This window comes from Streptomyces sp. NPDC006879, from assembly GCF_042869595.1.
Classification (GTDB): domain Bacteria; phylum Actinomycetota; class Actinomycetes; order Streptomycetales; family Streptomycetaceae; genus Streptomyces.
The window spans coordinates 57,532-100,230 of the sequence record NZ_JBIAGC010000021.1 but is presented as its reverse complement, the minus strand read 5'-3'; the positions used below and the strand labels follow the sequence as shown (position 1 = coordinate 100,230).

Genomic DNA, 42,699 nt, shown 5'->3' with positions numbered 1-42,699 from the left:
TCCTACCCGCGTCGTGATGACCGGTCCAGTGGTGGTTACCGCGGAAGTCGTGACGACCGTGGTGGGGACCGTCCCTCGTACCCGCGCCGTGATGAGCGTGGTGGGGACCGTCCGTCGTACCCGCGTCGTGATGATGACCGCGGTGGTCGTCCCTCCAGTGGTGGTTACCGCGGAAGTCGTGACGACCGCGGCGGAGATCGTCCCTCCTACCCGCGTCGTGATGACCGGTCCAGTGGTGGTTACCGCGGAAGTCGTGACGACCGTGGTGGGGACCGTCCCTCGTACCCGCGCCGTGATGATGACCGCGGTGGTCGTCCCTCCAGTGGTGGTTACCGCGGAAGTCGTGACGACCGCGGCGGAGATCGTCCCTCCTACCCGCGCCGTGATGAGCGTGGTGGGGACCGTCCCTCGTACCCGCGTCGTGATGAGCGTGGTGGGGACCGTCCGTCGTACCCGCGTCGTGATGACCGGTCCAGTGGTGGTTACCGCGGAAGTCGTGACGACCGAGGTGGGGACCGTCCCTCGTACCCGCGTCGTGATGATGACCGCGGTGGTCGTCCCTCCAGTGGTGGTTACCGCGGAAGTCGTGACGACCGCGGCGCAGATCGTCCCTCCTACCCGCGCCGTGATGACCGGTCCAGTGGTGGTTACCGCGGCAACCGTGACGACCGAGGTGACCGGGGTGGTCACGGGCCTCGTGAGGACCGTGGCGGCTACGGTCGGCGCGATGACCGGGACCGGGAGCCGGTCAAGCGGCTGCCGATCGACGAGGACGTCACCGGCGACGAGATCGACCAGGACGTGCGCCAGGAGTTGCTGAGCCTGCCGAAGACCCTCGCTGAGGACGTCGCCCGGAACCTGGTGATGGTCGCGCGGCTCATCGACGAGGAGCCCGAGCAGGCCTATGCGTACTCGCGGATCGCGCTGCGGTTGGCTTCTCGGGTCGCCGCCGTGCGGGAGGCCGCAGGTTTCGCCGCGTACGCCACACAGAAATACAGCGAGGCACTCGCCGAGTTCCGGGCCGCCCGGCGGATGACTGGCTCGGTGGAGCTGTGGCCCGTCATGGCGGACTGCGAGCGTGGCATGGGCCGTCCCGAGCGGGCATTGGCGATGGCCGGCGAGCCGGAGGTGCAGAAGCTGGACAAGGCTGGTCAGGTGGAGATGCGACTGGTCGCGGCCGGTGCTCGGCGGGACATGGGGCAGCTTGACGCGGCGATCGTGACCTTGCAGAGCCCGGAGCTGGCTTCCAACTCGGTCCAGCCTTGGACCGCGCGTCTGCGTTACGCGTACGCCGACGCTCTGCTTGCAGCCGACCGTGAAGGGGAGGCGCGGGAGTGGTTCGCGAAGGCCCTTGAGGCCGACAAGGACGGCAGCACCGATGCGTCCGACCGGCTCGCCGAGATGGACGGAGTGGAGTTCGTCGACGCACTGGAGGGTGAGGAGGAGGCCGGAGCTGACCAGCCCGCGCCCGGCATCCGGGTCGAGGACCTGGGCGAGCCCGCGGAAGCGGAGGCCGAGGCGGAGGTGCAGGCCTCTGACGACGACGTCGAGGTGGCTGTGACTGCCGCGGTCGAGGACCTTGAAGAGAGCGACGAGGCGCCCGAGAACAAGAGCTGACGCTTCGGCACGGTGGTAACGGTTGAGGGCGACACCCGGTGGGTGTCGCCCTCAGCTGTTTTCCGGGAGGTCTTCAGCCGGTCAGGGCGCGGAGCACCAGACCGGTCGCCGGCTTGGGGCCGAAGGAAGTGGACTTCCGGGGCATGGTGACACCTTGCTGCGCCAGCTCGCGTACCACCTCTTCCCGCACCGGGTGGAGCAGCACCGCAGTGCCACCCAGCCGCTCGGCCTGCTCGACGGCTGCCTCGGTGTCGTGGATGTAGTTGACGTGCTCGGGCGAGTCGGGGACGTGCCAGACCTGCTCCAGCAGCGCCGCGTGCAGGACGGTCGCGTCCAGGGTTCGCCAGGCCTGTGGGCGGTCGTGGCGAACCGTACGGTCGACCAGCTCCGGTGCCGGGTGTGAGACCAGGTGGAAGCGTCCGTCGCCGGCGAGCAGGAAGGCGTTTCCTTCGGTGGCGGCCGAGGAGAGTTCTTCGAGTGCTGCCGCGAGGGGGCCTTCCACGGTGCGTACCTGGAAGGAGTCCGCCAGTGCATCGAGAGCTTGGGAGACCGGGAGTCGGCGCAGTAGTCGGTGGATGGCGCGGACCTGGAGGGGGTAGCGGGCCGTGTCGACCAGCAGGACGAGACCGAAGTCCCATGCGCCGGGCTCGTGATGCTCGTCCTGCAGGCGCAGGTAGGTGGCCCAACGGTGGTGGCCGTCGGCGATGAGGGCCTGCCGGTGGGCGAGGTCCCGGGTGGCCGCGGACTGTTCGGCCGGGTCGGTGACGGCCCAGAGCCGGTGGTTCACGCCGTCTTCGGTGGTGGTGGCCAGCAGGGGTTCGCTGGCCACGGCACGTTCGATGACCTCTTCGACGCCGTCCTCGTCCTGGCCACCGCGGTAGCTGAGGAGCAGGGGCTCCAGGTTGGCGTGGGTGGCGCGCATCAGGTCGGCACGGTCAGTCACCACGTGGGGCATGACGTCCTCGTGCGGCAGCACGATTCCGGCCTCGGCGGTGGAGAGCGCGAGGGCTCCGATGATGCCGCGCTGGAGTTGGTCGTCCTTGTTCTGCTCGTACACGTACAGCGCAGGTCTCGGGTCGGTGGCCAGCACGCCCTCGGCGAGCCAGTCGTGGAGGGTCTTCGCGGCCTGTTCGTTGCGGGCGGCCGGGGTCTCGGCCTGCGGGAGGATCAGGCGCACGATGTTGTGCGGGTCGGCGCATTCCAGGTGGTGCAGACCGTCGGGGCGGACCACCACGTCGTACGGGGGGGAGGTGACGGCGGCCAGGCTTCCGACCCTCTCCGCGACGTAGCGCAGTCCATGGAAGGGGATGAGATGTAGTCCCTGCTCCGTGTGCCCAGATGTGGTCATTGATGCATGGTAAATGTGCCCACTCGATGCGCGATGATCGGGGAGACGTATCGAACACGACGTTTGGGGCGAGGAGAGCCGATGAGTCGAGAGAGCAGGACGAGGCCTGCGGGCAGTGAACGGAATCTGCACGAGGCGTACGACACGGCACTGCTCGATCTCGACGGCGTGGTGTACGCGGGAGGGGAGGCGATCGAGCACGCGGTCGATTCCCTGGTGACGGCCAGGGACGGAGGCATGCATCTCGCGTACGTGACCAACAACGCCCTGCGCACCCCGCGGGCGGTCGCGGAGCATCTGACCGAGTTGGGCGTTCCAGCTGTGCCGGAGGAGGTCGTGACCTCGGCGCAGGCGGTGGCGCGGTTGATCTCCGAGCAGGTGCCGCAGGGCGCGCGGGTGCTGGTGATCGGTGGTGACGGGCTACGGGTCGCGCTGCGTGAGCGTGGGCTGGTGCCGGTGGAGTCGGCTGACGAGGACCCCGCCGCGGTCGTGCAGGGGTATGGAGGGCCGGATCTGGCGTGGGGGCGTTTCGCGGAGGCTTCCTACGCGATCGCGCGGGGAGTCCCCTGGTTCGCCTCCAACACCGACCTGACGATTCCGAGCCCACGGGGCATCGCGCCGGGCAATGGCGCCGCCGTGGAGGTGGTGCGGATTGCCACGGGCGCCGAACCGCAGGTCGCCGGGAAGCCGTTGCCCCCGATGCACCGGGAGACGATCTTGCGGACCAGGGCGCAGCGTCCTCTGGTGGTGGGCGACCGGCTGGACACGGACATCGAGGGGGCGTTCAACGGCGAGGTCGACTCGCTCCTGGTGCTGACCGGGGTGACGGACGGTGCGGCGCTGCTGGCCGCGGGACCGCGACACCGGCCCACCTACGTGGACGCGGACCTTCGGGGGCTGTTGACCGGGCAGCCGGAGGTGGTCGCGACGACGGAGGGTGATTGGCCTGGTGGGGCCGGGTGGCGCTGCGGGGCTTGGGTCGCCGGAGTGCAGCAGGACGTACTGGTGCTGAGTCTTTCCGCTACGTCCGATGGCGGTGCCGTGGCTGGGGCGACCGCGTTGGACGGGCTACGCGCCTTGTGCGCGGCGGCTTGGACGCATGCGGGAGATGGTGCCTGCACCTTGGAGTCGGGTAAGGCGCTAGGGCAGTTGGGGTTGTAAGGAGGGGCAGCGCCGTTGGTGATTGGAGGTCGCGGCTCCCCGTCGGCTGCTCAATCTTACCCCGACAAAAGGATAGGCTAGCCTAACCTCTGTGTTGGTTGAGAGTCCTCCCGAAGCGAGTACGGCCGTCAGCAGCGTGCCCCCTGGCCGCGGCGCGGCGCGTTTCCTCGGCCTGCTGGCCGCGTTGGCCGTCCTGGTGGTGATGGTGCTGGCCAGCGTCGCCGTGGGCGCCCATCCCACTCCTCTCGACGAGGTGTGGCACGGGCTCTTCCACTACTCGGGTACCCCGGCGGACGTGGTGGTGCGCGATACGCGGGTGCCCAGGACCGTACTCGGCCTGCTCGTCGGATCGGCCCTCGGCCTCTCCGGGGCGGTGATGCAGTCTCTGACCCGCAACCCGCTGGCCGAGCCCGGCATCCTCGGGGTGAACGCCGGGGCCGCGGCAGCGGTGGTCTCGGCCATCAGCTTCCTCGGCGCGACCTCGCTGAGTGAGTTCGTCTGGTACGCGCTCGGTGGTGCCGCGATCGTCTCGGGGGCGGTGTACGTCCTGGGCGGCGCCCGCGGTGCCACGCCGGTACGCCTCGCGCTCGCAGGCACGGCGGCCAGCGCCGCCCTGGTGGGTTACATCAACGCCGTGCAGCTGCTCGATGCCGCAGCGCTCGACAAACTGCGGTTTTGGACCGTGGGATCGCTGGCCTCCGCGAACATGGAGACCGTGTGGCAGGTCCTGCCCTTCCTCGGGGTGGGGTTGGTCCTCGCCCTGTCCCTGGGGCGGCCCCTGAATGCCATGGCGATGGGTGAGGACACGGCGCGGGCACTCGGCGCCCACATCACGCGCACCCGCATCAGCGCCATGGTCGCCATCACCTTGCTGTGCGGAGCCGCCACCGCGGCCTGCGGGCCGATCGTCTTCATAGGTCTGATGGTCCCGCACCTGGTCCTGGCGATCACCGGCCCCGACATGCGCTGGCTCCTGGCCTACTCGGCGGTGCTCTCGCCGGTGTTGCTGCTAGGCGCCGACATCGTGGGGCGGGTCATCACCCGTCCCGCCGAACTCCAGGTCGGCATCGTCACGGCCCTGGTCGGCGGGCCTGTCTTCATCCACCTCGTACGCCGCCGGAAGCTGGCCCAACTGTGAGCGTCCCAACGGCGGGCAAGGGCCCGCGAACCCGAGTGTTGCGCGGCCCGGGAGGCATATCGCTGCGCTTCGAAGCCAGAGCGGTCCTGGTCGGCGTCTGTCTGACGCTCCTCACGCTCGCCGCCGCCGTACTCCTCATCGGCACGGGGGACTTCCCGATAGCGCCGACGGACGTGGTGCGCACCCTCCTCGGCGACGGTGTTCCCGCGCACGAGTTCATCGTCAACGACCTGCGGCTCCCGCGGGCTCTGGTGGGCGTGTTGGTCGGTGGTTCCCTGGGCATGGCCGGCGCAGTCTTCCAGTCGGTCTCCCGTAATCCGCTGGGCAGCCCGGACGTCCTCGGGTTCGGCTACGGTTCGGCGGTCGGCGCGCTGGTCGTCATCGTCCTCGTCGGTGGCAATGCCGCCCAGGTCGCGCTCGGCGCTCTGATCGGTGGCCTCATCACCGGATGTGCCGTCTACGCACTCTCCTGGAAGCGGGGCATATCCGGCTATCGCATGGTGCTGGTCGGCATCGGGGTCTCCGCGATGCTGGTGGCCGCGGTCCAGTACCTGCTCACCAAAGCGCAGTACGTGGACGCGGCGAGGGCCACGGTGTGGCTGACGGGGTCGTTGTCCGGCCGGGACTGGAGTCAGGTCTGGCCGCTGGCCCTCACCTGCGCGGCGCTCTTCCCGTTGGTGCTGGGGCAGGGGCGTGCGCTACGGATGCTGGAGATGGGGGACGACGCGGCCTACGCCCTGGGAGTGCGGGTGGAACGCACCCGGCTGTTGCTGCTGCTGGCCGCCGTTCTCCTGACCACGGCAGCGAGCGCGGCGGCCGGCCCGATCTCCTTCGTCGCCCTGGCCGCGCCGCAGTTGGCCCGACGGCTCACCCGCTCCGCGGGCGCCAACTTGGTGGGCGCCGCCCTGATGGGTGCGGCACTGCTGCTGATCTCCGACTGGGCTTCGCAGCACGCTTTCGGCTCCGATCAGCTTCCGGTGGGCGTGGTGACCGGGCTCGTCGGCGGAATCTACCTGCTGTGGCTGCTGGTCACCGAGCGTAAAGCGGGGCGGATATGACCAGTGGCCCCCAGTGGTGGGGAGCAGACCGGGCCGGGCCGCAGGGCCGGAGTGGGCAGAGCCCGCGGCGCCGAAGCGAAGAACAAGGATCGACCGGATGGAGAGGGACCGAAGTGCAGCGGCTCACCGCGGAGGGCGTCACCCTCGGCTACGACCAGCGGACCATCGCCGAGAACCTGTCCATCCAGATCCCGGACCGGTCCTTCACGGTCATCGTCGGACCCAACGCATGTGGGAAATCGACGCTGCTGCGGGCCCTGGCGCGGATGCTCAAGCCGACCGCGGGGCGGGTGCTCCTCGACGGCCAGTCGATCTCCTCGCTGCCGGCCAAGCGGATAGCAAGGACCCTTGGGCTGCTCCCACAGTCCTCGGTCGCGCCGGACGGCATCACCGTGGCCGACCTGGTGGCCCGTGGGCGCTACCCGCACCAGGGGCTACTGCGGCAGTGGTCGCGCGAAGACGAGCGGATCGTGCAGGAGTCAATGGCCTCCACCGGGGTAGCCGAGCTCGCCGGACGCAGCGTGGACGAGCTGTCGGGCGGGCAGCGTCAGCGGGTCTGGATCGCCATGGCGCTGGCCCAGCAGACCCCGCTGTTGCTCCTGGACGAGCCCACCACCTATCTCGACATCCAGCACCAGCTCGATGTCCTGGACCTTTGCGCGGAGCTCCACGAGGCACAGGGGCGCACCCTGGTTGCCGTGCTCCACGACCTCAACCACGCGGCCCGCTACGCCACCCACCTCATCGCGATGCGCGGGGGCGAGGTCGTAGCCGAGGGCCCTCCCGGTGAGGTGGTGACCGCTGACCTGGTGGAACGGGTCTTCGGGCTGCGCTGCCAGATCATCGAGGACCCTCAGACAGGGACGCCGCTCGTGGTGCCGGCCGCGCGCCGCTCCCACTCGAAGGCCGGACGGGGCACCGAGGAGTCGATGGCGGCGCAGGGCGCAGCCGACTCCTCGGCGCGCTGACGTCACGGACATCGCTAGAGCAGCGTCCTGAGCCGAACCAGGTCCCGCAGGCCTGCCTCCAGCCTCACCCGGCCGGACGCCCATGCCTTGGCGAAGTGCAGGCGACCGTCCACGAGAGCCACCAGGTCCTCACCGGTCATTGACAGGCGGATCTGGGCTCTGGACGCTGGCGGGCCCGGGCTCGCGGCTGCCACCTGGATACGGCCGTCCGACATCCGTCCCGTGAAGGTGGTGTCCAAGTCGGTGATGTGGCAGCTCAAAGAGCGGTCCAGGGCGGCGGTGGTGCGCACCGCCCCATCGGCCCGGGCCAGATTGACGGACAGCTGGTCGAGTGCCGCTCGACACTCCTCGATGGTCGCCATTGGCCAGACCGTACCCCAGCGCGGTGTGGTGTGACCGGTAACCGAACACCGTGAAGGTTGCGCTTCGAGGTAGCGTCGGGGCATGAGTGAAACCTGGCCGGCCGGCGGCGACGGTGCCGATGGCACCGTGGAGCCGGCTGTACCCGAGCAGCCCACCGGGCCCGTGGGGCCGACTCCGCTGGGCGTGCCCCGCACTTCCACGGGCCGCCCCGAGGTGGACGCGCTGCTGGAGCGACTGGCCGATGCGGACCACCTGCCTGCGGAGGACCACCTCCAGGTGTACGAGGATGTAGACAGGGGGCTGCGTGCCGTGCTGACCGGGCTCGACGCACACCCCGCCTCAGAACCGCACGAAAACAGGAGCTGACCGATCGTGGCAGGAGTGGCACGCCGCCGCCTGGATGCAGAACTGGTACGCCGAAAGCTCGCTCGCTCACGCGAGCACGCCGGCCAGCTCATCGCGGCAGGCCGCGTCACCGTCGGCGGCAGCACCGCCACCAAGGCCGCCACCCAGGTGGAGACGAGCGCGGCGTTGGTCGTCCTCAAGGACGAGAGCGACCCCGACTACGTCTCGCGCGGGGGCCACAAGTTGGCCGGGGCTCTCGCCGCCTTCACCCCCCAGGGGCTCTCGGTGGCCGGGCGTCGGGCGTTGGACGCCGGCGCGTCGACCGGGGGTTTCACCGATGTGCTGCTGCGTTCGGGCGTCGGGCACGTCGTCGCTGTCGATGTGGGCTACGGGCAACTGGCCTGGTCCCTCCAGAGCGATGACCGCGTCACCGTCAAGGACCGGACCAACGTGCGTGAGCTGACGTTGGATCAGATCGATGGACTCCCGGTCGACCTGATCGTCGGCGACCTCTCCTTCATCTCGATCGGACTGGTGCTGCCCGCCCTGGTGAGCTGCGCGGCTCCCGACGCCGATCTGGTGTTGATGGTCAAGCCGCAGTTCGAGGTGGGCAAAGAGCGGCTCGGTAGCGGCGGAGTGGTCCGAAGCCCGGAGCTCAGGGCTGAAGCGGTTCGCGAGGTCGCTCGGCAGGCAGCCCAACTCGGCCTCGGCGTGCTCGGGGTGACGGCTAGTCCGCTTCCCGGACCGTCCGGGAACGTCGAGTACTTTCTGTGGCTCCGGGCGGGCGCACCCGAGCTCGACCCGGCGGACGTTGACCGTGCAGTGGCGGAGGGGCCGAGTTGACAACGACAACAGCAGCTACACGTACTGTCTTCCTGCTCGCGCATACCGGGCGGCCGGCTGCGATCCGCAGCGCCGAACTGGTCGTGCGCGGACTTCTGCGCTGCGGCCTCGGCGTGCGCGTACTGGCCCGGGAGGCGGCCGACCTGCCGCTGCCCGAGGAGGTCGAACTGGTGCCGGAGGAAGCAGCTGCCGAGGTGATGGGGAGCTGCGAGCTCCTGGTCGTGCTGGGAGGGGACGGGACACTGCTGCGCGGCGCCGACTTCGCCCGTACCTCCGGCGTGCCGATGCTGGGCGTGAACCTGGGCCGGGTCGGGTTTCTCGCCGAAGCCGAGCGCGATGACCTCGACAAGGTCGTCGACCGGGTGGTGACCCGGGCCTACGAGGTCGAGGAACGCATGACCATCGACGTCGTCGTGCGCAGCAACGGTGGCATCGTCCACCAGGACTGGGCACTGAACGAGGCGGCGGTGCAGAAGGTCTCACCTGAACGGATGCTTGAGGTGGTCCTTGAGATCGACGGACGCCCGGTGACCGGCTTCGGCTGTGACGGGATCGTCTGTGCCACACCGACCGGCTCGACGGCATACGCCTTCTCGGCGGGTGGCCCGGTGGTCTGGCCTGAGGTCGAGGCGCTGTTGATGGTGCCGATCAGCGCCCACGCGCTGTTCGCAAAGCCGCTCGTGACCTCGCCGACTTCGGTGCTGGCCGTGGAGGTCCAGCCTGGCACGCCGCACGGGGTGCTGTGGTGTGACGGCCGCCGCACCCTGCAACTCCCAGCCGGGGCGCGGGTGGAGGTTCGCAGGGGTAGCGTGCCGGTCCGGTTGGCCAGACTGCACCATGCCTCCTTCACCGACCGGCTGGTGGCGAAGTTCGCTCTGCCGGTGTCGGGATGGCGGGGGGCGCCGCACTGAGGGTTGGCCCGGATCCCCGGCCGTGTACGACGGCAGCCGGGGCGCGCCGATCCCGCAGGGTCAACGGGCGGCTTCGGCGCGTTGTTCTCCACTGGTTCCACGGCACCTCTGCGCCGTGGTTCCGGGCCACCCAGGTCACCTGTTCGTTGCCATGTGAAGGGTCGAGGTCACATGGCACACGGCAAACCTCGGTATCGTCGTCGCCGTGCTTGAGGAGATGCGGATACGGTCGCTGGGAGTCATCGACGACGCGGTGGTCGAGCTGTCGCCGGGGTTCACCGCGGTGACCGGTGAGACCGGCGCGGGCAAGACCATGGTCGTCACCAGTCTCGGGCTGCTGCTCGGTGGCCGGGCGGACCCGGCCCTGGTGCGGATCGGTGCCAGAGCCGCCGTCGTGGAGGGACGGATCGCACTGCCCGCGGGCGCTCCGGCGGCGGTACGCGCCGAGGAAGCCGGTGCGGAGCTGGACGAGGGCGCCCTGCTGATCAGCCGCACCGTATCCGCCGAGGGACGCTCGCGCGCCCACGTCGGCGGCCGGTCCGTTCCCGTTGGACTCCTAGGCGAGCTCTCGGACGACCTCGTCGCCGTGCACGGCCAGACCGATCAGCAGGGATTGCTGCGCCCGGCTCGGCAGCGACAGGCCCTCGATCGGTACGCCGGGGCCGCGGTGACGCTCCCGCTGGAGAAGTACGCCAGTGCCTACCAGCGGTTGCGGGCCGCGGCGACGGAGCTTGCCGAGCTGACCACCCGAGCCCGGGAGCGGGCCCAGGAGGCGGATCTGCTGCGTTTTGGCCTGGAGGAGATCGCCGCCGTCGAACCACTCCCCGGTGAGGACGCCGAGCTGGCGGCCGAGGCGGAGCGGTTGGGGCATGCGGAAGCTCTGGCCTCGGCAGCCGCGCTCGCGCACGCGGCCCTGGCCGGCAACCCGGAGGACCCCGAGGGCGTGGACGCCAACACCCTCGTCGGCAGCGCCCACCGCGCCTTGGAGGGCGTGCGTGCGCACGACGCGGCCCTCGGCGCGCTCGCCGAGCGGATCGGGGAGCTCCAGATCCTGCTGGCGGACGTGGCCGGCGACTTGGCCGGCTACGCCGACGACCTGGATGCGGATCCCCTGCGGCTGGCCGCCGTGGAGGACCGTCGCGCCGCTTTGACCCAGCTCACCCGCAAGTACGGGCACAGCACCGACGAGGTACTGGCGTGGAGCGAGCAGGGCGCGGCCCGGCTGGCTGAGCTGGAGGGCGATGACGACAGGATCGAGGAGCTCACCGCTGAGCGAGACGGCCTGCGGGTCGAGCTCGCAGGCCTCGCACAGGCGTTGACTGACGCCCGGACGGAGGCTGCGGCGCGTTTCGCCTCGGCCGTGACCTCGGAACTCGCCTCGCTGGCCATGCCGCACGCCCGAGTGAGCTTCGACGTCCGGCAGAACGAGGACGCGGACGGTATCGAGGTCGGCGGTCGGCGGGTGGCCTACGGCAGCTCCGGCGTGGACGAGGTCGAGCTTTTGCTGGCCCCCCATCCGGGCGCGCAGCCCAGAGCGATCGCCAAGGGTGCGTCCGGGGGCGAGCTGTCCCGGGTGATGCTCGCGGTCGAGGTGGTCTTCGCCGGGTCCGACCCGGTACCCACTTACCTGTTCGACGAGGTCGACGCCGGCGTGGGTGGTAAGGCGGCGGTGGAGGTCGGTCGGCGGCTCGCCAAGCTCGCCAAGTCCGCGCAGGTCGTGGTGGTCACGCATCTGCCGCAGGTGGCTGCCTTCGCCGACCGCCAGCTCTTGGTGGAGAAGACCAACGACGGTTCGGTCACCCGGAGCGGGGTCACCGTCCTGGAAGGCGAGGACCGCATCAGGGAACTGTCGCGGATGCTGGCCGGGCAGGAGGACTCGCAGACCGCCAGGGCACATGCCGAGGAGCTGCTGGCGTCAGCACGCGCCGACGTATGACCCGACAGAGTGGCGCAACGAAGTGACGCGTGATCGTGGGGTGTCACGGGTCGTACCGTGGTCTCGCATATAGCGTGTCACTTGGTTTTCCTATTGTTCGCCCGATCGAGTGAACAACCATGGTGGTCCGCTCCCAGAGGGTGGGCCCGTGTGGGTGATCCCGTATTTTCGACTGCCGGATCACGGCAGCGGCTTCGGCCGCTGCCAGCGCATCCCGCCTCCAGATGGGCCCCGGAAGGCACGTACGGGCTGGCATTCTGAGCGCAGGTCGGGCTTCGGGATGCGGATCGGTCCCAGCCCGATGTGCCCCGCCCCCACTCCGTCCCGACTCAGGAGCTTCGGCCACGTGAGCAGCACCCCGGCCCAGCCGTACGGCAAGGCCCCGTTGCGTACCGTCCAAGTACTGGGCGGCGGCAGTGCGGGCAGCAGCGTGCACGTTCGGTCGCTGTCGGCGGGGCTGGCCGCGCGCGGGGTGCGCGTCACCGTCTGTGCGCCCGTGGAAAGCGAAGGCGTGTACGACTTCACCGGTGCCGGTGCGCACTTCGCGCCCGTGCCTCGGCGCACCGGACCGGTCGCCGTGGCAGCCCTGCGCCAGGTGTGCACGGGCGCGGACGTCGTGCACGCCCATGGTCTGCAGGCCGCTGCCCGCGCCGCCGTGGCGGTGCACGGCCAGCGGGTCCCGCTCGTGGTCACATGGCACAGCCGGCCGTACGCTCAAGGAGCCCGGGCCCCTCTCGCCAGGCTGCTGGAGCGCCGAGTTGCCAGGGCTGCCGTCGTGGTCCTCGGTACCTCCTCGGACCTGGTCGACCGGGCGCGTTCGAGCGGTGCCAGGGACGCGCGTCTTGCTCCGGTCACGGTTCCGGCACCGCGCCGGGCGGCGAGTCCCGCTCAGCCGGACAAGACGCGGGCGGACCTGGGCGCCGTGGCGCGGCCGTTGCTCATCGCCGTCGGCAGCCTGGAGGCGCACCGGGGTTATGACACCCTCTTCGACGCGGCCCGCGCATGGTGCCGGCAGGATCCCGTACCCCTGTTGGTGATCGCGGGTGAAGGATCCAAGCGTGTCGCCCTGGCCCAACGGATCGAGGCGGAACAACTGCCCATCTGCCTGCTGGGGCGCCGCGAGGACGTCAGCGAACTCCTTGCCGTGGCGGACGTGGCGGTGCTGCCCAGCAGCTGGGAGTCCCGTTCGCTGCTGGCCCAAGAGGCACTGAGGGCGGGTGTTCCGCTGGTGGCCACTGCCGTGGGTGGGATTCCGGAACTGGTCGGGGACGCAGCCGTGCTCGTGCCCTACGCGAACGCTGCTGCACTGGCATCGGCGGTGTGCGGGCTGCTCGACGATCCTCAGCGGCGGGCCGGCTTGGCGAGCGCCGGACGTCGGCAGGCTGCCACCTGGCCCACCGAGGACGACACCGTGGCACAGGTGTTGTCCGTGTACGACGAACTGTCCGAGCGGGGCCGGGTAGGTCCCTAAGTCCGAGGCTGCCTCATCCGTCCACCGCGGCGGAACGGGGGCGGGCCCGCACATGGATCCGCTCGCCATGCTGTCCGAACAGGCTGAGGAACTCCACCGGCGCGTCACCGGCGTTCCCGAAGGCGTGTGACGTGCGGGTGTCGAACTCGGCGGCCTCCCCCGCGGTCAGTACCAGGTCCTGTTCGCCGAGAACCAGCCGCAGCCGCCCCGTCAGGACGTAGAGCCAGTCGTAGCCCTCGTGCGTCCGCCGCTCCAACTCCCCGGCCCGACCTCGGCCGGTTTCGATGATCTGCTTGAAGGCGTGGCGCCCGGTGCCCGAGTGGCGGGTGAGGGGGACGAAGGTGTGACCGTCACGGGTGAAGGGCCGAGCTGGAACCCTGGGGTCCGTGGCGGGCGGCGCCCCCACGAGGTCGTCGAGGGTGACCCGGTGCGCGGCGGCCAGCGGCAGGAGCAGCCCCAGGGTCGGTTTGCGCTGCCCCGACTCCAGGCGGGAGAGGGTGCTGACGGAGATGCCGGTGCTCCTGCTGAGGTGGGCCAGCGTCGTCTGCCGCTCCTGACGCAGGGCGCGCAACCGAGGACCAACACGGGCGAGGACGGACTGGGCCGCATCGTCGACAACCATCGTTCCATTTGCTGCTCTGGCAACACGGTTTGTCAACCGGCGCCAGGTGCGCGCACTGTCGTTCCAGGACGAGGAGCCGGGACGAACGAAGGGAATCCAGATGGTGGACAGCACTGCGGCCGAGACGAACGAGGAGTTCTGGGAGGCCCGCTATGCCGGCAGCACCTGTGTGTGGAGCGGGAACCCGAACCCCGCCCTGGTGCGGGAGACGGCCGATCTGACGCCCGGTCGCGCCCTTGACCTGGGGTGCGGAGAGGGCGGTGACGCCATCTGGCTGGCTCGGCAAGGTTGGCAGGTCACAGCCACCGACATCTCCCGCACGGCGCTCACCCGGGCCGCCGCACACGCGGCCGAAGCCGGTGTGGCCGACCGGATCGACTGGCAGCACCACGACCTGGCCCGTTCCTTCCCCGAGGGGTCCTTCGACCTCGTCTGCGCGCAGTTCCTGCACTCGCGCGCCGACGACATGCCGCGCGAGCAGATCCTGCGCAGCGCCGCCGCGACGGTCGGCCCGAAAGGAACGCTGCTGATCGTCGGGCACGGCGGGGTCCGGGTGTGGGAGCACGCTCCCGAAGGCGTGCGATTGCCCGCTCCGCAGGAGGTCCTGGGTGCGCTGGACCTGCCGGAGGAGCGTTGGGAGATGCTGGTCTGCGAGGAGTACGAGGTAGAGACACCCGGGCCGGAGGGTGAGCCGGTGAAGCGGACCGACAACACCGTCAAGGCGCGTCGCAGGGCCTGAGGCGCGGCCGGAGACCGGCGCCGCGGGTGGAGGTGTGCCCGGGCGCGCGGTCCCACGTGCGCGACCCGCCGCGGCACGCTCTTCGCCCCGCGCCTGCCCGGTCGCGCCGCGCGCCCTGCTCAGGAGACGTGGCGCCGGGCGCGCAAGGCCAGACTCAGCGCCAGCACTGTCTGCGGATCGTCGAGGTCGGTGCCCAGGAGTTCGCTGATGCGCGCCAGCCGGTTGTACAGGGTCTGCCGGTTCAAGTGCAGTTCCCGTGCCGTTTCGGCCTTGCGGCCCGCGTGTGCGAGGTACGTCTCCAAAGTGGGCAGCAACGGCGGGCGGGAAGCAGCGTCGTGCTGGCGCAACGGGCCGATCGCCCGGTCCACGAAGGCCGCGAGGTCGGGGTGCTCCCGCAACCGCCACAACAACAGGTCGATGTCCAGCCGCCTGGCGTCGAACCAGGGCCGGTCGGGCAGCCCCTGCGCGGCTGTGGCGGTCTCCGCCGCGTGCCGCAGACCTGCGGAGGCAGTCGCCCAACCGCCGGGTACGCCGACCACCACCACCGGTGGCTGGGTCCCGGCGTGCGCCAAACCGGCGCGCTCCACCCCGGCGCGCAGCGCGGCAGCCACCCGGTCGGCCACCGCCGCTCGTTCCGACTCCGTACGGAGCCCCAACAGGACGGGCACCCGTCCCTCCACCGGGCGTACCCCGAACAGGGCGGGGACCCCGGCCGAGGAGAGTTCCTCCAAGACGGCCCGAGCCAGTACGGACCAGTTTCCCGCCACCCCCAGATCGGTGGTCAGCCGCATCACCACCGGGAGGAGCGGGCCCTCGCCGGGTCTGAAGCCGAGCACCTTGGCCTGGGCCGGGGCGTCGTCGGACCGGATCCTGCCCTCGGCCAGGTCGGTGAGGAAGTCACCGCGGCCACGCGCGGCCAGTTCTTCCTCCTGTCTCGCCTGCATCAGCACCACGGCCAGCACCCCTGCGGCCCGCTCGGCTGCCATCCGGTGCAAGGGGGACAGCGGACCGGCCACGGCGAGCAGCACCAACCGTGCCCGTACCGAACCAGAGCCGTGCCCGCCGCCCGGTACGTCGACCAGGACCGCGTTGGCCGGCGGGCCCTCTTCCCGCGAGGTCCGCCCACCGCGCAGGCCCTCCCACACCTGGAGCGGGTCAGCCCCCGTGTCCCCGGCTCCTCCCGCTGCGTAAAGGAGTTGCCCGTCCGGGGTCTCCAAGAAGACCGGGTTTCCGGTGAAGTCGGAGAGGATGCGGAGCACCTGGGGGATGCCGCCACCGCCGAGCAGCGCCTGGGTGCAGCGCCGGTGGACCTCCTCGGCGCGCTGCAAGAGGGCGTAGTGACCGTTGACGATCTCGGTGTGGATCTCCTCGGTGACCGTCACGAAAGGCACCTCTCGGTGCAGCGCCACCACCGGTAGGCCGGCTCCCTGCGCGGTCTCCACGATCGTGGCCGGCAGTCTCGTGAAGCGCGGCCCGAGCTCCACGACGAGGGCGGCGATGTTGCGCTCGGCGAGCCGGCGGACGAAGGCGCGTTGCTCGGCGGGGCGAGTGCCCAGGCCCAGGCCCGTGGTCAGCAGGAGTTCGCCGCCCTTGAGGAGGGAGGCGATGTTCGGCACCTCACCCGCGTGCACCCACCGCACGGTCCGTCCCAAGCGGTCAGCGCAGGCCACCACCTCCGGAAGCCCGCCGCGCAGTCCTGGAAGTTCCAGCGCCCGCTGCACCGTGATCCCGCCCTGATCGTCCATGTCGCGGGACGCTACCAGGGGTAGCACACGGGGTTCCGGCCGGAGGCCGGCCGCCTCGGGTTCACGCCGGGGTGATGTTGTGGTTGAAGCGGAACACGTTGTCGGGGTCCCATTCGGCTTTGACCGTCGCGAGGCGTCGCAGGTTCTCCTCGCCCATACCGGCAGCCACCCGCTGCTCGCCCTCGTCGCCGGTGAAGTTCAGGTAGACCGCGCCGGTGGCCCATGCTCCCACGTCGGCCCGTACGTCCTTCACCCACTGGATGGCCCGCTCGTCGTCCGCCGGGTCTTCCCAGGCCGCGAAGGGGTGGACGGCCCAGGGTGCGTCGCGGAAGGCCACCGGGTACTCGGCGGGACCGCTGGCGATCGCCCCACCCTGCGGGAAGAGGACGTGTTGGGTCGCGCTGGGCACCGGCATGCTGTCGGCGCGGGCGCAGAAGACATCGACGAGTTCGTCGGGCAGGCCCGTGAGGTACTCGGCAGACCAGTAGTTCCGCATGCCCGGAGGGTCGTCCAACATGCATTGCAGGTCGGCGTACGCGGTGGCGGTGACCACCTCCACCTCGTGCGGCAGCGCCAGCAGCGGCCCGGCCAGTGTGCGCATCTCCTCCTCGGTACCGGCGTAGGTCAGCACCACCCCCGTCAGTAGTGTGCCGACGAGGTGCTCCGGTACGAACTCCTCCGGTGGGCCGGTCAGGTAGATCACACCGCCGCTGGCCTCCGGCGGCCCGTTCTCGATGGTGTCCCGGTACAGGCGGACGACCTCGGGCCCAGACTCCGGTGGGTAGAGGACCAACGCGAAGGCCATGGAGGGTAGTTCGTGCAGCCGCAGAGTCAGGGCCGTGACCACGCCGAAGTTCCCGCCGCCGCCGTGCAGGGCCCAGAAGAGCTCGGGGTTCTCCTGGGCGTCGGCCGTCACCGTGCGCCCGTCGGCGGTGACCAGTTCCACACCCAGCAGGTTGTCCACGGCCAGCCCGAACTTCCGGTCCAGCCAGCCGCTTCCGCCCCCGAGCACGAACCCGGCGACTCCCGTGGTCGAGACCCGGCCGCCGGTGGTCGCGAGGCCGTACGGCTCCGTGGCCCGGTCCAGGTGGGTCATCTTCGCGCCGCCGGCGAGCCGCACGGCCTTGGCGCCTGGGTGGACCGTCACCTCGTGCATCCTGCGCATGTCGATCACGAGGCCGTTGTCGTTGGAGCCCATCCCGGCGACGCTGTGGCCGCCTCCGCGCACTGCTATGGGCAGATCGAGGTTCCGTCCGAAGCGCACCGCACGGACCACGTCGGGTACGTCGGCACACTGTGCGATGACCGCCGGGTGTCTGTCGGTCATCGAGTTGTGCAGCGCGCGTACCTCGTCGTACTCGGGGTCCCCGGGGGCGTAGACCACGCCACTCAGGTCTTCACGGAGCTCGGTGAGGGCCGTGCTCGCCTTGGAGAGGGGAGCCATGAGTGCCCCCTTCCTGCCGGGGCAACAGAATCGTTTCCAGCCTAGACGGATCGGGCCCGGAGGGCGCGCCGGAACGTGTGCCCCCCGGGCCGGCTGGCCCGTGCGGGTCTGGGCTCAGCCGCCGTACGCGCCGCTGGCCGTCAACCGCAGCGCCGTGTCGATCAGCGGCACATGGCTGAAGGCCTGCGGGAAGTTGCCCACCTGACGCTGGAGTCGGGGGTCCCACTCTTCGGCGAGCAGCCCCAGGTCGTTGCGCAGGGCCAGCAGCTTCTCGAAGAGGCGACGCGCCTCGTCCACCCGCCCGATCATCGCGAGATCGTCCGCCAGCCAGAAGGAACAGGCGAGGAAGGCGCCTTCGTCCCCTTCGAGACCGTCCACGCCCGCCTCCTCGCCGGCCGTCGGATAGCGCAGGATGAACCCGTCGGGTGTGGACAGCTCGCGCTGGATCGCCTCGATGGTGCCGATCACCCGCTTGTCGTCCGGCGGCAGGAAGCCCATCTGCGGGATCAGCAGCAGCGAGGCGTCCAGTTCACGCGAGCCGTAGGACTGGGTGAAGGTGTTGCGCTCGGGGTCGTAGCCCTTCTCGCACACGTCCCGGTGGATGTCCTCACGCAGTTCGCGCCACCGTTCCAGTGGGCCGTCGGCGTCTTTGGACTCGATCAGTTTGATCGTCCGGTCGACGGCCACCCAGGCCATCACCTTGGAGTGCACGAAGTGCCGGCGCGGGCCTCGGACCTCCCAGATCCCCTCGTCGGGCTCGTCCCAGTGGTCCTCCAGGTACCGGATCAACTTCAGTTGGAGCAGGGCGGCGTAGTCGTTGCGGGCGAGGCCCGTCATATGGGCCAGGTGGAGCGCCTCGGTGACCTCGCCGTACACGTCGAGTTGGAGCTGGTGGGCGGCGCCGTTGCCGATGCGCACCGGACGCGAGCCCTCGTAGCCGGGCAGCCAGTCCAGTTCGGTCTCACCCAGCTCGCGTTCGCCCGCGATGCCGTACATGATCTGGAGGTTCTCCGGGTCGCCGGCGACCGCACGCAACAGCCAGTCCCGCCACGCCCGGGCTTCCTCGCGGTAGCCGGTGCGCAGCATCGACGACAGCGTGATCGCCGCGTCACGCAGCCAGGTGTAGCGGTAGTCCCAGTTGCGGACGCCGCCGATCTCTTCCGGCAACGAGGTGGTGGGCGCCGCCACGATCCCCCCGGTCGGCGCGTAGGTGAGCGCCTTAAGCGTGATCAGCGAGCGGATCACGGCTTCCCGGTACGGGCCGTGGTAGGTGCAGTGCTCCACCCACTCCCGCCAGAAGTCTCGGGTCGCCTCCAGGGCTCCTTCGGGTTCGGGGAGGGCGGGCGGTTCGCGGTGCGAGGCCTGCCAGCTGATGGTGAAGGCGATGCGCTCGCCCGGCGCCACGGTGAAGTCCGCGTAGGTGGTGAGGTCCTTGCCGTAGGTGGCCGTGGTGCTGTCCAGCCACACCGAGTCCGGTCCCGCGACGGCGACGGTACGCCCGTCCACTTTGTGCACCCAGGGCACCACTCGCCCGTAGCTGAAGCGCATGCGCAGCGCCGAGCGCATCGGCACGCGACCGCTGACCCCCTCGACGATCCTGATCAACTGGGGAGCGCCGGCGCGCGGGGGCATGAAGTCGGTCACCCGGACCGTTCCCCGTGGCGTGTCCCACTCAGATTCCAGGATCAGCGAGTCCCCGCGGTAGCGGCGGCGGTTCGCGCGCGCGGGCCCGGCGCCCGTGGCGCCCACGGGACCGATTCGCCAGAAACCGTGCTCCTCGGTGCCCAGCAACGCCGCGAAGATGGCGTGAGAGTCGAATCGGGGTAGACACAACCAGTCCACCGCGCCGTCCATACCGACCAGCGCTGCGGTCTGCATGTCCCCGATCAATGCGTAATCCTCGATGCGCCCGGCCACGTGCATCTCCGTCCTACGGCCACGTCCGCCCCGGCGGGGGCGATCACTTCGCAGTCAAGGATCGTTGACTGCGATCCTTGTTCGCGCTTGTTTCCGGAGCGGGCGGGGTGTTGCCGTTCGCCGGCCTGCCCGGCAGCGGATGTCCGAGCAGGATACGTCGCACCCTAGTGATCTACAGGAGTGTCCGGGCAACTGCGACTCCACCGATCGGGTGGGCCCACAGCGGATGATCGACTGTGCGATCGCCCCGAGGGTACCGGCGTGCCGCCCACTGGGCAGGAAGCGCACTGTCCGGGTCGCTGATAGGCTGGTACCCCGTGGACCGGTGGTCGGCCTGTGAAATCCAGGGGCCCCGAAACCGCAGCGACGGCACCCCCCGAAACACCCCGGGCAGGCGCTGGACGCACTTCAACTCAGCGACCACGGGAGCCCCCTCTTGGCGATGCCGCCCAAATCCATGACGACCAAGCACATCTTCGTCACCGGAGGTGTCGCTTCCTCCCTCGGCAAGGGCCTCACGGCCTCCAGCCTGGGTGCGCTCCTCAAGGCGCGCGGTCTTCGGGTCACGATGCAGAAGCTCGACCCGTACCTCAACGTCGATCCTGGCACGATGAACCCGTTCCAGCACGGCGAGGTCTTCGTCACCAACGACGGTGCCGAGACCGACCTGGACATCGGCCACTACGAGCGTTTCCTCGACGTGGACCTCGACGGCTCGGCGAACGTCACCACCGGCCAGGTCTACTCCACCGTGATCGCCAAGGAGCGCCGCGGCGAGTACCTCGGTGACACCGTGCAGGTCATCCCGCACATCACCAACGAGATCAAGCACCGCATCCGACGGATGGCGACCGACGACGTCGACGTGGTCATCACGGAGGTCGGGGGGACGGTCGGCGACATCGAGTCGCTGCCCTTCCTGGAGACCGTCCGCCAGGTGCGCCACGAAGTCGGCCGAGACAACGTTTTCGTCGTGCACATCTCGCTGCTGCCCTACATCGGCCCCTCCGGCGAGCTGAAGACCAAGCCGACCCAGCACTCGGTCGCGGCGCTGCGGAACATCGGTATCCAGCCGGACGCGATCGTGCTGCGGGCCGACCGTGAGGTGCCCACCTCCATCAAGCGCAAGATCTCGCTGATGTGCGACGTGGACGAGGCCGCGGTGGTCGCCGCCATCGACGCGAAGTCGATCTACGACATCCCGAAGGTGCTGCACACCGAGGGACTCGACGCCTATGTGGTGCGCAAGCTCGACCTGCCGTTCCGCGACGTGAACTGGACGGTCTGGGAAGACCTCCTGGACCGGGTCCACAACCCTGACCACGAGGTCACCGTCGCACTGGTCGGCAAGTACATCGACCTTCCGGACGCCTACCTGTCGGTGACGGAGGCCCTGCGTGCCGGTGGGTTCGCCAACAAGGCCCGCGTCAAGGTCAAGTGGGTCACCTCCGACGAGTGCAGGACGCCGGCCGACGCGGCCCGACAGCTCGCCGACGTGGACGCGATCTGCATCCCCGGTGGCTTCGGGGACCGTGGAGTGAACGGCAAGGTCGGCGCGATCACCTTCGCCCGGGAGAACAAGGTTCCGCTGCTGGGCCTGTGCCTGGGCCTGCAGTGCGTGGTCATCGAGGCCGCGCGCAACCTGTGTGGCATCCGGGACGCGAACTCCACCGAGTTCGACGCCGGCACCGGCCATCCGGTGATCTCCACGATGGCCGAGCAGTTGGACATCGTTGCTGGCGAAGGTGACATGGGCGGCACGATGCGGCTGGGCATGTACCCGGCCAAGCTCGCCGAGGGATCCATCGTGCGCGAGGTCTACGGCGACCAGCCGTACGTGGAGGAGCGCCACCGTCACCGCTACGAGGTCAACAACGCGTACCGCTCGGAGCTGGAGAAGAAGGCCGGGATCCTGTTCTCCGGCACTTCTCCGGACAACAAGCTGGTGGAGTACGTCGAGTACCCGCGCGAGGTGCACCCCTACCTGGTGGCCACCCAGGCCCACCCGGAGCTGCGCTCGCGTCCGACCCGTCCGCACCCGCTGTTCGCCGGTCTGGTGAAGGCGGCCGTGGAGCGCCAACGCGCCGCCAAGTAGCCGGATACGGTGGGCAACCGGGACTCGATGGGGCTGTGAGCCGGAAGGGTTCGCCGGACCGCGCGAGCGCGGCCGGTGAGCCCTTCCGTTCGTGGACCGTGGGTCAGGTCCCGGCTGTTTCGCGTGATGTTCTCCGAAAGGTGTGCCATGCAGATCAAGGACACGGCCGAGGCCTGGCAGGTCACGGCGTCGGTGACGCCGTTCCGTGGAGCCAAGACCTCCGTGCGTTCGGAGGACGTGGTGATGCCTGACGGCAGCGTCGCCCGTCGTGACTACCAGGTGCACCCGGGTTCGGTGGCCGTGGTGGCCCTGGACGAGGAGGACCGGGTGCTGGTGCTCAAGCAGTACCGTCATCCGGTGCGCCACAAGTTGTGGGAGATTCCAGCCGGCCTGTTGGACGTGCCGGGGGAGAACCCGCTGCATGCGGTCCAGCGGGAGTTGTACGAGGAGGCGCACGTCGAGGCCGAGGACTGGCGGGTGCTGGTTGACGTGTTCACCTCGCCTGGGGGTACGGACGAGGCCGTACGGATCTATCTCGCCCGTAACCTCTCCGAGGCCGAGGGCGAGCGTTTCGAGGTCTCGCAGGAGGAGGCCGACATGGAGTTGGCGCGCGTCCCGCTGGTCGATCTGGTCCGCGCGGTGCTTGGTGGCGAGATCCACAACAACTGCCTTGCCGTGGGTGTGCTGGCGCTGGCCGCCGCGCGCGGCGGTGAGGGTGTGGAGGCTTTGCGGCCGGCCCTGGCCCCCTGGCCGGCGCGCCCATACGAGGCCTAGCACCCTCTTCATCGGCGGTGTGACCATCGGCTGATCCGATTGGGCGATGTGTCCGCCACGCTCCACACGGTTCGTCGCTCTGCGTGAACTACGCTCGGTTTTCCCGACCGGGCCCCCGGCGGGCTCTGGCGCTGCAGGGGAAGGAGCGTGGGCCGTGACGGACCAGGCCCTGGACACCAATGGCCCGATCGGCCCCTCGGGGTCCGCCGATCAGGCGCGGTCCGCCAAGACCGAGCCTGAAGCCGGCGAACCGATCGACACGTCCGTTGTTTCCCGGCCGGAACCGGCCGAGGACGAACCGGCAGCGGGCGAGGCAGCGCAGTCCTGTCCACCCGATGCCGCCACGGTCACGGCCGCCGGCACCGCGCGGTTGGTGCCTGCGACCGGCGCGGTGGCCGAGCCCTCCGGCGCCGGGCCCGCTGGCGACGAAACGCCCGGGCCGACGCTCGCGACAGCGGCCCCGAACACCCCCGCGCTCCTCGCCGAAGGGCCCGAAGTGGCCGGGGACGCCATCGCTGGACTCGCCCAGGCGACGCAGGAGCAGCGAGACCCCACCCCTGCCGCCGGGGAGCCCCGGGATCAAGTCGAAGTACCCCCCTCGGCGCCCCGGCTCGCCGCCGACCGGGCGGCTCGTGCGCCGGCGCCCGGTGCGGGCCTGGTCGCCCCCTCCCTGTCCGGGCCGATCACCGAGCGGCCCACGACGGAGGGCCCACCTGCCGGTCGGCCCCTCACGGTGCCTAAGGTCCGCCAGAGCGACGGGCGGCCCTTCGTCGGTCGTCGAAGGGAACTGCGCGACCTCCACGAAGACATCGCCGGAACCGGGCTCAACACTCTCGCGGGCCGCAAGTCGCCCCGGGCGCGTGTCCTGTTGGTGGCCGGCAAGCCCGGATCAGGACGGACGGCCCTGGCCGAGGAACTGGCCAGGGAACTCGCCCCGCGCTATCCCGACGGGGTCCTCTGCGCACGGTTGACCGCGCCCGGCGGGGTCCGGGTCCCCGCGGAGCGTGTCGCTCGCTCGCTCCTTTCCACGCTGGGCCTGCCCACCCCACCCGGCGCCCACGCCGAGGATCTGACCAGCATGCTTCGCACGGAGCTCGCCCACCGCCGAGTCCTGTTGCTCTTGGACGACGCAGCGGACGCCGAGCAGGTGGATCCGCTGATCCCCGATGCCCCGGAGTGCTTGGTCCTGGCTACCGCCGACGGCCCGTTGACCGGTATTCCGGACGTCCGCCCCTGCACGGTCGGAGGCCTGGACGGTCCGTCGGCGGTGCAGTTCCTCTCCGCCCTGACGGGCTCGGTAAGGATCACCGTGGACCCCCGAGCCGCCGAGGCACTCGCTGAGGAGTGCGGCGGGCAGCCGGCCGCACTCACCCTGGCCGGCGGTTGGCTCGCCGCGCACCCCAAAGCCGCCGTGGCCGACGTCGCGAAGAAGCTCCATGACATGCCCGCATCGCGCAGCCCCCTGGTCCGCACCTTCCACCTGGTCTACGAGAGCTTGCCACAACCCTCCCAGCGGACCCTGCGTCTGCTGCCGCTCGCCCCTGCTGGCCTCGTCGACGCGCACACCGCCTCCGCCCTGGCGGGTAGTTCGGTGGCGACGGCGCGCACCACCTTGGAGGAGTTCGCCGCCCTGGGCCTGCTGCGCCGGCAGCAGCAGGCGTGCGCGGCGCAAGAGGACGACCCCCTGTACCTTCTGCCGGGCTGTCTCGTCGAGCCCTTGAGAGCGCTGATGGAGGCCAAGGAGCGTCCGGCCGAACTGCAGTTGGCAGGGGCCAGGCTCCTGGAGCGGACGGTGCGGCTGCTCCAGTCCTGCCGTGCGATCACCGACCCCGAGGACTCGCCGACCCGGGACAAGCTCGCCGGGCTCCCCCGCGCGCTGCGTTTTGCCGATGCCGAGTCCGCCGCGGCCTGGTTGGAGTTCCGTCTGGATGCGCTGACGGCCTCCGCAGTCCTCGCGGTGGCCGACGGCGAGTTGGACACCCTGGCCCGCCGTCTGGTGGCCGCCCTGGTCAGGGCGCTGGCGGCGCACCGGGGCACGGAGGCAGCGGCGCCGGAACTGTACGGTCTGCACGATCTGGTCCTGGGGGTGGCCGAGCGTCGCGGCCTGCACCGTGAACGCGCCGCGGCGCTGCTGAACCTCGCTGACCTTGATGCCCGTACCGGTCGTACGGAGATCGCCCTGGAACGTTACCGGGCTGCGCTGGACGCCGGACGCGAGGCCAATGACCCCTACGCCACCGGCCGGGCGATGGAATCCGTGGGCGGCACCTACCAGGAGCTCGGTGACTGGCAGCGGGCCGCCGACTGGTACGGCAGGGCGCTCACCCAGCGGCTGGCCCGAGGAGAGCGGCAGGACGAGGCGCGCCTGTACGGCCGACTGGCCACCGTGCTCACCTACGCCGGACGTTACGGAGACGCGCTGCGTGCCTGGCGCGCAGCGGCGGCCGGCCATCGAAAGTTGGCCGATGTGCCGGGGCACGCAAGGGCGTTGAGTGAGATGGCCCGGGTGCAGGAGTACGCGGGGCGGCCCACGGAGTCCCTCCATACCTGCCGAGCCGCGGTGGACCTCGCGCGCACCGCCGGTGACGTGCGTTTGCAGGCGGCGCTCGAATTGCGGCTCGCGGACACCCTGGACAGGCTCGGCGATCCCGCTGCCGCCCGATTGCACCGTGCAGCAGCTGATCGATTGCTGGGGGAGGAGCTTTCGGCCTGCGAAATCCGTAGTGGTTCCGCAGAAGATTGAAGGTTTGTAAGGCTAGACAGGTGGAAATCCTTCATTAGACTGGCTCTGCCGCGGTCGCTCGCGGTATGTCCTGATGCGTACCCTCGGTAGTGGGTATGTATGGCATTGCCCTCTTTTCCCCTGAGTCAAGGACCGTGATCGACGATGAAGGTCGGCATCCCCCGCGAGGTCAAGAACAACGAGTTCCGGGTGGCCATCACCCCTGCCGGTGTGCACGAGCTCGTCCGCAACGGCCACCAGGTCTTCGTCGAGCAGAACGCCGGCGTCGGCTCGTCGATCACGGACGCCGAGTACGTGTCGGCCGGCGCTCAGATCCTGCCCACCGCCGACGAGGTCTGGGCCACCGCCGACCTGCTGCTCAAGGTGAAGGAGCCGATCGCGGAGGAGTACCACCGCCTCCGCAAGGACCAGACCCTCTTCACCTACCTCCACCTGGCCGCCTCTCGGGAGTGCACGGACGCGCTGCTGCAGTCCGGCACCACCGCCATCGCCTACGAGACGGTCGAGCTCGCCAGTCGCGCGCTCCCCCTTCTCGCCCCGATGTCCGAGGTGGCAGGCCGCCTCGCCCCGCAGGTCGGCGCGTACCACCTGATGCGGTCGGCCGGGGGTCGTGGGGTGCTTCCGGGCGGTGTTCCCGGCACCCACGCCGGTGAGGCCGTGGTCATCGGTGGTGGCGTCTCCGGCTGGAACGCCGCGCAGATCGCCATCGGCATGGGCTTCCACGTGACCCTGCTCGACCGTGACATCAACAAGCTCCGCGAGGCGGGCAAGATCTTCGGTACGAAGATCAAGACGATTGTCTCCAATGCCTACGAGCTGGAGAAGGCCGTCATCGAGGCCGACCTGGTGATCGGCGCGGTCTTGATCCCGGGTGCGAAGGCGCCCAAGTTGGTCACCAACGAGCTCGTCTCCCGGATGAAGCCCGGAAGTGTCCTTGTCGACATCGCCATCGACCAGGGCGGTTGCTTCGAGGACTCCCGCCCCACCACGCACGCCGAGCCGACCTTCCAGATCCACAACTCGGTCTTCTACTGCGTGGCCAATATGCCGGGTGCGGTGCCCAACACCTCCACCTATGCGCTGACCAACGCCACGCTGCCCTACATCGTGCAGCTCGCGAACCTCGGCTGGGTCGAGGCGCTGCGTCGTGACCCCGCCCTGGCGAAGGGCCTCAACACCCACGAGGGTCAAGTGGTTTACGGCCCCGTCGCCGAGGCGCACGGCCTGGAGACCGTCGAGCTGAGCAGCCTGCTCGGCTGACCCGCCCGCCTGAAAAAACGATTGCGTCAACGGCTGACGTCAATCTCACGCGTCCGGCCGGACCTCGCTCCTGTGAGGTCCGGCCGGACGCGTATCGGTGCTGGCCCGGACCCGCTCAACTCGCCTCGAACGTAACCCTTTAACCGATTCGCGAACTCTCGAAACCTCCCAGAGGCGGCCCGCGCGCCCTTGACAGGGAGGTGTTCCGTTGCCGACACATCGGGCCGCGTCCGGCCGATTGTGTTGCTGCGGACCGGTGACACGCCATAGAGTCGCCAACCGTCGGCATGGTGCCACGCTGACCTATCGATTAAGTGTCCTGGCCGCATCAAGGAGGTAAGACGACTTGTGAATGAGTCGACATTTACTCCTGGAGGTGGTCAAGCGGACACGCCTGTGCGGGGCCAGAGCCCCGCAGGGCTCGAAGCTGTCGGCTCCGTCGCAGTCCGCACCTTCGCAAACCACCAGCACATGACGACGCCCCAGAAGAGCATGGACGGCCCACACGTGAACTCCATGGCCGGCGACCTGAGCGGCCGAGAGCCCACCGGTTTCGCCGACTACGACGAGGTGCCCGAGGGGCACTTCTACGACCCTGACGCCGAGTACGAGCCCGACCCCGAGTACGCGGCCACTCTCGCCCCCGACGCTGCCCGCCAGCGCCGTGAGCGGATCGGCCCGACCGGACGGCCACTGCCGTACTTCCCGATCCCGGGCCCGCTGACCGGCCACGGCCCGGCAAAGATCATCGCGATGTGCAACCAGAAGGGCGGCGTGGGCAAGACCACGTCGACCATCAACCTGGGTGCCGCGCTCGCCGAGTACGGACGCCGTGTCCTGCTCGTCGACTTCGACCCGCAGGGCGCTCTGTCCGTCGGGCTCGGAGTGAACCCCATGGAGCTGGACCTGACGGTCTACAACCTGCTCATGGAGCGGGGGATGTCCGCCGACGAGGTACTACTCAAGACCGCAGTGCCCAACATGGACTTGCTGCCGAGCAACATCGACCTCTCCGCTGCCGAAGTGCAGTTGGTGAGCGAGGTCGCCCGCGAGTCCACGCTCCAGAGGGCGTTGAAGCCCCTGGTGGCCGACTACGACTACATCGTGATCGACTGTCAGCCCTCGCTCGGCCTGCTGACCGTCAACGCCCTGACGGCCGCTCACAAGGTGATCGTGCCGTTGGAGTGCGAGTTCTTCGCACTGCGCGGCGTGGCCCTGCTGACCGAGACCATCGAGAAGGTCCAGGAGCGCCTCAACCCCGAGCTGGAGCTCGACGGCATCCTCGCCACGATGTACGACTCCCGTACGGTCCACAGCCGTGAGGTCCTGGCGCGGGTGGTCGAGGCTTTCGACGACCACGTCTACCACACGGTCATCGGCCGTACCGTGCGCTTCCCGGAGACCACGGTCGCCGGTGAGCCGATCACCACCTACGCCTCCAACTCCGTCGGCGCCGCCGCCTACCGCCAGCTCGCCAGGGAGGTGCTCGCCCGGTGTCACGCCGAGTGAGTCTGCCCGGAGCCGACGAACTGTTCCGTACCACCGGGGGAATGGCCCTGCCCTCGCCGGCGCCCCGCCGGGCGTCGGGGGAGTCCGACTCGGTCGAGGCGGTTGGCAGCCGTACGTCTGAGCACCCTGCGGGCGCGCCGGAGCCGGGCGAGGGGCAAGACGGACCCGAGGAAGCGCGCCCGAGCGACCGCGGCCCCGCCGTGACACCACCGAGGCGGGCGCAGGAAGGTTCTGCCCCCACCGCGCCGGTCGCCGGACCGGGCGGCGGGCGCCGCCGGGGCAGGGGCGCCAACCGGCGCCCGAGCGGGCGGGAGCGGCACGACGAGAAGATCACGGTCTATGTCTCGGCCGAGGAACTGATGGACCTCGAACACGCGCGCCTGGTCCTGCGCGGTGAGCACGGCCTCGCCGTCGACCGGGGCCGGATCGTCCGCGAGGCGGTCGCGGTGGTGCTGGCCGACCTCGAATCCCGCGGTGACGCGAGCATCCTTGTGCGGCGGTTGCGCGGGCGCTGAACCGCCCCCGGCCGATAGCCTGCCGGTCCGTACCGGCCGCACCCGGCCCCGTAGCCCCGCCCCAGGACCTCCATGCCACCCACCGACGACCGACCCGCTCGGCCCGCGTCCCGCAGCCGCCGCCCGCTGGGTCGCGGCCCGCGCGGCCCGGGGCCGGAGGCGGAGCTTGCCCCGACCCAGGCGGAGCACGGCTGCGGGGGGCCGGCGAGGCCGCGGACGCACCCCACAACACCGTCCCCCGAAGCGGACCGGCCGCGGGCACGGACACCAGACGTCGAGCCAGCACCGGTGGCGGAGGGCGACGGGCGCTTCACCGTCCGGTTGGCCAACTTCGAGGGCCCCTTCGACCTGCTCCTGCAGCTCATCTCACGGCACCGGTTGGATGTCACCGAGGTGGCGCTGTCGCAGGTCACCAACGAGTTCATGGCTCACCTGAAGGCCATGGGCCCCGACGTGGACCTCGATCAGACGACCGAGTTCCTGGTGGTGGCAGCCACGCTGCTCGACCTCAAGGCCGCCCGGCTGCTGCCCGCCGCCGAAGTCGAGGACGAGGCGGACCTGGCACTGCTGGAGGCGCGCGACCTCCTCTTCGCCCGGCTGCTGCAGTACCGGGCGTACAAGCAGATCGCAGGCATCTTCGGCGACCGGCTGGCCGAGGAGGGGCTGCGGTACCCGCGCACGGTGGGACTGGAGCCGCACCACGCCGAACTGCTCCCCGAAGTGGTCCTGAGCATCGGCGCGCGGGGCCTGGCCGACCTGGCTGCCTTGGCCATGCAGCCGCGGGCCGAGCCCCAGGTCTACATCGACCACATCCACGCCCCGTTGGTCAGCGTCCGAGAACAGGCCGCGGTGGTGGTGAACCGGCTACGCGAAGCCGGGGAGGTGAGTTTCCAGGAGCTGACCGAGGACGCGCCGGACGTCCTGACCGTGGTGGCCCGCTTCCTGGCCCTGCTGGAGCTCTATCGGGAGCGAGCGGTCGCCCTGGAGCAGGAAGAGGCGCTGGGGCCCCTCCTGGTGCGCTGGAGTGGTCTGCAGGATGCTCTGCCGGCCGTCACGGACGAGTTCGACCAGGTGGTCGGTGAGGAGGACGGACGATGAGCGCAGACGAGGGCCGGGCACCGCAACGGACGGCGCGGCCGGAGCTCAAGCCGGCCCTGGAAGCCGTACTGATGGTGGTCGACGAGCCGGCTACCGAAGACCACCTGGCACGGGTGCTGGCCCGTCCCCGCCCTGCGGTGGCCGAGGCCCTGCACGAGTTGGCCGAGGAGTACACCGCCCACGGGCGCGGCTTCGAGCTTCGGCAGGTCGCCGGCGGCTGGCGCTTCTACACCCGCCCGGCGTACGCCTCGGCCGTGGAAGCCTTCGTACTGGATGGCCAGCAGGCCCGACTGACTCAGGCTGCACTGGAGACCCTCGCCGTCGTCGCTTACCGGCAGCCGGTGAGTCGATCCCGGGTCTCCGCGGTGCGCGGGGTGAACTGTGACGGTGTCATGCGGACCCTCCTCCAGCGCGGTCTGGTAGCGGAGGCGGGGACGGAACCCGAAACAGGTGCGATCCTGTACAGGACGACGAACTACTTTCTGGAGCGGATGGGCCTTCGGGGCCTGGACGAGCTCCCCGAGCTCGCCCCCTTCCTCCCGGAAGCGGACGCGATCGAGGCCGAGACGCAGGAAGGCGTCCCGTCGTTCGATCCGGACGCACCGGACACCGACGAAGACGACAAGACGGAACTTTGATGCGAAGCAGCGGCAGCGGCAGCAGGAACAACGGCGGCGGACGCGGGGACTCCGGCGGCGGGCGGGGCAACCACCGCGGCGCGGGCAACCCGCGCGACGACAAGCAGGGGCAGCGCCCGCGCCGTCCCCGCCCTGAGGAGCGCCGCTACGACGTGGGCGGCGAGGGCGAGGAGCGTGGTCGCCCGGCCGGTGGCAGCCGCGCCGGCGGCGCCCGGGGCTCGGCCGCCCGTGGCGGCGCCAAGGGCGGCCCCAAGGCGCCGCAGGGCGGCAAGGGCGGTGCCCCCCGCCGGGGCCAGGCAGCGGGCCGCTCCGGCGGTCAGCCGGCTCGGCCGCGTGAGTACGACGCCCGGATCGAGGAGCGCAACCGGGAGCGTTACGCCGGTAGGCCGCAGGCCAAGAGCGTGGGTGCCGAGCAGGAGGGCGAGCGGCTCCAGAAGGTCCTGGCCAGGGCCGGTATGGGCTCGCGGCGTGCCTGTGAGGAGCTGATCGAGCAGGCCCGGGTCGAGGTCAACGGCGAGATCGTCCTGGAGCAGGGCATGCGGGTCGACCCGGAGAAGGACGAGATCAAGGTCGACGGCCTGACCGTGGCCACCCAGTCGTACCTGTTCTTCGCCCTGAACAAGCCGGCCGGTGTGGTCTCCACGATGGAGGACCCGGACGGCCGCCAGTGCCTTGGTGACTACGTCACCAACCGTGAGACGCGCCTCTTCCACGTCGGTCGTCTCGACACGGAGACCGAGGGCATCATCTTGCTCACCAACCACGGTGAGCTCGCCCATCGGCTGACTCACCCCAAGTACGGGGTGCAGAAGACCTACCTGGCCGCGATCCAGGGTCCGTTGCCGCGTGAGGTGGGCAAGCGCCTGAAGGACGGCATCCAGCTGGAGGACGGCTACGCCCGTGCCGACCACTTCCGGGTGGTGGAGCAGACCGGCAAGAACTACCTGGTCGAGGTCGTCCTGCACGAGGGGCGCAAGCACATCGTGCGGCGGATGCTCGCGGAGGCTGGGTTCCCCGTGGACAAGCTGGTCCGGACGGCCTTCGGTCCGATCGCGCTCGGGGACCAGAAGTCGGGCTGGCTGCGCCGTCTGACCAACACTGAGGTCGGGATGCTGATGCGGGAGGTCGGCCTCTGAGCCAGTTCCTACGGGCCGTGGTGCTCGGCTCGGTGAATGAGCCCGGGCATCTCAAGAGGTGTGAAGGTGCTCTATGACATTGCGGTATCGCCTGTGACGTGACGTGCATCCACGCGCCTGGAGAGTTCTCGGTCGCAGCCGGAGGGGGTTGTTCGCCTGCCCTCTCGGAGCCCGCAGCGTTTCGACGCTGCGGGCTCCCTTCGTGTGCGCAGCTGGTCACGGTGTGGCGGGGCGCGCGTTGGCCCAAGCCCGAGGTGGCCCGGCCGGTGCCCCGGAGTCGTCGGAGGGCTTGTGGCGTAGTGGGGAAAGTTTTATGGTCAGGGTGACCATAAAGATGGGGCTCATCCAGAGAACGGGCCGGGGTGTGCCACGGTGCGTGCTGCCGGCCCGAACGACCAGAACCAGGGGGAGCGATGAGCTCAGCCAGGCCCTTGAACTACGACCCGCACGACTACGAGCCCTTCGCCGTGACCGTCGACCTGGCCGTGTTCACCATTCGCAGCGGCACTCTGCACGCCCTCTTGATCCGCCGAGCCGAGGAGCCCTACGCCGGCGACTGGGCGCTGCCCGGGGGGTTCGTCCGCGCTCGTGAGTCGGCCCACACGGCCGCCCGGCGGGAACTCGCGGAGGAGACCGGGATCTCGCCGGACGCCGTGCGGACCCTCCACCTGGAACAGCTGCGCACCTTCAGCGAACCCGATCGGGATCCGCGGATGCGGGTGGTGTCCGTGGCTCATACCGCGCTGGTCCCCGACCTCCCCGAGCCCCGGGGCGGATCCGATGCCGCACACGCACAGTGGGTCCCCCTAGGCCCCGAGGGGCCGCGCCTCCCCGGGGCGTCGGCAGTGCTGCCGCTCGCCTTCGACCACGACCAGATCCTCGCCGAAGCCCGGGACCGCATCGGGGCGAAGATCGAGTACAGCTGCCTCGCCACCGCCTTCTGCCCGCCCGAGTTCACCCTCGGGGAGCTCCAGCAGGTTTACGAGACCGTCTGGGGAACCCCCCTCGACCGGCCCAACTTCCGTCGCAAGGTGCTCGCCACCTCCGGCTTCGTCGAACCGGTCGCCGGGCCCGCACGCCTCACCGGTGGCCGGGGGAAACCGGCCGCGGTCTACCGAGCGGGCCCCGCCACGGCGCTTCAGCCGCCCCTGCTACGCCCCCGACCGGAAGGACAACCCCGATGACCTCCACCGCCTCCTCCGCAAAGCCCCCGGACACGCCGCCGAGCGCCCCAGCCAAGGGCGCCGCCGCCGGCTCGCTCATAGGGCTGGCCCTAGGCGATGCCCTCGGATTCCCCACGGAGTTCAACGACGTACCGGCGATCTTGGCGAAGTGCGGCCCCTGGCGCACCATGGCCCTCCCGACGCCCGCAGTGATCACCGATGACACCCAGATGACCCTCGCGTTGGCGCGCGCCCTGCGCCGGGCGACGGAGCGGGGCCCGCTCGTCCCCGGCGCCCTGGTACCGCCGCTGCGCGAGGAGTTCGTGGATTGGTACCACTCCCCGGAGAACAACCGGGCTCCGGGCGCCACCTGTCTACGGGCTTGTGACCTCCTCGACGACGGCCGCCCCTGGCAGCTCGCCAGCCAGGTCGGCTCCAAGGGATGCGGTGCCAACATGCGGGTCGCACCGATCGGCCTGATGCCTGGTCTGGACGCGGAACAGCGGGCGGGTGCGGCCCAGCTGCAGTCCGCCCTGACGCACGGGCACCCCACCGCGCTGGCCGCTTCCGACCTCACCGCACACGCGGTCCACCTGTTGGCCAAGGGCACCGAACCGACCGGTCTGGTGGGGCGGTTGCGTTCCTACGCGCTGGAGAACCGGGAACGCTACGACGAGTACTGGTTGTCGGACCTGTGGACCCAAGCCCAGGACCCGGACCCGGTCTCCTTCATCAGCCGTGGCTGGGATGACTGCCTCGTTGCCCTCGACCGCCTCGCCGCCGCTCTGCGCCGCCCCTCCCCGGAGACCGACCCCTGCCTGGCCACCGGCGAAGGGTGGGTGGCCGAGGAAGCCCTCGCCACCAGCCTGCTGTGCTTCCTCCTCTTCCCCGAGGAGCCGCTGACCGCCCTGCGCCGGGCGGCTTGCACGAGTGGTGACTCGGACTCCATCGCCTGCCTCGCCGGCGCGTCCGCCGGCGCCCATCTCGGATCCCGGGCCTGGCCGGTGAGTTGGGCGGATCGGGTCGAGCACGGTGGTGAACTGCGGGAGCTGGGAGCCCGGTGGGACGCCTGATACGGCGTTGCATCCGCTGACCGTCCGCCCGGTCCGAGCGGCTGCCGGGACACGGCCTCGGACCGACGGCCGCCCGCGGCGTGCAAGCGGCCCTCTGGCGGCCGTGCGACTGTCCCTGGAGGGGCGCGGAGTGTCTTGGAGTGCTGCCCGGCCGCGATCTCTGCAAGCGTCCGTGGGTCGGCACCCGCAGGTCGGACGGGCCCGGCTGCGCTGACCGTGGGGCGGCCGGCGGGTTACTCCAGGGAGGAAGCCCGCCGGGTGCGCACCAGGAAGTCCTCGACCCGAGCCCGGTCCGGCTCCTGGGGCAACGAAGTGGTGGCCGCGGCCCGTTCAACCTCCTCGGTGAGCCGGTTCATCCGGGCCTCCACCCTGGGCCAGGGAATCTCTCCTCGTCTGACCTGGAGCAGGTAGTCCCGTTCCGTTCCCACGTCGATGATCAGGTTTCCGCTGCGCAGCAGATCGCGGCAGGAGACCAACAGCCGCAACAGGTGCATCGCGTGCTTCCAGCGCGGAGCGCCGTGTTTGCCGATGTCCGCGGCCAGTCTGGTCCGCTGGCCGGCGGCATAGCGGGCGAAGGTCATGTGGGCCCGCCGGGAGAGGAAGGCCTCGCGCAGGTCGAGGAGTTCTCGTCCAGTTCTGGTGATCTGCGTCACCAGAGGCGTGTGGAGGCACTCCAGGACGTTCGGGTTGGCGCGCAACGCGAGCTCGCAGAACCGTTCGATCTCCCAGCTGAACTGTTCGGCCGCCGGGCCCTCCACGTGGGTGGGCGGCATCTCGAGGCGCCAGAAGAGCGGCGTCGGGGCCACGAAGACACCACGCAGATCGGTATCGCTCTCCTCTGTCGCCAGGCCGAAGGCGCGCGAGCCCATCACACAGGAGTAGACGGTGTGCTCGCGCACCAGGGCCTCAGCGGAGAAGGGCATGGCCAGAGGCTACGCCAGGGTGATCGAACCGCCCTCGACCTTGATCTGCGCCTCGGGCAGCGCACGTGTCGCCGGACCATTGGCCACCGCGCCGTCCGCGACCTTGAACTTGCTGCCGTGACACGGGCAGTCGATGGTGCCGTCCACCACCTTGTCCACCAGACAGCCCTGGTGCGTACACACCGCGGAGAACGCCTTGAACTCACCCGCCGCGGGCTGGGTCACCACGACCTTCTCGTCCTTGAACACCTTGCCGCCGCCCACCGGGATGTCCGCCGTCTGCGCCAGGACGCCGCCGGCCACCTCGCCGGGCGCCGAGCCCGCGGTGTCCGAGCCACCGGTCGAGCCGCCCGTGTCGCTGCCCCCTTCGGTGCTCTCTCCGCAGGCGCTCAGTGCCGTGGCCGCCACTGCGGCTGCACCCGCCGCCAAGACCGTGCGTCGGCGCGTGATGTCGCTCATGAACGTCTCCCTGTTCGTCCTACGTCGAGGCGTCCGCGCGGACGCCCCGTTGTTCCCAGTCGTGGCCAGCAGCATCCTGACGGGCGCCCGGCCTCAGCAGAAGCACGGCGCACACAGGATTCCGGTTCAACTCCCGTGAAACCAGGGGACCAGGTCCACCGGGGTGCCGTCCGCTTCCCGGCGAATCTCCCACACCCGGCGCACCGCCGCCCGCTCGATCGGGCCGTACACGTGCGGATATCGGGCGCTCGTCGCGCCCTCACGGCTCACCTCGCAGGTGAGCGCCCGCTCGTCGATCTCGACCGCGAGCAGTGGGCCCGGCTCGTCGCGGTAGTGACGGCCCGCGATGGCGACAGCGGTGGGGCGGTCCGCCGAACAGTGCACGAAACCCACCGACTCCAGATCCTGCGGGGCGTAGGGAAGTTCCGGCTCGGCTGTCCAGTCGGCCTGTGTCACCACATGGAAGATCATGACGACGTTCTACCGCAGGAGGGCGGGGGGAACGGAACAACCCAGGTGGCGGGACCATCGGACAGTGGCGCGGGCGAAGTGCGGAGCGGGTGCGCCCGTGCGGGCCCGGTGGTGGAGGAAGACAGCGGGTTCCCTCTCGGTGGGGCCGGCGCATCTGCCGTCGTCGTGCGCCCGAACACTCCCGATATGAAGGCGACGCTCCGCCTCGCGCCGCACCGCAGCTGACGCCGCACGCCGACCCACCGGGTAATGCCGGACAGCCCTTAGGGTGAACACCCCAGGCCCCGTGCCTCAGCTGACCAGGGAGTGCCCGTGAGAACCGCCGTCGTCATCGGAACCGGACTGATCGGAACCTCGGCGGCGCTCGTCCTCGCCGGGCGTGGGGTCACCGTCCACCTGGTCGACCACGACCCGGCCAACGCCCGGACGGCCGCAGCTCTGGGGGCCGGCACGGACGAGGCGCCCGAGGGCCCCGTGGACCTGGCGATCATCGCCGTCCCGCCGGCGCACGTCGCGGCCACCCTCGCCGACGCCATCGCCCAGGGGATGGCCCGGGCCTACCTCGACGTGGCCAGCGTCAAGGGCGGGCCGCGCAGGGGCCTGGAGGCCCTCGGCGTCGACCTGACCGGGTACATCGGCACGCACCCCATGGCGGGCAAGGAACGCTCCGGACCGCTCGCGGCCACCGCGGACCTCTTCGAGGGCCGCCCCTGGGTGCTCACGCCTACCCGCGACACCGACACCGAGGTGCTCAACCTCGCCCTGGAACTCGTTGCGCTCTGCAGAGCGGTGCCCGTGGTGATGGACGCCGACGCCCACGACCGGGCCGTCGCGCTCGTCTCCCACACCCCTCAGCTCGTCTCCAGCATGGTCGCGGCCCGGCTGCGCAACGCGGATGAGACCGCGGTGCGGCTGTGCGGTCAGGGCATCCGCGATGTCACCCGCATCGCCGCCTCCGAGCCCCGGATGTGGCTGGAGATCCTTTCGGCGAACCCCGGGCCGGTGGCCGACGTGCTGGCCGCCGTGGCTGCCGACTTGGAGGAGACCGTCGGGGCCCTGCGCGCCCTGCAGTCCGCTGACGACGGCAAGCGGCGCGAGGGCGCCGAGGGGATCGAGGACGTGCTGCGCCGGGGCAACGCCGGACGTGAACGGGTGCCGGGCAAGCACGGGGCGGCCCCCACCACGTACGAGACGGTGGCCGTCCTCATCAGCGACCAGCCGGGCGAGCTCGCGCGGATCTTCGCGGATGCCGGGCGGGCCGGTGTCAACATCGAGGACGTGCGTATCGAGCACGCCACAGGACAGCAGGCCGGCCTGGTGCAGCTGATGGTTGAACCCAGGGCGGTGGCCGCACTGACCGCTGAGCTGCGCGAGCGCGGCTGGGCCCTGCGGCAGCAGTAGGCAGCAGTAGCGCCGGCCTCCAGGTCACGGTCCCCGCCAGCGCGCGGGTGTCAGGGTGCTTCCGCGACTCGGTAACCTTGGCAGGGGGCGTTTTCGCGCGCCCTCCTCCACCGCGCTACCAGGAAGGTGCCCGACACCGTGGAACCCACCGCCCGGACCGCCCCCGCCGCAGTGATCGTCGCCATCGACGGTCCGTCCGGTACGGGCAAGTCCAGCACCTCCAAGGCCGTGGCCGCCAAGCTCGGGCTGAGCTACCTGGACACCGGCGCCCAGTATCGGGCCATCACCTGGTGGATGGTGACCAACGGCATCGACATCGAGGACCCCCAGGCCATCGCGGTCGCATCGGCCAAGCCCGTGATCGTCTCCGGTACCGACCCGCACGCCCCGACGATCACCGTCGACGGCGTCGACGTCGCCGGCCCCATCCGCACCCAGGAGGTCACCTCCAACGTCAGTGCGGTCAGCGCGGTGCCCGAAGTGCGCACCCGGATCACCGAGCTGCAGCGGAGCATCGCCGCGCAGGCTGAAGGGGGCATCGTGGTCGAGGGGCGGGACATCGGCACGACGGTGCTGCCCGACGCCGACCTCAAGGTCTTCCTCACCGCTTCCCCCGAGGCCCGGGCGGCTCGCCGCAGCGGTGAGCTGAAGGGCAAGGACGCCGCTGACCTCGCCGCCACCAAGGACGCGCTCGTCAGGAGGGACGCGGCTGATTCCGGCCGCAAGGTCTCGCCGCTGGCCAAGGCGTCGGACGCTGTCGAGGTGGACACCACCACACTCACCCTCGACCAGGTCATCGACCGCGTGGTCACCCTGGTGGAGGACCGACGCGGCGCGATCGAGAAAACCGGGCGGCGGGTCGGGCATGAGTGAATCCGCCTCACCGCGCGGAGCGGCCGTCGGCCGCCGGATCGGCATCGGCCTGATGTACGGTCTCTGGCGCCCCCGGGTGCTGGGTGCCTGGCGGGTGCCGGCTACCGGCCCCGTCATCCTCGCGGTCAACCACGCCCACAACATCGACGGCCCCATGCTGATGGGCACCGCCCCGCGGCCGGTGCACTTCCTGATCAAGAAGGAAGCGTTCGTCGGGCCCCTCGATCCCTTCCTGCGCGGCATCGGGCAGCTGAAGGTGGACCGGGCGGGCGCCGATCGCACGGCCATCAGCAAGGCCCTCGGAGTCCTGTCGGAGGGCGGCGTCCTCGGCATCTTCCCGGAGGGCACCCGGGGCGAGGGCGACTTCGCCTCACTGCGGGCCGGCCTCGCCTACTTTGCGGTACGGTCGGGCGCTCCCATCGTCCCGGTGGCCGTGCTGGGCAGCGCAGACCGTCGCGGCCGGCTGATAGCGGGCCTGCCGCCGCTGCGCGGCCGGGTCGACGTCGTCTTCGGCGAGGCCTTCGATGCGGGTGACGGCAGTGGCCGGCGTACCCGCAAGGCCCTTGACGAGGCGACGGTCCGGATCCAGGGCCAGCTGACCGCCCACCTGGCAAATGCCAGGCGCCTCACCGGCCGCTAGGCGAGACTTTCCGTACAAGACTGTCGGTACCAGTACGAACCTTCAGTAGTGGACCCGCGCTGCGGATGCCACCGATCACCACGAACGACGAGGAAACGGACTTCATGAACGACCAGCACGACCACGGAGCGCTTGGCGACGCCGAGTACGCGGAGTTCATGGAGCTCGCGGCGGAAGAGGGCTTTGACCTTGAGGACGTCGAAGGCGCCATCGAGGAGGCCGGCGCCGGCCCACTGCCCGTCCTCGCCGTCGTGGGCCGCCCGAACGTCGGCAAGTCGACCCTGGTCAACAGGATCATCGGGCGCCGAGAGGCCGTCGTCGAGGACCGCCCCGGTGTGACCCGGGACCGGGTCACCTACGAGGCCGAATGGGCCGGGCGTCGTTTCAAGGTGGTGGACACCGGTGGTTGGGAACAGGACGTCCTCGGCATCGACGCCTCCGTCGCCGCCCAGGCGGAGTACGCCATCGAGGCTGCCGACGCGGTGGTCTTCGTGGTCGACGCCACTGTCGGGGCCACCGACACCGACGAGGCCGTCGTCCGGCTGTTGCGCCGCGCCGGGAAGCCGGTCGTGTTGTGCGCGAACAAGGTCGACGGCGCCTCGGGTGAGGCCGACGCGGCCATGCTGTGGTCGCTCGGCCTGGGCGAGCCGATGCCCGTTTCCGCCCTGCACGGTCGGGGCACCGGCGACATGCTGGATGAGGTGATCAAGGCCCTGCCCGACGCACCGGCCCAGACCTTCGGCACCGCCATCGGGGGACCGCGCCGGATCGCGCTGATCGGCCGCCCCAACGTCGGCAAGTCCTCGCTGCTCAACAAGGTGGCCCGCGAGGAGCGGGTCGTAGTCAACGAACTGGCCGGTACCACCCGTGACCCCGTCGACGAACTGATCGAGCTCGGCGGTGTCACCTGGAAGTTCATCGACACCGCCGGTATCCGTCGCAGGGTGCACCTGCAGTCCGGCGCTGACTACTACGCCTCGTTGCGTACCGCTGCCGCTCTGGAGAAGGCGGAGGTCGCGGTCATCCTCATCGACGCGAGCGAGACCATCAGCGTCCAGGACCAGCGCATCATCACCATGGCCGTGGAAGCCGGCCGTGCCATGGTCGTGGCCTTCAACAAGTGGGACACCCTCGACGAGGAACGGCGCTACTACCTGGAGCGCGAGATCGAGACCGAGCTGGGCCAGATCGCCTGGGCCCCGCGGGTGAACGTGTCGGCCGTGACCGGACGGCACATGGAAAGGCTCGTCCCGGCGATCGAGACCGCCCTCGCGGGTTGGGAGACGCGGGTTCCGACCGGCAGGCTGAACGCCTTCCTCGGTGAGCTCGTCGCCGCGCACCCGCACCCGATCCGCGGTGGCAAGCAGCCGAGGATCCTCTTCGGCACCCAGGCGGGGACCAAGCCGCCGAGGTTCGTGCTGTTCGCCTCCGGATTCCTGGAGCACGGCTACCGCCGTTTCGTCGAGCGCAGGCTGCGCGAGGAGTTCGGTTTCGAGGGCACCCCGATCCACATCTCGGTGCGGGTGCGGGAGAAGCGCGGGCGCAAGAAGTAGCCGCCCGGTAGGGGCGAGTGGGAGAAGGCGATGGGGTCGCGTCCCCGTCGCCTTCTCGGCGTGTCCGGCCGTCTTCACACGCCCCTACGGGGCGCCGGCGGAAGCGCCGCCGGAGCGTGGGCCCCCTGGTATCCAACGGTTCCGGCCGGATGCTGCGGTACCGGGCCGGTACCGGGCCCGGTCTGGGTGGTGAAAGAGGACGGCCAGGTCCCGGTCTGCCCGCTCTGCTGCCCCTGGCCGTCCGCGGCCGTCCAGTGGGGGTTGTCCCAACCGCCCCAACCGCTGCCCCAGGACGATCCCCACGCGGACCCGCCGGGGTGTGCGGTGATGCTCCGGCCGTAGGGTGATCCGAATGCGGTGAAGTCTTCGCCTGATCTGTCGCCGGGCAGTGCGCGAAACGCCCTGCGGTACTCCGAGTAGAGCGCGTCGAAGATCGGGGTGTGCGACTGGCCGGTCTGCGCATCCCGATCCCAAGCGGGGCGCATCGCAGGGATGTGGTTCGGGTACGGCTGGTGGCGGGAGGGGTCGTATGAGTGCACGTACCTGCAACGACCTCGGGGCCTGTCGGATGCGGGGCCGAAGCGGGGAATCACAGATTGCCGGGGGTGCGCAAGGACTCTCACGCACCCCCGGCGTGTCAAACACCTGAGGTGTACTGCTGTGATGTGAAAGGTGACGGCGCCGCGTGAAGGCCAACGGCGCCTGTCTCTGCTAAGAACCCGCCGCCGCCCCGGCCAGCGGCATGGCCGCGCCGACCAGCAGCCCGTTGGCCGCAGCCTTGTCCAGCGCCTCGCGCAGCAGGTCCTCGCGCGCCTGCGCACCGATCGATCCGACCGGTGCCGCGAAGACCAGCACCGTCTGAGAGCGGTTGACCGCAGTCCGCCAACCCTCGGTGACCGGCAGCGCCTGGTGCGCCTGCCACCAGGCCACCGGGCTCCCGCCGGCCGGGCCGGGCTGGAGTACGGCGTGCAACTGGCCCATGGCCAGGAGGACCGACCAACCGGAAAGCACTGACGGAACCTCGTCGGTGTTGCTCACCGGCATGAAGCCCTGCTCGATCAGCAGCTGAAGGAATTCGTCGTCGGGGCCGGTGGTGCCCGGTCGCGTGATCGCGGCGGTCGGCTCCACGACGAGCGCCGGATACAGGTCACCCTTGATCAACACCAGGCCACTGGTGATGCCCAGGACGGCCTGCCCACCGGATACCTCAGGAGCGGCCAGCGGCGGCACGGGGGAGGCGTCCGCGGTAATGCTCGCCACCGCTCCCTGGAGCTGGGCCTCGGCCACCGGGACGACCTGCGAGGGGATGCACTTGGCATGGGCGAAGGCGAGGACGGCCGTCTCCTCTCCGACGAACAGCACCGTGCTGGTGGCTTCCTTCTCGGAGTCGCCCGGGGTGCGGCACGACGTGCAGTCGTAACTGCCCGGCGCGGTCTCGCCGCGGAGCAGCAAATCGGCTTCTTCGTCGCCGATCTCGGCGCGTACGTCATCACTGACGTCGAGCATGCGCGACACGGGGTGACTCCTCGAACTAGGCGTGCGGTGCCGGGGGGGTCCCCGGCTCTCCTCTGCACAACGGGCGAAGGGGCGCAAGGGTCACGCACGGGTGGCCAAGTCGGCTGAGTGGGTGGGGCGTGGAGTGCACCTCGCGCGCCAGGGTGCACCCGGCCCGCGGCTGCGCTTCGCTGGCCCGATGCGCAGACTTCTCCTCCATCCTGCGGTGTTGCCACTCGCGGTGGTCCTGGCTTGCTGCCTCGGGCCGCTGTTGGAGGGTCGAGCACAAGCGGCGCCTGTGCCCGTGGACCCGCCAGTGACACAGGAAGCGGCCCGACCGGCCACGAGGAGCTGCGCGGGGCAGGGGAGTTGGCCCTGGGACTGCGTGGCCGACTGCGAGAGCGGGGGCCGCTGGGATGCTGACACCGGCAACGGCTTCTACGGAGGTCTGCAGTTCTGGCATCCCACCTGGGTCGAGCATGGCGGTCTGGGCTTCGCCGACCGCGCCGACCGCGCCAGCCGCGAGGAACAGATCGCGGTGGCGCAGGCCGTGCTCGCTACCCAGGGGTGGGAAGCCTGGCCTGTCTGCGGCGCGCGGTTCGGCCTCACCGGCCGGGCGCACGTGGTGCGGCCCAAGGACACCCTCTACGCGATCGCCCGCACCTACCGGATCGAGGGCGGCTGGCGTGCCCTGTACGCACTCAACCGCGAGGTGATCGGCCCCACGCCCGCCCTCCTGCTGCCCGGCACGATGCTGAGTCTCCCTGAAGACGCGGCGGGCGCCCGCCCGACCGTGCCGCTTCCCTCGCGCACGGTACCGGGGCGGGACGGCTGACCCGCGAGGCGGAGAACGGCCCCGACACCTGCGGTGGCGGGGAGGGAACCGGCCGGGCGCTGGCGCGAAGGCCGGGGGGAGACCCGCGAACGCCCTTACCCGTCGCGCGCCTTGGCCCGAGAGCTCCTGTCACCGGTGGCGGGGAGCTCGAAAGAGGCGGGCGGGGGGCCCGGGATCCTCATCAGAGGCTGCTGAGCACCCTGCTCAGGGCCGCTCGGGACTGGCCGGGGCGGAGCGCGCGATCCGGGCCACCTCGGGGTGGTGCAGGTCGAAGGCGGGGGACTCCGAGCGGATCCGCGGAAGGGTGAGGAAGTTGTGCCGTGGGGGCGGGCAGGAGGTTGCCCACTCCAGGGAACGCCCGTAGCCCCAGGGGTCGTCCACCTCGACCCTCGGCGCCCAGTGGTGGGTCTTCCAGAGGTT

General features: G+C 70.4%; 39 protein-coding genes and 1 pseudogene (1 of these 40 only partly in view). 28 read left to right on the top strand and 12 right to left on the bottom strand.

The genetic code is table 11. From position 1 onward, the window contains the following. Both ACFYMC_RS17830 and ACFYMC_RS17825 read left to right on the top strand, forming a co-directional pair. A pseudogene (locus tag ACFYMC_RS17830) lies at window positions 1–820 on the top strand (hypothetical protein); the annotation flags it as partial. Beyond that, window positions 802–1,617: a hypothetical protein gene (locus tag ACFYMC_RS17825; RefSeq protein ID WP_388525660.1), complete on the top strand. Its 816-nt coding sequence runs from the start codon at window positions 802–804 to the stop codon at window positions 1,615–1,617. The pseudogene ACFYMC_RS17830 and the gene ACFYMC_RS17825, both read left to right, overlap by 19 nt. A 73-nt stretch (window positions 1,618–1,690) precedes the next feature. Here ACFYMC_RS17825 and ACFYMC_RS17820 read toward each other — a convergent pair whose 3' ends face one another. After that, window positions 1,691–2,965, bottom strand: a complete 1,275-nt coding sequence (locus ACFYMC_RS17820; protein ID WP_388525657.1) for a DUF1015 family protein — start codon at window positions 2,963–2,965, stop codon at window positions 1,691–1,693. An 81-nt stretch (window positions 2,966–3,046) separates the two neighbouring features. Here ACFYMC_RS17820 and ACFYMC_RS17815 point away from each other — a divergent pair, with 81 nt between their 5' ends. The 4 genes from ACFYMC_RS17815 to ACFYMC_RS17800 all read left to right on the top strand — a co-directional run bounded on the left by ACFYMC_RS17815 (window position 3,047) and on the right by ACFYMC_RS17800 (window position 7,290). Continuing rightward, window positions 3,047–4,126, top strand: coding sequence for an HAD hydrolase-like protein (locus ACFYMC_RS17815; RefSeq protein WP_388525655.1), 1,080 nt, complete (start codon window positions 3,047–3,049; stop codon window positions 4,124–4,126). A gap of 91 nt (window positions 4,127–4,217) precedes the next feature. Further along, window positions 4,218–5,264 carry a FecCD family ABC transporter permease gene (locus tag ACFYMC_RS17810; protein ID WP_388525652.1) on the top strand — a complete coding sequence of 349 codons (1,047 nt, stop codon included), beginning with the start codon at window positions 4,218–4,220 and terminating at the stop codon, window positions 5,262–5,264. Then, window positions 5,261–6,322 (top strand): FecCD family ABC transporter permease, encoded by a 1,062-nt coding sequence (locus tag ACFYMC_RS17805; RefSeq protein ID WP_388525649.1) that lies wholly within the window; start codon window positions 5,261–5,263, stop codon window positions 6,320–6,322. The genes ACFYMC_RS17810 and ACFYMC_RS17805 overlap by 4 nt, the downstream gene beginning before the upstream one ends. 113 nt (window positions 6,323–6,435) lie before the next feature. Beyond that, window positions 6,436–7,290 (top strand): ABC transporter ATP-binding protein, encoded by an 855-nt coding sequence (locus ACFYMC_RS17800; RefSeq protein WP_388525646.1) that lies wholly within the window; start codon window positions 6,436–6,438, stop codon window positions 7,288–7,290. 14 nt (window positions 7,291–7,304) lie between these two features. Here the strand turns inward: ACFYMC_RS17800 and ACFYMC_RS17795 are convergent, their stop codons facing one another. Then, the gene (locus ACFYMC_RS17795; RefSeq protein ID WP_388525643.1) at window positions 7,305–7,652 is read right to left on the bottom strand and encodes an SCP2 sterol-binding domain-containing protein; all 348 of its coding nucleotides are present in this window, start codon (window positions 7,650–7,652) and stop codon (window positions 7,305–7,307) included. A gap of 82 nt (window positions 7,653–7,734) precedes the next feature. On the opposite strand from ACFYMC_RS17795, the gene ACFYMC_RS17790 reads away from it, so the two are divergent. From ACFYMC_RS17790 to ACFYMC_RS17770, 5 genes are all read left to right on the top strand, one after another. Then, window positions 7,735–8,019 carry a hypothetical protein gene (locus tag ACFYMC_RS17790; protein ID WP_388525639.1) on the top strand — a complete coding sequence of 95 codons (285 nt, stop codon included), beginning with the start codon at window positions 7,735–7,737 and terminating at the stop codon, window positions 8,017–8,019. Window positions 8,020–8,025: 6 nt separating this feature from the next. Then, a complete protein-coding gene (locus ACFYMC_RS17785; RefSeq protein WP_388525636.1) occupies window positions 8,026–8,841 on the top strand; it encodes a TlyA family RNA methyltransferase in 816 nt (271 codons plus the stop codon). Then, window positions 8,838–9,752 (top strand): NAD kinase, encoded by a 915-nt coding sequence (locus ACFYMC_RS17780; RefSeq protein ID WP_388525633.1) that lies wholly within the window; start codon window positions 8,838–8,840, stop codon window positions 9,750–9,752. Before ACFYMC_RS17785 ends, ACFYMC_RS17780 begins: the two co-directional genes overlap by 4 nt. Window positions 9,753–9,945: 193 nt before the next feature. Then, the gene (gene recN, locus ACFYMC_RS17775) at window positions 9,946–11,688 is read left to right on the top strand and encodes a DNA repair protein RecN (RefSeq protein ID WP_388525683.1); all 1,743 of its coding nucleotides are present in this window, start codon (window positions 9,946–9,948) and stop codon (window positions 11,686–11,688) included. Between the two features lie 301 nt (window positions 11,689–11,989). Continuing rightward, window positions 11,990–13,159 (top strand): glycosyltransferase family 4 protein, encoded by a 1,170-nt coding sequence (locus ACFYMC_RS17770; RefSeq protein WP_388525680.1) that lies wholly within the window; start codon window positions 11,990–11,992, stop codon window positions 13,157–13,159. A gap of 13 nt (window positions 13,160–13,172) precedes the next feature. Here ACFYMC_RS17770 and ACFYMC_RS17765 read toward each other — a convergent pair whose 3' ends face one another. Further along, a complete protein-coding gene (locus tag ACFYMC_RS17765) occupies window positions 13,173–13,781 on the bottom strand; it encodes an XRE family transcriptional regulator (protein ID WP_388525630.1) in 609 nt (202 codons plus the stop codon). A gap of 100 nt (window positions 13,782–13,881) precedes the next feature. Here ACFYMC_RS17765 and ACFYMC_RS17760 point away from each other — a divergent pair, with 100 nt between their 5' ends. Next, window positions 13,882–14,520, top strand: coding sequence for a class I SAM-dependent methyltransferase (locus ACFYMC_RS17760; protein ID WP_388525628.1), 639 nt, complete (start codon window positions 13,882–13,884; stop codon window positions 14,518–14,520). Between the two features lie 119 nt (window positions 14,521–14,639). Here the strand turns inward: ACFYMC_RS17760 and ACFYMC_RS17755 are convergent, their stop codons facing one another. From ACFYMC_RS17755 to ACFYMC_RS17745, 3 genes are all read right to left on the bottom strand, one after another. Beyond that, a complete protein-coding gene (locus ACFYMC_RS17755; RefSeq protein ID WP_388525625.1) occupies window positions 14,640–16,265 on the bottom strand; it encodes a PucR family transcriptional regulator in 1,626 nt (541 codons plus the stop codon). A gap of 61 nt (window positions 16,266–16,326) precedes the next feature. Next, complete coding sequence (locus ACFYMC_RS17750; protein ID WP_388525622.1) at window positions 16,327–17,709, bottom strand: FAD-binding oxidoreductase; 1,383 nt, start codon at window positions 17,707–17,709, stop codon at window positions 16,327–16,329. A 114-nt stretch (window positions 17,710–17,823) separates the two neighbouring features. Next, window positions 17,824–19,632, bottom strand: a complete 1,809-nt coding sequence (locus ACFYMC_RS17745; protein WP_388525619.1) for a glycoside hydrolase family 15 protein — start codon at window positions 19,630–19,632, stop codon at window positions 17,824–17,826. Between the two features lie 436 nt (window positions 19,633–20,068). Here ACFYMC_RS17745 and ACFYMC_RS17740 point away from each other — a divergent pair, with 436 nt between their 5' ends. From ACFYMC_RS17740 to ACFYMC_RS17690, 11 genes are all read left to right on the top strand, one after another. Next, the gene (locus tag ACFYMC_RS17740; protein WP_388525617.1) at window positions 20,069–21,721 is read left to right on the top strand and encodes a CTP synthase; all 1,653 of its coding nucleotides are present in this window, start codon (window positions 20,069–20,071) and stop codon (window positions 21,719–21,721) included. A gap of 147 nt (window positions 21,722–21,868) precedes the next feature. Next, the gene (locus ACFYMC_RS17735; RefSeq protein ID WP_388525614.1) at window positions 21,869–22,495 is read left to right on the top strand and encodes an NUDIX domain-containing protein; all 627 of its coding nucleotides are present in this window, start codon (window positions 21,869–21,871) and stop codon (window positions 22,493–22,495) included. 682 nt (window positions 22,496–23,177) lie between these two features. Beyond that, entirely contained in the window at window positions 23,178–25,238 is a 2,061-nt protein-coding gene (locus tag ACFYMC_RS17730; protein ID WP_388525677.1) for a tetratricopeptide repeat protein, read from the top strand. 144 nt (window positions 25,239–25,382) lie between these two features. Further along, the gene (ald, locus tag ACFYMC_RS17725) at window positions 25,383–26,498 is read left to right on the top strand and encodes an alanine dehydrogenase (RefSeq protein WP_388525611.1); all 1,116 of its coding nucleotides are present in this window, start codon (window positions 25,383–25,385) and stop codon (window positions 26,496–26,498) included. Between the two features lie 348 nt (window positions 26,499–26,846). Further along, window positions 26,847–28,007 (top strand): ParA family protein, encoded by a 1,161-nt coding sequence (locus ACFYMC_RS17720; RefSeq protein WP_388525608.1) that lies wholly within the window; start codon window positions 26,847–26,849, stop codon window positions 28,005–28,007. After that, window positions 27,992–28,522, top strand: coding sequence for a hypothetical protein (locus ACFYMC_RS17715; protein ID WP_388525605.1), 531 nt, complete (start codon window positions 27,992–27,994; stop codon window positions 28,520–28,522). Before ACFYMC_RS17720 ends, ACFYMC_RS17715 begins: the two co-directional genes overlap by 16 nt. A 72-nt stretch (window positions 28,523–28,594) precedes the next feature. Then, a complete protein-coding gene (locus tag ACFYMC_RS17710; protein WP_388525602.1) occupies window positions 28,595–29,620 on the top strand; it encodes a segregation and condensation protein A in 1,026 nt (341 codons plus the stop codon). Then, entirely contained in the window at window positions 29,617–30,258 is a 642-nt protein-coding gene (scpB, locus tag ACFYMC_RS17705) for an SMC-Scp complex subunit ScpB (RefSeq protein ID WP_388525599.1), read from the top strand. Before ACFYMC_RS17710 ends, scpB begins: the two co-directional genes overlap by 4 nt. After that, window positions 30,258–31,394, top strand: a complete 1,137-nt coding sequence (locus ACFYMC_RS17700; RefSeq protein ID WP_388525596.1) for a pseudouridine synthase — start codon at window positions 30,258–30,260, stop codon at window positions 31,392–31,394. The genes scpB and ACFYMC_RS17700 overlap by 1 nt, the downstream gene beginning before the upstream one ends. A gap of 413 nt (window positions 31,395–31,807) precedes the next feature. Next, window positions 31,808–32,578, top strand: a complete 771-nt coding sequence (locus tag ACFYMC_RS17695; RefSeq protein WP_388525593.1) for an NUDIX domain-containing protein — start codon at window positions 31,808–31,810, stop codon at window positions 32,576–32,578. Continuing rightward, on the top strand, window positions 32,575–33,630 hold the full coding sequence (locus ACFYMC_RS17690; protein WP_388525590.1) for an ADP-ribosylglycohydrolase family protein: 1,056 nt from the start codon (window positions 32,575–32,577) through the stop codon (window positions 33,628–33,630). The genes ACFYMC_RS17695 and ACFYMC_RS17690 overlap by 4 nt, the downstream gene beginning before the upstream one ends. A gap of 233 nt (window positions 33,631–33,863) precedes the next feature. Here ACFYMC_RS17690 and ACFYMC_RS17685 read toward each other — a convergent pair whose 3' ends face one another. The 3 genes from ACFYMC_RS17685 to ACFYMC_RS17675 form a co-directional block, all read right to left on the bottom strand. Next, entirely contained in the window at window positions 33,864–34,553 is a 690-nt protein-coding gene (locus tag ACFYMC_RS17685) for a DNA polymerase beta superfamily protein (protein WP_388525587.1), read from the bottom strand. A gap of 9 nt (window positions 34,554–34,562) precedes the next feature. Continuing rightward, a complete protein-coding gene (locus ACFYMC_RS17680) occupies window positions 34,563–35,012 on the bottom strand; it encodes a Rieske (2Fe-2S) protein (RefSeq protein WP_388525584.1) in 450 nt (149 codons plus the stop codon). 126 nt (window positions 35,013–35,138) lie between these two features. Next, window positions 35,139–35,483 carry a DUF952 domain-containing protein gene (locus tag ACFYMC_RS17675; RefSeq protein WP_388525581.1) on the bottom strand — a complete coding sequence of 115 codons (345 nt, stop codon included), beginning with the start codon at window positions 35,481–35,483 and terminating at the stop codon, window positions 35,139–35,141. Window positions 35,484–35,795: 312 nt separating this feature from the next. Here ACFYMC_RS17675 and ACFYMC_RS17670 point away from each other — a divergent pair, with 312 nt between their 5' ends. The 4 genes from ACFYMC_RS17670 (at window position 35,796) to der (ending at window position 39,950) form a co-directional block, all read left to right on the top strand. Then, entirely contained in the window at window positions 35,796–36,884 is a 1,089-nt protein-coding gene (locus ACFYMC_RS17670) for a prephenate dehydrogenase (RefSeq protein ID WP_388525578.1), read from the top strand. 138 nt (window positions 36,885–37,022) lie between these two features. Further along, complete coding sequence (gene cmk, locus ACFYMC_RS17665; RefSeq protein ID WP_388525576.1) at window positions 37,023–37,757, top strand: (d)CMP kinase; 735 nt, start codon at window positions 37,023–37,025, stop codon at window positions 37,755–37,757. Then, the gene (locus ACFYMC_RS17660) at window positions 37,750–38,397 is read left to right on the top strand and encodes a lysophospholipid acyltransferase family protein (protein ID WP_388525574.1); all 648 of its coding nucleotides are present in this window, start codon (window positions 37,750–37,752) and stop codon (window positions 38,395–38,397) included. The genes cmk and ACFYMC_RS17660 overlap by 8 nt, the downstream gene beginning before the upstream one ends. Before the next feature lie 104 nt (window positions 38,398–38,501). Then, window positions 38,502–39,950 (top strand): ribosome biogenesis GTPase Der, encoded by a 1,449-nt coding sequence (der, locus tag ACFYMC_RS17655; protein ID WP_388525571.1) that lies wholly within the window; start codon window positions 38,502–38,504, stop codon window positions 39,948–39,950. Window positions 39,951–40,024: 74 nt separating this feature from the next. Here der and ACFYMC_RS17650 read toward each other — a convergent pair whose 3' ends face one another. Together ACFYMC_RS17650 and ACFYMC_RS17645 are read right to left on the bottom strand one after the other, a co-directional pair. Then, window positions 40,025–40,435 carry a hypothetical protein gene (locus tag ACFYMC_RS17650; RefSeq protein WP_388525569.1) on the bottom strand — a complete coding sequence of 137 codons (411 nt, stop codon included), beginning with the start codon at window positions 40,433–40,435 and terminating at the stop codon, window positions 40,025–40,027. Between the two features lie 226 nt (window positions 40,436–40,661). After that, entirely contained in the window at window positions 40,662–41,456 is a 795-nt protein-coding gene (locus tag ACFYMC_RS17645) for a hypothetical protein (protein WP_388525674.1), read from the bottom strand. Window positions 41,457–41,760: 304 nt separating this feature from the next. On the opposite strand from ACFYMC_RS17645, the gene ACFYMC_RS17640 reads away from it, so the two are divergent. Further along, on the top strand, window positions 41,761–42,279 hold the full coding sequence (locus ACFYMC_RS17640; protein WP_388525567.1) for a transglycosylase family protein: 519 nt from the start codon (window positions 41,761–41,763) through the stop codon (window positions 42,277–42,279). A gap of 204 nt (window positions 42,280–42,483) precedes the next feature. On the opposite strand, the gene ctaD is transcribed toward ACFYMC_RS17640, so the two are convergent. After that, on the bottom strand, window positions 42,484–42,699 hold the final stretch of the coding sequence (gene ctaD, locus ACFYMC_RS17635; RefSeq protein ID WP_388525564.1) for a cytochrome c oxidase subunit I. The gene runs 1,470 nt beyond the window's last position; the window shows 216 of its 1,686 coding nt (coding positions 1,471–1,686); its start codon lies beyond the right edge, outside the window — the gene reads right to left on this strand; it ends in the stop codon at window positions 42,484–42,486.

Excerpts from the sequence above, each read along its gene's own strand:
- ald (WP_388525611.1), top strand. The coding sequence starts at position 25,383 with ATGAAGGTCGGCATCCCCCGCGAGGTCAAGAACAACGAGTTCCGGGTG.
- ACFYMC_RS17695 (WP_388525593.1), top strand. The coding sequence starts at position 31,808 with ATGAGCTCAGCCAGGCCCTTGAACTACGACCCGCACGACTACGAGCCC.
- ACFYMC_RS17680 (WP_388525584.1), bottom strand. The coding sequence starts at position 35,012 with ATGAGCGACATCACGCGCCGACGCACGGTCTTGGCGGCGGGTGCAGCC.
- ACFYMC_RS17770 (WP_388525680.1), top strand. The coding sequence starts at position 11,990 with ATGTGCCCCGCCCCCACTCCGTCCCGACTCAGGAGCTTCGGCCACGTG.
- scpB (WP_388525599.1), top strand. The coding sequence starts at position 29,617 with ATGAGCGCAGACGAGGGCCGGGCACCGCAACGGACGGCGCGGCCGGAG.
- ACFYMC_RS17755 (WP_388525625.1), bottom strand. The coding sequence starts at position 16,265 with ATGGACGATCAGGGCGGGATCACGGTGCAGCGGGCGCTGGAACTTCCA.
- ACFYMC_RS17790 (WP_388525639.1), top strand. The coding sequence starts at position 7,735 with ATGAGTGAAACCTGGCCGGCCGGCGGCGACGGTGCCGATGGCACCGTG.
- ACFYMC_RS17795 (WP_388525643.1), bottom strand. The coding sequence starts at position 7,652 with ATGGCGACCATCGAGGAGTGTCGAGCGGCACTCGACCAGCTGTCCGTC.
- ACFYMC_RS17815 (WP_388525655.1), top strand. The coding sequence starts at position 3,047 with ATGAGTCGAGAGAGCAGGACGAGGCCTGCGGGCAGTGAACGGAATCTG.
- ACFYMC_RS17735 (WP_388525614.1), top strand. The coding sequence starts at position 21,869 with ATGCAGATCAAGGACACGGCCGAGGCCTGGCAGGTCACGGCGTCGGTG.
- ACFYMC_RS17710 (WP_388525602.1), top strand. The coding sequence starts at position 28,595 with ATGCCACCCACCGACGACCGACCCGCTCGGCCCGCGTCCCGCAGCCGC.
- ACFYMC_RS17650 (WP_388525569.1), bottom strand. The coding sequence starts at position 40,435 with ATGCGCCCCGCTTGGGATCGGGATGCGCAGACCGGCCAGTCGCACACC.
- ACFYMC_RS17675 (WP_388525581.1), bottom strand. The coding sequence starts at position 35,483 with ATGATCTTCCATGTGGTGACACAGGCCGACTGGACAGCCGAGCCGGAA.
- ACFYMC_RS17690 (WP_388525590.1), top strand. The coding sequence starts at position 32,575 with ATGACCTCCACCGCCTCCTCCGCAAAGCCCCCGGACACGCCGCCGAGC.
- ACFYMC_RS17765 (WP_388525630.1), bottom strand. The coding sequence starts at position 13,781 with ATGGTTGTCGACGATGCGGCCCAGTCCGTCCTCGCCCGTGTTGGTCCT.
- der (WP_388525571.1), top strand. The coding sequence starts at position 38,502 with ATGAACGACCAGCACGACCACGGAGCGCTTGGCGACGCCGAGTACGCG.
- ACFYMC_RS17820 (WP_388525657.1), bottom strand. The coding sequence starts at position 2,965 with ATGACCACATCTGGGCACACGGAGCAGGGACTACATCTCATCCCCTTC.
- ACFYMC_RS17750 (WP_388525622.1), bottom strand. The coding sequence starts at position 17,709 with ATGGCTCCCCTCTCCAAGGCGAGCACGGCCCTCACCGAGCTCCGTGAA.
- ACFYMC_RS17745 (WP_388525619.1), bottom strand. The coding sequence starts at position 19,632 with ATGCACGTGGCCGGGCGCATCGAGGATTACGCATTGATCGGGGACATG.
- ACFYMC_RS17645 (WP_388525674.1), bottom strand. The coding sequence starts at position 41,456 with ATGCTCGACGTCAGTGATGACGTACGCGCCGAGATCGGCGACGAAGAA.
- ACFYMC_RS17740 (WP_388525617.1), top strand. The coding sequence starts at position 20,069 with ATGCCGCCCAAATCCATGACGACCAAGCACATCTTCGTCACCGGAGGT.
- ACFYMC_RS17685 (WP_388525587.1), bottom strand. The coding sequence starts at position 34,553 with ATGCCCTTCTCCGCTGAGGCCCTGGTGCGCGAGCACACCGTCTACTCC.
- ACFYMC_RS17660 (WP_388525574.1), top strand. The coding sequence starts at position 37,750 with ATGAGTGAATCCGCCTCACCGCGCGGAGCGGCCGTCGGCCGCCGGATC.
- ACFYMC_RS17760 (WP_388525628.1), top strand. The coding sequence starts at position 13,882 with ATGGTGGACAGCACTGCGGCCGAGACGAACGAGGAGTTCTGGGAGGCC.
- ACFYMC_RS17700 (WP_388525596.1), top strand. The coding sequence starts at position 30,258 with ATGCGAAGCAGCGGCAGCGGCAGCAGGAACAACGGCGGCGGACGCGGG.